The organism is Pseudomonas sp. TH41 (assembly GCF_016650695.1).
Taxonomy (GTDB): domain Bacteria; phylum Pseudomonadota; class Gammaproteobacteria; order Pseudomonadales; family Pseudomonadaceae; genus Aquipseudomonas.
On record NZ_JAEKFH010000005.1, the window covers coordinates 57,672 to 115,342 of the forward strand.

Below are 57,671 nucleotides of genomic sequence, written 5' to 3' on the forward strand. Positions count from 1 at the left end.
TGCCCTGCGCGAACTGGCGCTGCGCCGGACCGCCGACCGCGTCGACAGCGACATGTTGCAGTACCGCCAAAGCAGTGCGGTCAAACCGGTCTGGGGTACCCGCGACTCACTGCTCGCCTGCGTCGGCCCCCATGAGCAGGCAGAAAAAACCGTACGTTCAACGGCGCGTCTGGCCGCTCAGCTCAATGTGCCCTGGCACGCCGTGTATGTCGAAACCCCTGCCTTGCAACGCCTGCCTGAAACCGAGCGTCGTCGCGTTCTGGCGACCCTGAAACTGGCCCAGGAGATGGGCGCGCAGATTTCAACCCTGGCCGGCCAGGACATCGCCGAAGTACTGGTCAAATACGCTCGGCAGCACAACCTTTCAAAAGTCGTGCTGGGCCGGGACGAACGTCCACGGCATCGACTCTGGCGGCGAGAGCTTGCCGAGCGGATTGGTGCGCTGGGCGCCGATCTTGACGTGATTCAAGTCTCGCTGCCGGCCAACCGACGGCCCCAGGCTAAAACGGCGCCTGCCGCGAGCGAACGCCCGATAGCGTGGCGGCCCTACCTCTGGAGCGTGGTGCTCTGTGCGGCGACGACGCTGCTGGCCATGCCCTTGGTGCACACCCTCGAACTGGCCAACATCGTCATGATCTTCCTGCTGACGGTCGTCGCCGTGGCGGTGCGCTTAGGTCGCGGCCCGGCCGTCCTGGCGGCGTTTGTGTCAGTGGCGGCCTTCGACTTCTTCTTTGTGTCGCCGCGTTTTTCGTTCGCCTTCGCCGACGTCCAATACCTGGTGACCTTCAGCGTCATGCTGGTGGTCGCCCTGGTGATCGGCCAAATGACGGCCGGCCTGACTTACCAGGCGCGGGTGGCGCAACGGCGCGAAGATCGCATGCGGTCGCTGTACGACATGTCTCGCCTGCTGTCCGCCGCGCTGATGACCGAACAGGTCGCGGACATCAGCGCACGATTTTTGTCCGCCGAGTTTGGTGCACGGTCTGCCTTGCTGCTGGCCGATGATCACAACACACTGCTGCCGCCCATGGTCACCGGCGATGCCCCCCAAGTGGACCTCGCCATCGCCCAGTGGTCGTTCAACAAATCCGAACCGGCCGGTTACGGCACCGACACCCTGCCGTCCAGTTCCACGCTCTACCTGCCCTTGTCGGCGCCCATGCGGGTGCGCGGGGTGTTGGCGGTGCAACCGCGAGACACCACCCGGTTGGTGGTACCCGAACAGCGACGCCTGCTCGACACCTGTGCGTCATTGCTGGCCATCTCGCTCGAACGGATTCACTACATCAACGTGGCCCAGGACACGACGGTTCAAATGGAATCCGAGCGGTTGCGCAATTCGCTACTGTCGGCCATCTCCCATGACCTGCGCACGCCACTGTCAGTGATGGTCGGGCTCGCCGAAGCACTCAAACTGACCCGGCCACCGCTCACCGGCGAAGCCGCCGAGATCGCTGTCGCGGTCGGTGAATCCGCGCTGCGCATGAACACGCTGGTCAACAACTTGCTGGACATGGCGCGTCTGGAGTCCGGCAAAGTGGTGTTGAATCGTCAGTGGCAACCCATCGAAGACGTGGTGGGCAGCGCCCTGCGAGCGATCCAGCCGATTCTGGGCAAGCGGTCGGTGCAGGTCGCTATAGACGATGATTTGCCACTCGTTCAAATCGACGCCGTGCTGATCGAACGCGTCCTCATCAACCTGATTGAAAACGCCATCAAGTACACGCCGCAAGACACCACCATCAGCCTCGGCGCCAGCGCCACGCCTGAGAACATCGAGTTGTGGGTCGCCGACGAAGGGCCAGGCTTGCCCCACGGTCACGAAGAGGCGATCTTCAGCAAATTCATGCGTGGCAAGAAGGAAAGCTCGATTCCTGGGGTCGGACTGGGCCTGGCCATCTGCCGGGCCATTGCCCAGGCGCATGGCGGGACCATTGTCGGTGCCACACGGTCAGTGGGTGGGGCTTGCTTCACGTTACGTCTGCCCCGTGAAGCCCCTCCGATCATCGACCCCTTTGCGCAACAAGCTGACGAGGAACCCTCATGACCGAATCAGTGCCGCACGTTCTGATCATTGAAGACGAGAAGGAAATACGCCGCTTCGTGCGAATGGCCCTGCAAGCTGAAGGCCTGGAAGTTCATGAAGCCGATACCTTTCACCGGGGCCTCATCGACGCAGGAACCCGTCGCCCCGATCTGATCGTGCTCGATCTGGGACTGCCTGACGGCGACGGTATTGATCTGATCCGGGACGTACGGAGCTGGTCGCCGGTGCCCATTATTGTGTTGTCTGCCCGGGGCGCCGAGTCCGACAAAATCCTCGCACTGGACACCGGCGCTGACGACTATCTGGTAAAACCCTTCGGCACAGGGGAACTGCTCGCCCGTGTGCGCGCGCTGCTCCGCAGGCAGGCGAAGGAGGCCGAAAACACCTCAGTCCTGACCTTCGGCGACGTACGAATCGATATAGAACGGCGTGTCGTGGAACGCTCCGGTGCGCCTTTGCATTTGACCCCCCTGGAATACCGCTTGCTGGTTCACCTTTGCTCGCACCCCAATCGGGTCCTCACGCACTTGCAGCTACTCAAGGCGGTATGGGGTCCCTCGCACACCACCGATACCCCTTACCTTCGTGTCTTCATGGGAGGTTTGCGCAAAAAAGTCGAAGTCGACCCTTCCCAGCCGCGGCATCTGGTGACCGAAACGGGTGTGGGTTACCGCTTTATTCCTTGAACGTTCGATTATTGAACACCCCCGCGATCCGTGTAGGAGCTGCCGCAGGCTGCGATCTTTTGATTTTGTTTTTTAAGAACAGGATCAAAAGATCGCAGCCTGCGGCAGCTCCTACAACAACGTATGCGTTGTTGCCTGAAGTTGCTCCATCGCCTCCATTTTCTTGCCCAGGACGTGATGCGTGCGCAACAGAAAATGCGACAACGCCGGGATCAGTATCAAGGCGCCCAACATGTTCCACAAAAACATGAAGGTCAGCAGGAGGCCCATGTCGGCCTGGAACTTGATCGGTGACCAGACCCAGCACACCACGCCGGCCGCCAGGGTAATGCCCACCAGTCCCACGACGCGGCCGGTGAACGACACGGCCTTGCGGTAGGCTTGCGCCAACGACAAACCCTGACGCTGGTACTGCAGTTGAACGCTGAGCAAATACAGCGCGTAGTCCACACCGATGCCGACCCCCAGGGCGATGACCGGCAACGTTGCCACCTTCACGCCGATGCCCATGGCCACCATCAAGGCTTCACAGAGAATCGAGGTCAGCACCAGCGGTAGCAACGCCACCAGGGTGGCGCGCCAGCTGCGGAAGGTAATCAGGCAGAACAACGTCACCGCCGCATACACGTAGAGCAGCATGGTGTGATTGGCCTCGCGCACCACGATGTTGGTCGCCGCTTCGATACCGGCGCTGCCGGCGGCCAGTAGAAACTGGCGATCCTCGGTGCTGTTGTCCTTGGCAAATTTGTCGGCGATGGCCACCACCGCATCCAGGGTCTCGGCCTTGTGGTCCTTGAGGAAGGCGATCACCGGCATCAGCGAACAATCGGTGTTGAACAACTCAGGGGAGTTGACCGAGGCTTGCTGCGCGGCATAGTTCAGCACGTTCTGATTGCGCTGGATGCTGTTGAGCTTGGGATTTCCCTCATAGGTGCCGGCGGTGATCTGGCGCACAGCATTGACCAGCGATGCCGTGGCTTGAACCCCGGGATACTGCTGAAGCTCCCAGGCGAGGCGATCGGCAAGGATCAACGTCTGGTAATTCAGGCAGCCCTCCGCCGGGGTCTTGATCATCACCGCGAACAGGTCGCTGGACAGCGCGTAGTGGCTGGTGATGTAGGCGTTGTCACGGTTGTAGCGCGAGTCAGCGCGCAACTCCGGGGCGCCGCTGTCGAGGTCACCGATTTTCAGGTGCAGGCTGACCGCAAAGCCACCGATCCCCAGCAACGCTGCCACCAGTACGGCGCCGGTGGCCCACCTCGGTGTCGTGAAGCGATCAAGCCGGTCCCACAGTTTGCCGAAGCCGCTATGCGCCGCCGCCCGCGTGTCTATTTTCAAGGCACGCTCGGCGGCCTTGCGCCCGACGCCGATGTAAGACAGCGCCACCGGCATCAGCAACAGCGAGGTGAAGATCAGCACGGCCACACCGATGCTGGCGGTGATCGCCAGGTCCTGAATCACCGGGATATCAATCAACATCAGGACGGCAAAGCCCACCGCGTCGGCCAGCAACGCGGTGACACCGGCAATGAACAAGCGACGGAAGGTGTAGCGTGCGGCCACCTGTTTATGGGTGCCACGGGCGATGTCCTGCATGATGCCGTTCATCTTCTGCGCTGCATGAGACACGCCAATGGCAAAGATCAGGAACGGCACCAGGATCGAATACGGATCGATGGCATAACCCAGCCAGGCGACGATGCCCAGCTGCCAGACCACCGCGATCAGCGAACAGCCGACCACCAGCAACGTGCTGCGCACACAACGGGTGTAGAGGTAGATGATGACCAGCGAGGTGACCACCGCCAGGCCGAAGAACATCATCACCTGGATCAGACCGTCGATCAGGTCACCCATCAGCTTGGCGAAGCCGATCACCCTGACCTTGTACTTGCCCGTGCCCTCCACCCCGGCCTTGTGTGGGGTGCCGCTGGCGAACTCGATCTTGTCGCGCAGTTTTTCTTCGAGCATCCGCGAAAACTGATGGTAGTTGAGGCTCTGGCCAGTGGCCGATGTTTTGTCCAGCAGCGGCACGACCAGCATGCTCGATTTGAAGTCGCTGGCCACCAGACTGCCAACGATGCCGGCGCGGGTAATGTTCTGCCGCAGCTGTTCGATGTCCGAGGGCGAACCCTGATAACTGTCGGGCATCACCGGGCCGCCCTGAAAACCTTCTTCAGTCACTTCGGTCCAGCGTACGGCCGGCGTCCACAGCGACTTCATCCAGGCGCGATCAACCCCTTCGGTGAGGAACAGTTCGTCGTTGACCTGTTTGAGCACATTCAGGTAGTCGGGGTCGAAGATGTCGCCCTGGGTGTTTTCCACCACTACCCGCACCGAGTTGCCCAAGCCGCGCAGCGACGCGCGGTTTTCCAGGAAATTCTTAATGTACGGCTGACTTTGCGGGATCATTTTTTCGAAGCTGGGGCGCAACTCCAGACGGGTCGCCGCCATAAAACCCAGCACCAGGGTGGCCAGCGTCATGAGCACGATGAACAGCGGACGGTAGTTAAACACCAGCCGTTCCAGCAGGTTGCCGGAGCGCCGATCAAAGTCATGCAGATCGCGGATCACCGGCATGTTGTCTTGCTTGGTAATGGCCATGTCTGAATACTCGCTTTTATTGTTCTGGCTCTTATTCTTTGAGAAGCGCACGTGCACCGCGACTGCCCACCACGACCAGCGAACCATCGGTGGCCAGGGCAGCACCGGCCACGGGTGACGGGTTCTGTTGCGGCATCAGTTGCAACCGGGCGTTGTGGGTCTGATCGACCAGCATGTGCCCCGCCTGGGTGAACAGCCGATAGTGACCTTGGGCATCAATCGCGGCGGCGGTGACACTGACTTGCAACCCGGTATCGAACGGCGTCCAGCTCAACCCGCCATCGGTACTGCGCAACACATTACCGCGCAGGCCGTAGACGACGACTTCGCCCGGCTTGCCGACGACACCAAAAAAGCTGCCCTGATACGGTGTGTTCAGGGCGGCGAATCGCTGGTGCGCGTCGTCCCATTTCAGCACCAGGCCTTGCTCACCGACGATGTACACCGCATCGCCGGTCGACGCGATAGCGTTCAAGTGGAAGTTCTGCGGGTTGTCGGTTCGGTCCTGAAACGGCGTCCAGCTCTGGCCGCCGTCCTCGGTGCGCAGGATCAGGTTGAACACGCCAACCACGTAACCGAGCTTGTCGTCGGCGAACCAGACGTCGAGCAAGGGTTTGTCGGCGCCCTCCTCGACCAGCCGCTGACCTTCAGCGACCAGCAGCGGCCACTGTTCATTGGTCGGCTCGGCATCGGCCAGCGCCCCATAATGCTTGACCAGCAACGCACCGATTTCTCGGCCGTCCAACTGTTTTTTCCAGGTCACGCCGGCGTCGCTGCTGTGCAAAATCACGCCGTCGTTGCCGACCGCCCAGCCTTGTTCGGGGGAAGGAAAGTACACGGCATTCAGGTCGCTGCTGACCGGCACATTGGCCTGCTGCCATTGCTGGCCGGCATCATCGGAATAAAGAATGTGGCCGCGCTGCCCGACCGCGACCAGACGCTTCCCGGCATTCGCGACGTCAAGCAAAGGACTGCGCACGGCCAATGCACTGGGCTTGGCGGGCAGGTCCAGAACATCAACGTACCCGGAGGCTTGTGCAATCATCTGCCACAGCGCCAACAGCATCGCCAACATCAGCGGCGCAAGCGTTTTGAATGAACACATAGTGCGTCCTCTTCCAAAGCTGGAGCCGGCGCTTTACCGCGACCGGCCCAGACTCTTGTTGTGCGTTACTTAGCGAACGCCATTACCGGCCAGCGCATCCGGCGACCACTGCGACTTGGCGAGCGGCGCGATGTATTTGATGCCGCCGTAGGCGCCCGACAAACCGTTGATGTTGTAGGCCCCGCCAATCAGGTCATAGATCACGTGCGGCGTGGTATTGGGTGTCGTCGCATCGTAGCTTTGCGAAAGGAAGCTGAATGAACCACGGTACAGTTGGCCGCGCGCATCGTACTGGTCGGATGCCAGAGCAACCCAGCTGTCCTCATCCAGGTAGAAGCGACGTTTGGCATAGACGTGACGGGCACCGGCCTTGAGCGTGCCTTCCACCACCCACACCCGATGTTTCTCCCAGCGCACGAATTGCGGCGCCAGGTGGTTCGGTGTGGTCAAGGCTTTCGGATCCTTGATGTAGCTCAGCGCATAGGTGTTGTACGGCACGATCATTTCCTGCTTGCCGACCAGTTTCCAGTCATAGCGGTCGAGCGCACCGTTGAAGACATAGACGTCGTCATAGGTGCCGGCGCCGGCGGTGCCCGGGTTTGGCGTGTCGTAGGCCAGGGTCGGTGCCAGTTTCACGCGGCGCTGCCCAGGCAAGTACTGCCAGGCACGGCGCTCCTGCACCAGCGGATTGGCCGCGTCCTTGAGCATGATCGCTTCACCCGCACGGCGCGCGGGGCCGGTGTAGAACAAGCGGGTCTGGAAGTAGGTGTCTTTGCCATCGATGACCTTGGTCGGGTCTTCGAAAATCGGGAACGAGTTGGTGATCTCGCCGCTGGTGGCCAGGATCTGCGCGCCCGAGGAGTCGACGTTCCAGGAATCATATTTGGTGGAATAGGCAACACCCTGATAACGCAGCAGGTGATTCCACATAGCCTCGGCACCGGACTGCGGGATCGGGAAAGGGACACCAGGCAATACGTTCTCGATGGCGTTGCCACCTTCCAGCGACTTGGCGCCAGTCGCGTTTTTCAAGGTGTTATCCAGCACACTTTTAGGCAACGCCACGCTGCGGTGGGTCGGGTAGACGTCAACGCGGAAACTCGGAAAACGCTTGGCCAACTCGACGGTGACGGCAGTCAACTGATCCTTGTACTGAGCGACATTCTTGCCATCGATCACCAGCAGCGGCTTCTCGTTGGCGTAAGGGTCGGGACGCAGGGTGTCGCCTGTTTTAAAACCCGCCGGCGCAGTAGTCAGTCCGCCGGTGTAGGCCGGAATGGAGCCATCGGCATTCCCGGCTTTTTCGGCGCCGACCGTGGTCAGGCTGCTCCCCAGTTTAGCGGCATCCGCGGCGGGTACGGCGGCCTGGACGAGGCCGGCGAAGGCCAGCGCAACGGAGGCAGTCAACAGATTGTGCAAGTGGTTCATTTTGTCGTTCTCCTGATTGTTTTTAAGCAATCGCGAATCAGAAAGTTGTCTTGAAGGTGGCAGTGACCATGCCGCGATCCTTGAGTTGGGCCGGGGTCCCGCCGAATGCGGTGGTTTGACCGGGTACGCAGTTGTACTGACCGTTGGCACCCGGTGCGGCGCCGTCTCCTTGACTGCCAGCGCTGCCTGGCGAACTGCAGGTGTCGAATGGACCGAAGTTGTCCACGTATTTCAGGTCGAAACGGTACTGGTTGTGCACGTCCATGCCGACACCGACCGAATAGCTGCCGGAGTTCTCGTTACCGCCCAACTGCACGGCGGAGTTGCCATTGAGGCCGACGTTGTAGGTCATCGGCAGGTACATATCGATGCCTGGGAAGACCTGGAACCAGGTCGGGGTGAAGTTGACACCAATAATGTAGTTGTCTTTGGTGACCTTGTCGGTGCCGTGGTACCAGTCCTCACCCTTGAACAGTTGCTCGTTGTCGGTCACCTTCAGCCAGCGGCTGTAAGCGAGTTCAACCAGCAAGTTCGAGCTGTCCCACACCGGCGTGTCGCCAAAGGTGGTCAGGCCGTTGAGCACTGCGTGTACGGTGTTACCGCGAGCCACAGCGTTTTCGCCGTTGAAGCTGCCGATGAACCCTGGCAAACCGGCGGCTGCCGCCGCCGGGCTGACAGTGGCCGCCACACTGGCGAGGGGCATGTTTTCGCGGTAGTTCAGATCGAAACCGACGCTGACGTCGCCGACGTTTTTCGACAGGCTGATGCCATAGATATCGATGTCATCGACGTAGAACTGGTTGTAGCTGCCGATGTTGCCCGAGATCAGTTGAGCAGGACCGACGGCGGTCGGTTGCAGCACGAGGTTGGGCAGGATGTCGGAGGTTTTGCGGTAGTACAAACCGAGCGTGCCGTCCAGCCATTCCGGGCTCCACTTGGCCATCAAACCGAAGTCACCGTGCTTGTCCGGGGTGAACGTATGGCCATTGCTCAGGCGCAGGAACTGATTGGCACCGAGCGGTCCGGGGGTACCAAAACGCGGGTTCAAACCACCGATCAGCGACAAGTTGTGCCCGCCGTTCTCGATGCCGTCGTTGAAGCCCAGATACGTACCGGACTCCGGCAGGCGCGAAGCGTCCCAGTCGAGGAAGTATTGCGCACCGAGGGTCAACTCCGGGTTCACCGTGAAGTTGACAGACAGTTGATTACGCGGGATGAACAATTCCTTGGCTTCGGTGCCTGGCACCGCCAATGCCTTGGAAATATCCAGGGCGGACTGGCCATAACTGTTGCCGTGGGCAAAGGCCAGGACGCTTTCGCCCCAGTACTGCGTGTGCTTGCCGAGCTTGGCGCTGAGGATCGAATCCTCGCCGACTTCGGTGCTGCCGAACACGAAGGCATCGAGAATCTCGGACGACGGCCCGTTGTAGTAACGATCGGCGTAACCGCTGATATGGTGTGAGTCCGGGTGACCACTGTTGATCTGGTTGGTCGCCGCGTTGTCGCTGCCGACATCGTCGTAGGCATGGTCGTACCAACTGTTGGCGCTAACGCGAAAACCTGCCTGCTTCTTGTAGGTCACGTCCAGTTCGGAAAGCACATCCAGACGCTCGGAGACTGGGCTGCCCGAGGAGAAGTTGCGGTTGCCGTCATTGTTGTTCCATGAATTGGCCAACTTGCTGTTGGGGGTTTCGACCCGCTGGGCATAGTTGAACTTGAACGTGTTGTCGAAACGCACGGCCCAGTCTTCACTTCCGGTGTCCAGTTCGAAGGCGTGAGCCGCCGGCCACGCCGCGACCAACAGCGCCGAGGCCAGCAGCGTTGGCTCCCAGACACTCACACCCGATTTTTTATTTATACGCATACGTTGGCTCCGATTTTTTTTTGTTGTTGTTTTTGTGTTTATGAAAAACATCTGGCCACCCAATCCGGGCGCAACAGTGCTCACCGCTCTTATCCCCATCAGGGGAGGGTTCGATTCATTTAAAGTGACCCATCAATACCGCCGGAGTCAGCACACCCCACGGCATTGAACGACCTGACTCAACTACCGAGTCGTATCAACAGCAACACCAGTCCCAGCAAGAACACGGTTTCACCAACCATCAAGAGAATGGGCTTGAGCCCCACCGTGGCCAGCTCCTTCAACTGGATTTTCATCCCCAGCGCACTGATGGCGATGACCAGGCACCAACTCGACATTTGGTTACCCAGACTCTGCACCGCTGAAGGCAGCCAACCGAAACTGGTCACCGCCGCCAAGGCAATGAAGGCCACGGCAAACCAGGGCAACAACGGTGGCCGCTCACCTGTCCCCTGCCCGCCCTGAGAACGGGTGATCAAAACAGCACTGACGATGACCGGCAGCAGCATGGCGATGCGCATCAGTTTCACCACCGTGGCCGTATCGCCGATGTCATGCGACATGCTGTAGCCGGCACCCACCACCTGAGCAACGTCATGGATGGTGGCGCCGAGAAATACCCCGGCTTGCAGCGGGTCCAGGCCGAGCGCTCGGGCAATCACCGGATACAGAATCATCGCCAGGGTCGACAGCGCGGACACGCCAATGACCGTGAACAGCGTCGCGCGCTCCTTGGCATGATGGGCGGGCAACGCCGCCGCCAACGCCAGTGCCGCGGATGCCCCACAGATCGCGGTGGCGCCACCGGACAACAGACCGAACAACGCATTGAAGCCCAGAGCGCGCGCCGCCAGCATGGACACCAAAATGGTGACCACCACCGACACGACCACGATCAGCACCGGATGCCAACCAAGCGCCACGATCTGCTCCAGGGAGATGCGCAGGCCTAGCAAGGCAACCCCCACACGCAGCACTTCACGAGCACTGAAATCGATACCCGGCTTGCTCGGCCCCGCCGCCAGAAAATTCATGGCCATACCAAGCAAGAGTGCCAACAGCATCACCGGCGCCTGGTATTGATCGGCCAGAAAACGTGCCGCAATGGCGACCACAATGCTGGCCAGAATACCCGGAAGGTACTGGCTGACAACGGACTGAAACTGAATCACGGCGGATCTGGACATAACTAAACCTTGATCCCCATGGCCGGCAGTGCACACGCGCTTTCACGCTTGACACGAGCCGCCACTACGAAGAAGAACCCACCCAATGCCAACGCAAGAATGTCGCTGACCAACAACACATGGGTCAGCGGCGAGGCCACTCCGGCAGCCGCCAATGCATCGCTGATCCAGCCCACGACAAACGTGCCGAGTGCCACCGAAAAGAGGTTCAGCAGGAGCATCGAACAGCCCATGACCGTCGAACGCATGTGCACGGGGACGGCTCCCTGAATCGCAGTGGTCGCGGAACCGTAAAGCGACATCAACATGAAAATGCCGACAGCCATCCCCACGTAGAACAGTGGTGAATCGGTGGGTACCAGGCGGTAGGCAATCATGAACGGCGCGCTCAGTAGCATGAGCAACACCAGCACACTGGCGTGGCCGCCTTTGAATCGAGGGGCCAGACGGTCGCTCAAAATGCCGCCAGCCAACGCGCCCAATGAGCCGAAAACGATCTGCATGGCGCCCATAGTCATGGCGATATGGGCCGCGTCTAGCCCTCTCTCCCGCACAATCCAGAGCTGCGCGAACGAAATGCCCGGATAGACCAGGTGCGCCAGCACAAACCCGGCAACGGTGTAACGCACGACACGGTTGCTGCGCAGTTCACCGAATACCGCGGCCAACTGAGTCTTGAGGGGTGCACCGCGCTCCTGCACCGTATCGCTGCTGCGCTTATCGCTCATCAACATCAACGGCAGGCCGATGACCACACCGCAAACACCCAGCACATAAAACGTCGTGCGCCAGCCATGCGCGGCACCGAGCGTGCCCGCCAGCAAAAAGCTGCAGCCAATGCCCAATGGAATACCGAGGTAGAACAACCCCACCGCCGTGCCCCTGCGCTTCTCGGAGAACAACTCCATCAACAGCGCCGTGGCAGCGGGCACCAACGCCGCTTCACCGGTGGCCACCAGAAAGCGCGCTGCTACCATTTGTTCGAAGTTCTGGACAAAGCCGGAGGCCACCGTACAGACACTCCAGACAAGCATGCCTGCACCGATCACCCGTGGCCGACTGTGACGATCCGCCAGCGCACCGAGAAACACCGCCATCACGCCATAGCTCAGCACCCAGACCGCACCGACCAGAAAGCCATACTGCGCGTTATTGATCGCCAGCTCGCCGGTGATTTGCGGTGCGAAGCCCAGCAGAATATTTCGGTCCACCTGGGCCAGCAGGTGAATCACCATCAGCGTTGCCAAAACGGCGCAAGGACTCTTTTTCCAGAACATCGTCTGTACCTTTGAGTTGTTGTTATGAAGGTAAGGCCGGATGCCGCTCGTCCTGCCAGGACTAGCGCATGGTCCGCCGCTTCGGCCCAAGGGAAAGTGCAGTGATGCGATAGGCATCACCCACCCAGTTGCACAGCAGCGGGCGCGTACTGTCCGGCTCGATGATGTCAATGACGCCAAAGCGCTCGGCCGTACGCAGCGGTGAAGCCAACGCCTGGTAATGAGCTTCCAGCTCTTTGCGCCGCGCCAGCGGATCCTCGGCCGCGGCGATTTCCTGCTTGTAAGCGGCCGCGACGCCACCCTCGATAGGGATCGAGCCCCATTGCGCCGAAGGCCAGGCAAACCGGTGCGGCAGTGCCGTGCCCGTCGGACCATGCCAGGGACTGACCATCGCACCGGCAAGCCCGACACAGCGGCGCAGCACGATGGTGATGACCGGCACGCTCGCTTGCTCGATCGCATGCACCGCCTGCATCGCAGCACTCAGGGTGCCCTGCATTTCTGCTTCTTGCCCGGTCATGACACCCGGCTGGTCCACAAGGAAGATGATCGGCAGATGAAAGGTGTCGCACAGGTCGATGAAGCGGGTCTGTTTGAGCGCCGCCGCACGGGTCAGCGCACCGCCGCCGACGCGCGGGTTGTTGCAGATAATCCCGACCGAATAGCCGTTCAGACGGGCAAACGCAGTGATGGTCGACGCGCCGAAATCCGGAGACATCTCGAACAGACTGTCTTTGTCGACCAGCGACTTGAGGATCTTGTGCGGGTTGAAAATCTTGCGCCGGTCATGGGGAATCGCGTCGTTGAGCCAGGCATCGCGACGGCCGGGAGCGTCCGTCACTGTTGCCCGTGGCGGCTGCTCCCAGACATTGCCCGGCAGATACGACAAGAAACGCTTGGCCAGATCCAAGGCCTCGGTGTCGCTGTTGGCAGCCAGATTGATCATGCCGCTGTGACGATGCACCTGGTCGTAACCGCCGAGGTCATTCTTGTCGATATCGATACCAAATGCCTGCTTCACCACCGGCGGGCCCGCCGCAAACACCTGGCTCTGGCCACGCACCATGATCGCAAGGTGCGAGGCGGCAACCCGCAACGCACCAAGACCTGCGCAGGCACCGTGGGCAATGCCGACAACCGGCACGGCACCCAACAGAGGGGTGATCGGCAACAGGGCGTAACCCGGAATCTTGGTATGACCGAGCTTGTCGAGCAGCTTCACGCTGCCGCCAGCGCTGTCGATCATGCGAATGATCGGCAGCTTGTACTCCCACGCATAACGATCGGCATAGATCCACTTTTCCGCGACCGCCGCTTCCGACGAACCGCCTCGAATGGTGAAATCATCCGCCGCCACCACGGTACGCCGCTGTTCGATCGTGCCCACGCCCACGACTGCCGTGCTCGGTGTGGCCGAGGAAATTTTGCCTTCCGCTGTGTATTTCACGGCGCCGGCCAAGATGCCGAACTCTTCAAAGCTTGCGCTTTCCAGCAGATGGCCAATTCGCTCACGCGCCGTGAGTTTGCCTTGGGCATGATGTTTTTCCACCGCTTCCGGGCCACCCAATGCATAGGCAACTTCGCGGCGCGCACGGATGTCGGCAAGCTCCAGCGACCATTCAGGGGCAACAGGCGTGCTCATGATTAATTCCTCTCAAGGCGCGCGAGATAGCCATCGCGCAGAATGTTTTTTACGACCTTGCCGGCGTTGTTGCGCGGCAGCGCGTCGACGAACTCGATGAGGCGCGGCTTTTTGTAGCCCGCGATCAGTGCAGTGCAATGGTTGCCAAGCGCTTCGCTGTCGACGGTGGCGCCTTCGCGTGTGACGACAAAGGCTGCAATACGCTCGCCCCACTCCGTATCGGGCAAACCCAGAACCGCTACTTCGACGACTTGCGGATGGCTTTCCAGCGCATCCTCAACTTCACGCGCGTAGACGTTGAAGCCACCGGAAATGATCATGTCCTTGTTGCGCCCGACGATATAAAGAAAGCCCTGCGCATCGAGGTAGCCAAGGTCGCCCGAGTAGTACCAGCCATCGCGAATCGCTTCGGCTTCCAGGTCGGGACGGCGCCAGAACGCCACTTCACCGATACCGTCGGTGGCGATGGCGATCTCGCCAATTTCACCCGCCGCCAGCTCTTGACCGTTGGCATCGCGCACGGTGATCTGCACATTCGCGGTCGGTTTGCCGCAGGAGCGCAGCACATCGTCTTCAGCGTGTTCGTGCGGATACAGCACCGCCAGCGGCTGTACCGCCTCGGTCATTCCATACTGCTGGCGCATCACCGGACCGAACCGCGCAATGGCTCTGCGGATCAGGTCAACGGAGGTCGGCGCTGTCCCGTAATGAATGCACTTGAGCGACGTTAGATCGGCCTCGACGCCGCTGTCGAGTGTGTCAAGCAAACGCGTGAGCATGGTCGGCACGCACATCATTTGGGTAATGCGATGGCGCTCGATTTGTATCAGCGTTTCCAGTGGCTCGAATTTCTCAAGAATCACATTGCGCGCACCCCGCAGGTAGCAGGGCAGCAAATGGACGCCCGCGGCATGGGTCAAAGGACCGACATGCAACATCGCATCCTCCACGCCCAGGCTGTATTCCATGGCGTAGAAATGGTTGGTCAGGCGTTCGTACCAACGCTTGACCGTGTAGGTCACGCCCTTGGGTTTTCCGGTCGTGCCCGAGGTATAGGCGATACGCAACAACGCATCCGCGCAGACCTGAACATTCGGCGCATGTGCCGGCATTGAAGCGAGCACTTCGCGGTAATCCACTACCTGCGGAGCCTGCCAATCAAGCCCAATGACATGGCGCAAGCTTGCGACACGATCACGAACACCTTCGCCAATCTCGCGGAACTCCGGCCCCGCCACCAGCAGGCTTGCGCCAGCGTCGTCGAGGATCGCGATCTGCTCGGCCAGCGTATGTCGTGCATTCAGCGCCACGTAAACCAACCCTGCCTTCTCGACAGCAAAAACGCTCTCGATCGCCTCGGGCGAGTTGTTGAGTAACACAGCGACGCGCTCACCGACCTGCAACCCCAGAGCAACCAGGGCGTGGGCCAGACGGTTGCTGCCCGTCTCGACGTCGTCATAGGTCAGGCAGTCGTCCCCGAAAATCAGGGCGGTGCGGCCTCGGTGTTGTCGGGCGGCCCAACTCAGCATTAATCCTGCGGTACGTTTTTTTGTCATGATCTTTTTTGTCTTATTGTCGACAATTTGACACAGCACTTGGGAGTGTTGTGCCCCCGTGTGGTTTATTCCAAATGATTCAATGCGGCTTGATGGGAGGCCTTGATCAGTTCAACCATCAGTTGTCCGGCGACCGCGCTGTTGTTTTGTCTGAGTGCTTCGACCAGGTCGCGCCAATAAATGACGGATGCCTGGCGGCGCTCTGGGGAACGCAACCCCAACCGGGTGTAGCGTGCGGTCTGAATACCCAGCGCACCCATCAGTTCTGCCAGCTGCTTGTTACCGCATGCCTGGAACAACAGCGTGCTCAGGCGATAACTGCCTTGCGCGTATTCATCCAGCGCATCCGATTGCGCAGCGATCAGCTCGAGCCGGGTAACGATGGCATCCATTTGATTCACGGCAGACGCATCAAGGTCAGCCACATATTTGGCCACCAACCCGGCCAACACGGCGCGGATTTCGAACAGATTGTCGATCTCCTGCCGGCTCAATGAAGTCACATGCGCGCCACGCTGCGGCACGATGGTCACGACGCCTACTTTCTCGAGAATACGCAGGGCCTCGCGAATCGGACCACGGCTGACCTGAAAGTGGTCGGCCAGTTCCTGCTCACGCACGGAATCACCCGGCCCGTATTCACCTCGTAGAATCGCAAGCGTAATGCTCTCGGCAATCTGCTCCGGCATCGTCAACACGCGCTGGCGACCAGCCCGCATGATACCTATTGCATTACCGCCCTTGGCGGCCGACGCCGAACCTGCATTCATTGACATAGACTTCAATCGCACTCCATAAGCAAAACATCCTGGCCATCTTTCACGACTTCGCCCTCGGCAACGAGAACACTGACCACTCGACCCGATTCCGCGGCCATCAAGGGAATTTCCATTTTCATGGACTCCATGATGATCAGCGTCTGATCTTCTTCAACGACATCGCCTTCGCGGACATGGATCTGCCACACCGTCCCAGCGACATCCGATTTAACCGCGATTGTACTCATTCTCGCCCCCTCCAAAACACTACTGTTTTCCGAAATCGCCGGGCCCTTGGCTGCCACACGCTACGCTTTTTCTATCAAGTGCTGCGTGAACGCCCTGGGTGATGATCAGTAAACTACATGATTGTCTGATTGTTGACAATCCTACGTTTGGATGTTTTTATCGGTCAAGGCAATTCGAACAACAAGAGGCCCTAAGGCATGTCGCTCACACATAAAGAAGCACGAAGAATCCTGGAGATACTGGATCACACGACGCATCTGGACTTCCTTGAAGTCCGCATCGGTGACACCACATTGACGGCCAGCAAGTCGGGCACGATTCAGCGCTCGCTGGAGCCTGCACACAGCAGCGCTTCGCCCGCAAAACCCGCACCGGCAACGCCGTCCGTGCTGGTCACAAGCGAACCGGAAGTCGCCGAAGGCCTGGTGGCCGTGCGAGCGACCATGATGGGCACCTTCTATCGCAAACCCAGTCCCGACCAACCTTCCTTTGTTGAGGAAAACGCCATGGTGGAGGCCGGTGCGCCCCTGTGCCTGGTCGAGGCCATGAAACTCTTCAACACCCTCGCGTCCCCGGTGAACGGCCGCGTCGTGCGCATCGTCGCCCAAGACCTGCAGATGGTGCAGCGGGACCAACTCTTGATGATTATCGAACCGGAGACTCGCTGATGAGCAGCATTCCCGTGGCAACCCGCGACATTCGTCGTGTATTGATCGCCAACCGTGGCGAAATCGCCGTACGTATCGTGCGCGCCTGCAAAACCCTGGGCATCGAATCGGTCGCGGCCGTTTCCGAAGCCGACCGCGACAGCCTCGCCGCCCGTCTGGCCGACCAATACGTCGTCATTGGCCCACCGCCGGCTGCGCAAAGCTATCTGTGCGCCGATCTGCTGGTGCGCACGGCACTGGAACACCGCTGCGACGCCATCCATCCGGGTTATGGCTTCCTTTCCGAACGCTCGCATTTCGCTCAAGCCTGCGAAGACGCCGGCATTGTCTTCATCGGGCCATCGGCCGAGATCATTGATTCGATGGGCGACAAAATCACCGCCGTCGGTCTGGCGGAAAACGCCGAAGTACCCCGAGTACCGGGCTCGGATGCCGTGGCCGATGCCGACACCGCTCGCACCATCGCCAGCGAGATCGGCTATCCCGTGCTGTTCAAGGCCACCGCCGGCGGTGGCGGACGCGGCATGCGCATCGTGCGCAGCGACGAAGAAGCCGAGGCGGCTTTCCGTTCGGCCTCGTCGGAAGCGCAAGCAGCCTTTGGCGATCCGACCTTGTACGTCGAGAAATTCATCGAACTGGCGCGCCATATCGAAATCCAGATCATGGGCGACCGCCATGGCAATGTGGTGCATCTGGGCGAGCGGGAGTGCTCGACCCAACGCCGTCACCAGAAACTGATCGAGGAAGCGCCCTCCCCCAGCCTTGCGCCGCACACCCGGGAGCAAATGGGCGAGTGCGCCGTACGTCTGGCGAAAAATGTTGGCTACTTCGGCGCGGGTACGATCGAATTCGTGGTCGATGACCGTGATGGCAAATTCTATTTTCTGGAAATGAATACCCGCATCCAGGTCGAACACCCGGTGACGGAAATGATCACTGGCTTCGACCTGGTTGCCGAGCAGATTCGCATCGCCGCAGGCCTGCCGCTGTCGTTCAGCCAGTCAGACGTCAATCTGGTCGGCCATGCAATTGAGTGTCGAATCAACGCCGAAGACCCGGACCGCAACTTCCTGCCGAGCCCGGGTCAGGTGAGCGAGTGGCAGCCACCCAAAGGTAAAGGCGTGCGGGTCGATACCCATTGCTACAGCGGCGCCACCGTTCCGCCGTTTTATGACTCCCTGCTGGCCAAACTGATCGTGCATGCGCCGACGCGCAGCGAGGCCATCGTGCTGATGCGCAAGGCGCTGGAGGACATGAAAGTCGTGGGACTGTCGACCACCGCCAGTTTCCATCATGCCGTGCTCGACCACCCGGACTTCGTCGCGGGGCTCGTCACCACTCGCTGGGTTGAAGATGTCTTCGTACCGGCCCGCAAACAGGCTTTGAAACAAGCCAAGGAGCGCGCATGAGCACGACAACACTGGTCGACGTCAGCCTGACCGACGGTCAGACCACAGTCTGGAGCGGTGCCGCCAGCACCGCGATGCTGCAGAGGACGATGATCTCGCTTGGGCACGCGCGACTTGCCGCGATCGAAGTGTTGAGCCCCGCCGTGGTCGCGCAATGCATCAGCCGTGATGAGAACCCGCTGCAACGCGTCGCCGCGTTGCGCGAGCGCGCCAATGGCACACCCTTGCGCGCAACCGTGAACCTACGGCCTGCCCATGGCTATCTCGACATGCTCGCTGGCGAAGCGCTGGATACCTGGCTGCGACTGCTTGCGAAATCCGGCGTCAGCGAGGTCGTCTTGATAGACCCGCTGCTGGACCTTTCACGTATGGGGGACGCAGTACAGAAGACGCAGGCCAATGGCCTGACAGCCATCGCCGCGCTGCCCTATATAGACGATTACGAGCATTCCAATGCCTGGTATGCGGCCTGTGCCGCACAGCTGGCCCGAACAGGTGCACAGCGCATCATGCTGCGTGACGAAGCTGGCCTGCTGCATGTCGACCGCCTACCCGACTTACTCTCGGCCCTGCGCAGCGGTGCAGATGGCAGACCTCTGGATCTGCACACACGCTGCCATACCGGCCTCGGCCCGCAGGTCGCACTAGAAGCGATTCGACTCGGCGTCGACCGCCTCGATGCTGCGCTGCCCGGTGTCGCCAACGGCGCATCGGTGCCTTCGTTGCCGTTGCTGATCCGCTCTGCGGCGTTGCTGGAACTGCCTCTGCAATCACCGGATCAGGACCGTCTCAAAGAAGCCCAGGCTCAGCTCGCTGCCGTGGCGGATCAGGAAGGATTTGCCGACAGCCTGCCCTGGGCTTTCGACCTGGCCCCTTACGAACACCAATTGCCGGGCGAAATCGCTGCCCAAGCCATGCAAGCATTGCGCGAACGCGGGCGCCTGGCTGATGTGTTCGAGTTTTCCCGCGAATGCACGCGCATCCGCCAGGAGCTCGGCCATCCGCCGATGCTGCAACCTTTCGCACAAGCGATCGCTCAACAGGCACTTGAACATCTCGATGCCCGCCCACGCTTCGCGACGTTGCAGCCTGCACTGCGCCGCTGGCTACAAGGCTGTTACGGCCCGGTCAACACGTCCCTGATCAGCCTGCAACAACGCATCGGCGCGGTCGCGAACCCTTGCCGTCCGGTCAACGTGCCCGCCACTGAAGAAGCGCTGGCGGCATTGGTCTGCGGCTGCCCTGCACTGCCGCCGCTGCAGAAACTTCACTATGACGTTCGCACACCTGAGCAAGCCCTGACACACGGGCTGCTGCAACGCTGGCCCGACTACACCGTATTGAGTGTCACAGGCCCTGGCCTGTCCATCCATCTCGAACACAGCAAGGGGTGACATGTGCTGAATCAACTACGCGAAAAAGTGAACGCGGAATTCGTTCGTACCGGCAAACGTCGGCGTATCCAGCTGGTCGATGCCACCCTGCGTGACGCGCACCAGTGCCTGTGGGCCACCCGTATGCGCACCGAGCACATGCTGCCAATGGCCGAGCGCCTGGATGCCCTGGGTTTTGATGTTATAGAAGGCATTGCGTTGGTGCAGTTCGACGCCAGCGTGCTGTTCCTCAACCAAAGTCCGTTGGAACGGCTACGTTTGTTGTCCGAGCGTATCCGCCACACGCCGCTGCGCGGCATCGTGCGTAGCAATATGCTACGCAGCTTCTACCCCGAGCCCGACGATTTGAGTGAGCTGTACGTCGAACGTCTGGTCGCCAACGGTGCGCGCGATATCGGCTTTCTCGACTCCCTGCACTGCTGGGATAACCTGGTGCCTGCGATCACCACCGCCAAGCGACTCGGCGCGACAACGACCCTCGCCATGATTTACAACCTGGCCCCCGGCTACGACGCGGCGTTCTATGCCGCAAAGGCGCGCGAGGCCATCCAGCGCTTCGATATCGACGCCTTTACCTTCGGTGACGCCGGCGGCAGCATGACGGTGGAGCAGGTGCGCAGCATTGTGCCGGCGATCAAGGCTGTGATCGGTGATCGACCGCTAGAAATAATCACCCATTGCCTGAACGCGACCGGTTCGCTGGTTGCAATCGAAGCCGCGGTAAACGGCGCCGACCGTCTGCTATGCTCGATCGATCCGTTGGCCAACGGCAATGCCGGGCCATCGGCACAGATGTTGGCGCGCAACCTGCGCGAGATTGGCTTCGAGGTCAGTTTCGATGACCGTGCGGCAGACGAAATCGGTGACTACCTTGCCGGGGTTGCCGAAGAGAACGGCTTCCCCGTCGGAGTCCCGGCGGAGTACGACCCGGCTCACTTTGTCACCCAGTACGCCGGCGGCGCCATGTCCAATCTGCAATCGCAGCTTCAGCTGGCGGGAATCGCCGACAAGCTGCCGGTCGTGCTCGAAGAGATCGGCCGCGTCCGCGTGGAATTGGGCTCGCCTGTGATGGCAACCCCCTTCCCCGCCATGATCGCCGCACAGGCGGTGATGAACGTGCTGAGCGGCGAGCGTTACAAGGTGGTGCCGGACGAAGTGAAAAAGTACGTCTGCGGCTATTTCGGTGCACTGCCGCTGCCGGTCGATCCAGACGTCAAGGATCGCGTACTCGCCAACGGCTCCCGCGAGGTTGCTGCAACGCCACCGGTGCTGGCGCCAAGGGTTCCTGAGCTGCGTCGTCGCTATCCCGGCTTGTCGGATGACGAACTGCTGCTGCGCGCCATGTACGGCGACGAAAAAATCACCGGGCTAGAACCGACCGTGGTCGACGACACCTTCAGTGTGCGCCGTCCGCTGCACGAACTGATCGCCGGTCTGGCCAAGCTCCCGGAGCAACGCAGTGTGCATATCGCCATGGCCGGTTTCGAACTGCGTACTCGCTGAGGCTGCCATGTCGACTCCCCTCTCTGCACGGCCATTGCCGCAACCCACCGCCGAAACGGCCGCCTATTGGGCAGCCGCGCAGGAACACCGACTGGTGATCCAGCGTTGCGGTAGTTGCGGGAACTGCCAGTTTTACCCACGAGCGTTCTGCATCAGCTGCCTGTCCGACAGCATTGAATGGATCAATGCCAGCGGTCATGGGCGCATCAACACCTACACGGTCTGCCGGATCGCGCCCTCGCCGGCCTTCGAGGCTCGGCTGCCCTATGTGGTTGCGCTGATCGACCTCGATGAAGGCGTGCGTCTGCTCGCCAACATCCTGGATGCCGACCTTGAGCGCGTCACCATCGGCGCCCGCGTCAGCGTCTGTTTCGAGTCCGTCAGCGAATCCTGCACGCTGCCTCAGTTCACTCTTTTGGATTAGCCGTCACCATGGAAATGATTACCGACCACTTCGATGCCGGCGCCAATCGCCACCCGGATAACGTCTGCCTGCAAGGCACAGGGTTTAGCCTCACCTACGCCGAGGTTCAGGCCGACTCCCATGCCATCGGCCATGCCCTGACGCTGCTGGACCTGAGTTCAGCCCATGTAGGCGTACTGGCGCCCAATCACCCGTTGAGCTTCGTCGCCATGCTGGGCGCCTTGCGCGCAGGAGCCACCTTCGTCCCCCTGAATGCCCGTGATTCGATCGACAGCCTGATCTGGTTCATGAGCTTCACCCGGTTGTCCGTGCTGGTGCTGCACTCGCAGTACTTCGAGCATGCCGAGCGCATCCGCGCAGGCGTGCCGACACTGAAAACCGTGATCGGTCTGGACGAACCAATCGACGGCCTGAGCATCGCCGATTGGTGCCGCGAACACGCCGGCCAGCACTGCACCGTGCGCCAGACCCTCGACGACACCGCCCTGATCAAGTCCTCGGGGGGCACGACCGGACGGCCGAAGGCGATCATGCAGAGCCATCGTGCCCTGTTGGCCTGCTACCGCATCAGCAACCAGTTCATGCCACCGGCAAAGAGTCCCGCGCATCTGGTCGTGGCACCGCTGACCCATGCTGCGGGTGCAACCGCCATGGCGCTGTCGAGTTTCGGCACGCGTAACGTGATCGCCCCCTCCGCCGATCCGGGCGCCGTCCTCGAAACCATCGAACGGGAACGCATCACTCACCTGTTCCTGCCACCGACGCTGATCTACCGACTGCTGTCGCATCCGGATGCCAGGACGCGCGACTGCTCGTCACTGGAATACGTGATCTACGGCGCCGCGCCGATGTCCGTGGACAAACTGCGTGAAGGCATCGCGTTGTGGGGACCGGTGTTCGTTCAGGCCTATGGCCAATCCGAAGTACCGGGCGTCATCACGATACTGACCCGCGAAGATCACATGCGTGACGGTAAGCATTTGGGTTCCGCCGGCCGTCCCACCGGTGCCTGCGAAGTGGTGCTGATGGATGAGGAAGGACGGATCGTCGAGTCCGGCGAGCGCGGCGAGATCGTCGTCCGCGGTGAGTTGGTAGCCCCGGGTTACTACGACAACCCGCAAGCCAATGCCGAGGCACGCCGGTTCGGCTGGCACCACACCGGTGACATCGGCGTGTTCGACGAAGGGGGTTATCTGTACATCGTCGATCGCACCAAGGACATGATCATCTCCGGCGGTTTCAACATCTACCCGAGCGAGATCGAGCAGGTGATCTGGGCACATCCAGCCGTCATGGATTGCGCCGTGGTCGGCATTCCCGATGCCGACTGGGGCGAGAAAGTCATCGCCGTCATCGAACTCAAGGCGGGCGCCAGCGCCACCGCCGAAGAATTCATCGCGACCTGCCGCGAAAAACTCGGCAGCTTGAAGACGCCTAAACAGGTGCTGTTCTGGGAAAGCCTGCCGCGCAGCCCGGTCGGCAAGGTGTTGAAGAAAGACGTGCGGGCGCAGCTCATCGCGCAGGAGCCTCAACCATGACGCTCGACGCTTCCCGTCTGGCCGGCCGCTACGCCATTGTCGGTGTCGGCGAGGCCGGTCTCGGCAAGGCGCAGCCGGGTGACACTGCGCTGTCGCTGCAATGCCGATCGGCTCGCGATGCCTTGCTCGATGCCGGGCTCACGCTGGCCGATGTCGATGGGGTATTCGCCCATTGGGACGACCGCGCCAATGCGCTGCTGGTCAGTGAGTATCTGGGCATCACGCCGCGCTATGTCGACAGCACGGTGGTGGGCGGCGGCTCGCCGCTCACTCACCTGATCCACGCCATGGCGGCGATCGATGCTGGCTTGTGCTCCGTCGCGCTGGTCACCTATGGCAGCACCCAGCGCCTGGATCACAGCCGCAGCCGTGGCGGCGTGGTCACCGACCCGCGCTCCCCTTCGGGGCAATTCGTGGCGCCGTACGGTGTGCTCAGCCCGATCAGTTGGTACGCGATGCTCGCTCAGCAGTATTTGCATCGCTATCAGGCGAACGTCGAGGACCTCGGCGAAGTGGCGATCAATGCGCGGCGCTGGGCGCAATTGAATCCACAGGCCACGCTGCGTAAACCGCTGACGATGGAAGAGTATCTGGCTTCGCCGCTGATCTCGGACCCGTTGCGCAAGGCCGATATTTGCCTGGTCAGCGACGGTGCTGGTGCGTTGATCCTGACCAAAACCGAACACGCCCGCACGTTGGCCAAGCCACCCGTCTTCATCCGCGGCTTCGCTGATACCTATCGACATCACATGACACCACTGAGCTCTACCGACTGGCTCGACCCTGGCGTTATCGCCGGCTGCACCGAGCGCGCGCTGCACATGTCCGGCATCACGCGCGACGAATTGAGCATGGTGCAGATCTATGACGCCTTCACCATCAACGTGCTGGTCGCGCTCGAAGCCATGGGTTTCTGCGCGCCAGGTCAGGCGGGCGCGTTCCTGCGCAGTGGCATCGCTGCGCCAGGCGGCGCACTACCGGTGAATACGTCGGGCGGTGGACTGGCCTTCAACCACTCCGGTCAATTCGGCATGCAATTGATGATCGAATCCGTGCGCCAGCTGCGTGGCGAATGCGCCGAGCGCCAGGTCGCCAATGCCAGCAGTTGTCTGGTCCAGGCCAGCGGGCTGTTGATGTCGGCCTTCATGTCTCTGGTGTTGGCGAATGGACCCGGAGATTGACCATGAGTACGGCAACCCCCATACGCACCATGCAGGCCTTTCGCATGTTCGACTGGCACGACGGTGGACGCTTGTGCGAAGTGCCTGTGCCGATTCCCGGCCCCGGCGAAGTACGTCTGCGGGTTGGCGGCAATGGCCTCTGTCAGTCGGATCTGCATGCGCTGGACGATCTGTGCTGTTCGCCACCGCACCTGGATGTGAAGCTGCCGATGACCCTGGGTCATGAGATCGCCGGCTGGATTGACGCGCTCGGGCCGGGCGTCACCTGCTGGGCTGCCGGTCAAGCGTGCGCCGTGAGCATCCCCGGCTGTGGTCACTGCCGCGCCTGCATCGACGGCTGGAACAACTATTGCTCCACCTCGCGGCGTATCTATGGCGGCGGGTATGACGGCGGGCTCGCCGAATACGTTGTGGTTCATCAGGACTGTCTGGTGGATATCGGCAATCTCGAGCCTTGGAAAGCCGCGCCACTGACCGATGCCGGACTCAGCGCCTACCACGCGGTCAAACGCGTTGCACCGCTGCTGCAACCGGGCAGCAGCGTATTGGTGATTGGTGTCGGCGGACTGGGGCATATCGCTATCGCCACGCTTGGCGCGATCACGGCAGCCCAAGTCATCGCCATCGATACTCGCGTCGAAGCTCTGGGGCTGGCCGTCAGCCAAGGGGTGGATCGGGTGCTGGACGCCACCGACTTAACCCCTGAGTTGTTTCTCAAGCGCATCGGCCGGGTCGATGCGGTCCTGGATTTTGTCGGCAGCGGCGACACCTTGCGTCTGGCGGCCGGCGTGATTCGTCCCCTCGGGCACATCGTGGTGGTCGGGCGCGGGCACGGTGCGTTCGAGCTGTGCAATGGCTCGTTGCCCTATGGCGCGATGATCAGCACCACGTTCGGGGGCAGCAAATCCGAGCTGATCGAACTTATCGCGCTGGCCGCCACCGGCCGCCTGCCGATCCATCTGCACCGCCATCCCCTGGATGAAGTGCCGCAAGTCCTGCACAAACTGCGTCGCGGCGAAATCGTCGGACGTGCCGTCATAGTGCCCAATGAGACTTACCGATGACCCGCGAATACCTATCACCGGAACAGGAACTACAAGCCCGCCGCACGAGCACCCTGCAAATGGGCGGCGAGACAAAGCTCCAGGCACGACGCGACGCCGGCGTGCTCAATGCGCGTGAACGTCTTGATGGCCTGCTCGACCCGCAGTCGTTCAGCGAGATTGGCATGCTGGCCCACTCGTCCCGCCCCGAAGATCGGGACAGCACACCCGCCGACGGCAAGATCACCGGTTTTGGCCGCATCGACTCGCGCCGGGTGGCGGTCGTGTCCAACGACATGACGGTCAAAGGCGCTTCGTCGTCGTGGATCAACGCACGCAAAATCGCTTACATGAAGGAATGTGCCACCCGCAACGGTATGCCGCTGATCTTCCTCGGCGAGTCGTCGGGCCAGCGCATGCAGGATGCGATGGGCGCGGCCAGCATGGCCAGTGGTGGTCAGGACGCCCAGCAATACTGCCGGCGCCGTGAGAGCCCATGGGTCAGCGCAGTACTTGGGCCATGCTTCGGTTCGGCGAGTTGGTACTCGTGTTTGGCGGATTTCACTGTGATGCGCAAGGGCGCATTGCTCGCTGTCTCCAGCCCGAAGGTCACCTCCGTGGCGATCGGCGAGTCATCAGATAACGAAGAGCTCGGTGGCTGGCGCATGCATTCTGAAATCACCGGCTTGGCGGACATGGTGGTCAACAATGACCAGGAAGCGTTGACCGCCATTCGGCGTTTTCTCAGCTACCTGCCCTCACACTCGAATGAAACGCCTCCGGTATTGCCCTGCGAACCCAAGGATCGCCCGGATGCGTCGGGACCTGAAAGCATCGTCCCGAACGAGCGCAGCAAAACCTACGACATGCGCAAGCTGCTCGCCACGCTGGTGGATCGCGACAGCCTGTTTCCACTTAAAGACCGCTTCGGGCGCTCGGTGGTCACTGCCCTCGCCCGCCTGGAAGGCGCCAGCGTCGGCATCGTTGCCTCCAACCCTCAATTCAAGGGCGGAGCGCTGGACGCCGATGCCTGCCGCAAAGCCAGCGGCTTCATCGCCCTGTGCGACTCGTTCAACATTCCGCTGGTCTTTCTGGTCGATACGCCGGGGTTTCTCGTCGGTATTGAAGGCGAGAAACGCGCCGCTCCGGCCCACATCATGAACATGATTCACGCCGTACAACTGTGCTCGGTGCCGAAAATTTCGGTGGTTGTACGCAAGAGTTTCGGTCAGGCCTATCTGAATTTTGGTGGAGGTCGCAACAGTGATCAGTCGGCCGCGTGGAGCATGGCGGATGTCAGTTTCGTCGACCCTGGCGTGGCGGTCAGCGTCGTGCATAGCGTGACCCGCGAGAGTGATCCGGAGCGTTATGACCAGCTGCATGCCGAGTTCGCAAAAGACACGTCGGCCTTCGCACTGGCGGGTGCGATGGGCACCCACGAAGTGATCGCACCGGGCGAAACCCGGCGCTTTCTCGTAGAGGCATTGGCGGCGCAGCGACGCGCGATCAATAACGGCATCGGACGCCACGAAATGCGCACTTGGCCGACCTACTTTTGACCGTACAAGCCATTTAATGATCAATGACATGTGGCGGGTTCACTCCATGCTGAATCACGCCACCTGAATCTCAAGGAGCTGTCATGAACGTTTTAATCGTGCATGCCCACCCCGAGCCAAAATCCTTTACCACTGCGCTGCGCGACCGAGCGGTGGAGACCTTGCAAGCGCAAGGACATCAGGTCCAGGTCTCGGACCTGTACGCAATGAATTGGAACCCGGTGGCCAGTGCCGAGGATTTCTCCGCCAGGGAAAACCCTGAGTACCTCGTTTACGCGCTTGAGCAACGACGCAGCAGCAAAGAACAGACGCTCGCCGCCGATATACAACAAGAGCTGGACAAGCTGTTGTGGGCGGACTTGCTGATCCTCAACTTCCCGATTTACTGGTTCTCGACACCGGCCATTCTCAAGGGCTGGATTGATCGGGTACTGGTGTCCGGCATCTGCTATGGCGGCAAGCGCTTCTATGATCAAGGGGGACTGCGAGGCAAAAAAGCACTGGTGACGGTGACACTCGGTGGACGTGAACACATGTTCGGCGAAGGCGCCATCCACGGTCCTTTGGAAGATATGTTGCGTCCGCTGCTGCGTGGGACGTTGGCGTATGTCGGGCTGGAGGTCTTGCAGCCTTTCGTTGGCTGGCATGTTCCCTACATCAGTCACTCGGCTCGAGAGGCGTTTTTGCAAAGCTATCGACAACGACTGGAGAACATTGGTGAAGATCAGCCAATGGAGTACCCGCGTCTGACTCAGTTCGATGACCGTCTCTATCCGCTGGCGTAAAGAACCGGCGCTCAATGAGCTGCGTGAACGCCTCGCCGGGCAGCGGGGCCGAGAAGAAATTGCCTTGTCCGATCTCGTAGCCCTGGGCCTTGAGAATGTCACGCTGGATGGCACTCTCAATGCCTTCCGCCACCACTTGCAGGGAAAGCCCCTTGCCGATGCCGATGACGGATTCGCTCAAGGCTCGGCAGGACGTGTCGTATTCCAGATCGTCGACAAAACTCTTGTCCAGCTTCAGCTCGCTGATGGGCAGATGGCGCAAATACCCCAGGCTGGAATAGCCTGTGCCGAAATCATCGATGGCCAGACGCACACCCAGCGCATGCAGATCTCGAATGGTTTTTTCGGTCCCCAGACTTTTGCACAGCATGACGCCCTCGGTCACTTCCACGCACAAGTCGGCGGGTTGCAAGCCACATCGCTGCAACTGGCCGGCAATCAATCCTGCCAGGTCGAGGTTGTGAAAGTTGATGGGCGACAGGTTGATCGACATGGACGGGATCACCCCTCCTTGTTGTCGCCACGCGCAGAGCTGCTCGCAGGCCTCTTTCAGCACCCATTGGCTCAGCTCATTGATCAACCCGCACTCCTCGGCAAGCGGAATGAATTGCGTTGGCGAGATGTTGCCCAGCGTTGGATGCGTCCAGCGTGACAGCGCCTCAACACCGACCAGGCGCCCGCTGTTGAGATCGATTTGTGGTTGATAGAACAATCGAAGGCTATCGCTGGCCAAGGCGTTGCGCAGTGCCGTTTCCAGCACCAATCGGCCTTGAGCGATCCGGTTCATCTCTTCAACAAAGAAACTGAAGCCGCCGCGCTCAGTCCGTTTGGCCTGGTACATCGCAATGTCAGCACGGTGCAGCAGGCTCTCCATGTCTTGACCATCCGCCGGGAACAAGCTGATGCCAATGCTGGCCGAAACGACGACAGAGGTGCCCGCCACCGTCGCCGGCCGACTCAGCAGTGTCAACAGCCGCTCAAGAAACGTCGTGATCTGTGTCGCGTTCATTCGTGGCAGTACCAACACGAACTCGTCACCGGACAGACGCCCGACCAGGTCGGACTCTCTAAGCACGCTGCGCAGCCGTTGCGCCATGACGCGCAGTAACTCGTCCCCGCAGGCATGCCCTAACGCATCATTGATTTGCTTGAAGCGGTCCAGATCGATAAACAGCACGGCAAGCTCGGCCTGCTCTCGAGCCATTTCGACAAGGCTGCGCTGCGCCTGGGCAAGCAAGAACGTGCGATTTGGCAAGCCAGTCAATGCATCGTAAAACGCCATTCTTCGGATGGATTGACGTGCTTCCTCACGTTCAAGCGCCAACATGCACAGGTGCGTGCCCGCCGTCACCAGGTGCGCATGCAGGGGATCGGGTCCACGGCTTTCCCTGAAATACAGGGCAAACGTCGCGGCGATTCGTCCTGCGCTGTTGCGCACAGGCAGGGACCAACAGGCCTGCAAACCCGATTTTTGCGCCAGGTACTTGTACTCGGCCCAGAGCGGGTCGTTATTGATGTCCGTCACCAGAACCGGCTCGCCTCGATAGGCCGCCGTACCGCAGGAACCCGCCGCGGGGCCGATTGATAATCCTTCGATGGCCCTGGAGTAATCCGTCGGCAAGCCAGGGCTGGCCAAGGGGTGCAGAATCCCGTGCAGGTCCACGCTCAGGATCGAAACAATGACTTCGGGGGCAATGCGTTCAATCTCATGGCACAACAGGGTCAGCACACTCTCCAGTGATTCCTCTTTTAGCAACGCGCCGATGACCTTGTCCTGTAACACCTCATGCAGTTTTGACTGGGTAATGTCAGTCAAAACGATCACGATGTTTTCGATCTGTCCCTGAGCATCGAACACCGGCGTCGAGGACACATGCACCCATAGCCGCTGGCCGTTACGTTTACTGATCAGTGCACTGAACTCATGAGGCTGGCCACCGAGAATTCTTTCCAGCCCAGGCTCCGCAGGTGCTTCTGCCCGTGCGTCTGACACAAAAAACATCATCGGTGATTGACCTATCACCTCTTCGCGGGAATACCCCAGCAACCGAACAAGCCCGTCATTCACGTAAATAAGGTGAGCCTGCGTGTCGACGATGCACGTCGCCGAACGGGTAGCATTGACCGACATCGATAGCAACCGGTGCTCGATGTCTTGCAAGCGCACTTGCGTGACATCCTTGAGGAAAGCCGCGTACAGGGTTCGGTCCGGCAAGGCGATTTTCGACACCGACATGACGCCCCTGCGCTCCTGACCATCCTTGCGCACGATCCGGACATCCCGACTGATCCCTGCAACTTTATGGGCTCCACCCTCGCCGTTTGCACTGACAAAATCATCAGGGTGCAGGCTCAGGGCCTGGGGAACCACAGAACTGACATCACTGCCCAGCACGTCAATTCGCGAACACCCCCAAAATCGCTCGGCAGCGGCATTGAAAAACACCACGCAGTTGTGATCGTCCACGACCACCACGGCATCGATCGCCTGCTCCAGCGTTTGTACGAAAAAGCTTTCCGCCTGGTCGCCACTCGTCAGCTCGACGCTTGTGTTCATTGTTGCCACTTTTATCCATGCAACCACTGCTTTTCGTCCTTAAAAGCCCGTGGAGCGCCATAAGACCCCTCGTTACCGGAAGGGACCTATCATCGATAGCAACTTTTGATACCCGCTTTTGACGCTGAACTGCCCCATTTCACCGGCTAACCCACAGGATCACGAGAGCATCCGGTTAGACACACAGGATAGTCTCGAAGTGGCGAGCGCACGAAAAACAGGGGGAAGATTCCGATGAGGCGGGGCATGCCGTTGCCCACACCCCGGGCAGATGCTGCACGGGGTGGCATACATGTGTGATGCCAGGCAGGCGTGAATACCTCAGTCGCCTCGCAGAATCAGCGCATGCGCACCGTCCCATTCGGCGAAGACTTTTTGCCCGCAGTGCACGCCAAGCCGGTTGTAATCGGCATGGGGTTTCTGCACCTGCAGTTCGAGCCCGTCGCTGGCTTCGAGGTAGATGTTAACCATCGAGCCGATGAACTCTTCACCGACGACGGTGCAGGTCAGTCGGTTGCGCCGGACCGGCTGCGCGGTCAGGTCGATATGCTCGGCGCTGACACAGACAGTGACTCGCTCTCCGGGGACCACCGATTTACCCTCCGGCAGCCGCGCCAGGAATTCACCGTGCTCCGAATCGAAGCGAACCAATCCAGCATCGTCGAAGCCGACGACCGAGCCGCAGAGGATGTTTTTGCCGCCAACGAACTCGGCGACGAAGCGGTTGTGAGGTTCAAGAAAAATCTCCTGCGGCGCGCCGATCTGTTCAACCCGGCCCCGACTCATGATCACCACTCGATCGGCCATTGCAAACGCTTCGGATTGACTGTGAGTGACGTAGACGAAGGTGATGCCCAGGTCTTTTTGCAGTCCGGTCAGCACGCCTTGCATGCGCACGCTCAGATGAGCATCGAGCGCGCTCAGTGGCTCGTCGAGTAGCAGGATCGGCGGTTCGGTGACCAACGAACGCGCCAATGCCACCCGCTGGCGTTGCCCCCCGGAAAGCAGACTGATATCGCGCGTGGCGAACTCCTCCAATCCGAGCCGCTCAAGCCAGTGCAGCGCCTTTTTGCGCCGCTCGGCCTTGGCCATTCCGCGCATTCGCAGGCCGAACTCGACATTTTCCACGACGTCAAGAAACGGGAACAGCGCCAGGTTTTGCCACACCAATGGCGTCTCTCGCTCCCAGGAGCAGAGGTCATTGATGCGCTCACCGTTAAGACGAATTTCACCCTCGCTGGGTTTATCGAGGCCCGCGAGCATGCGCAGCGTTGTGGTCTTGCCGCATCCGCTCGATCCCATGATCGCGACGAACTCACCTTTGTAAATTTCCAGGTTCATACGCTCGACAGCCTGGTAGCTGCCGAAGTGCTTGACCACGTTGTCGAATACCACCAGCGGTTGAGTCATGGCTGAATCCTTCGTGTCCGGATGATTGTCAGGGTGGTATCAGGCACTCGCGGGCTTACGCCGCCGCATCAACAGCAGCTGCGCGAGGGTCACCAGGGTCATGGTCGTGATGAAGACGATCGTGCCGATCGCGTTGATAGTCGGGCTCACCTGGCCTTGCAGGGTATTGAGGATGCGTACGGGGACGGTCTCGTTAAGTCCCGACACGAACCAGGCGACGGCGAACTCATCGAAGGAAACGGCCATGGTCACGAACAGCGCAGCGAAAATGCTGGGCGCAGTGAATGGCAGGATCACATAACGCATGGCCTTCCACTGATTGGCACCAAGGTTCCAGGCCGCCGCCTCGATGTTCGGGTCCATCTGCGCCAGGCGCATCCTGATGACCGCCATCGCAAACGGTGCACACATCACGATGTGGCTGATCATGACCGCATAAATTTCGCCGGAAAGCCCGACCCGCGACAGGAAAGCCAGCATTGCCAGCCCCATGATCACCACCGGAATGGTGGGCGGCAGCAGCGCGAGCGCCATGTAGATCGACTTGCCGAAGAACTGGTAACGGAAGTCGGTATACGCCGCCGTGAATCCGAGCAGCGTCGATACCAACGACACGACCACCCCTACCGTGAGGCTGTTCCTGAAGGCTTGCCAGACCGCCGGGTCGGCCGCGATCGTCTCGTACCAGTGCAGGCTGAAACCGCCCAGCGGCAAGGACGGAAAACGGTCGATGTTGAACGAGAACACGAAGCTGCCGGCAATGGGCGTAAAGATGAAGATGAACACCAGTACGACAAAGCTGCGCAGCAAGAAGTTAATCAGACGATGCTCGTTCATGCGCGCCTCCGGTAAGCGAATCGAACTGCGCCAAAGGCCGCGATGAGCAGCGTCACGATCATCATCGTTGCGATCACCGCCGCGCGTGGCCATTGCTGACCGGACTTGGTGGTATCAGTGATCAGGGTGCTCAAGGTCGGCGGCTGGCCTCCGCCCAGATAGAGCGGACTGACGAAGTCGCCGAAGGTCAGAATGAAGCAGAACAGCGCCGCGACAACGATGCCGATCCGCGCCGACGGCACGACCACCAGGAACACTGTTCGCAATCGTCCGCAGCCAAGGTTATGCGCGGCCTCGATCAACGAGCGATCGATGTACATCAGGCTGAAGAGTTGAAGCAGCACCACCAATGGCAGGCACAGCGTGAAGTAGCCAACATAGGTGCCGAACGCCGTGTTCAGCATCGCCAATGGCTCCAGCCCGAGTTGACCCAGCGCGGAATTGAAGATCCCGTTATCGCTGAGGAACACCTGCCATGAATAGGTGCGAACCAGGTAGCTGGTGAAAAACGGCGTGATCAGCAGCAACACCAGCAACTGCTTTACCGACTCGCGAAACTTGAAGGCGATCGAATAGGCACAGGGAAAAGCCACCATGCTGACCAGTACGGTGGCCCCCGCCGCCATGGCAAGGGTGTGGACGTAGGCATCCCAAAAGAAGCCGCGACTGAGCATGTAGCTCCAGTTCAGCCACTCAAACGTCGGCACCATCCGGAAGTTGCGCACGACCCAGAAGCTGATCGCGACCAGGAATGCCAGCGGGAATACAAAGAAGATCAACTGCCAGATCAGGATCGGCATCGAGAAACTGAGGCCGTACCAGGGCAGACGCCATACCTTTTTGTGGCCTCGCTGCCGCATCAATAGCTTGGCAGTAGCGTTGTCAGTCAGTACCGGCGGTGAAGTCTTTAACTTGTCTGTCATCATTGCGACCACCTCCACGCGTCTCGTCAAGCACCCTTGTATTGCGACCAGAAGTCGTTCCACTCCTCCAGGTTCTGCTGGACCGGAAGCTCGCGGTACTTGATACGGCCGTCGCGGATATCATCCATGACGTTGCGCTGACCGAGCACCATGCCTTGACGCTTCGCTTCGGCGGGATCGGTTCGGTTCAGCAGTTCCCAACCTTTTTTGCTCGGGATAAGTGCTGGGTAGGCGGCCATTTTCGCCGACTTGACCTGGCCTTCCGGTGAGGTGATGTACTGGATGAACTTCTTCGCCAGATCCGGGCTGTGTGCTTTTCGGGCGATGCAGTAAGACTCCGTCCATTGCAACCCGCCCTCCTGCGGCAGCACGGTTTTTACCGGCGCGCCGGCACGCTGCAGGACCCCGGTGATCCAGTCACCGATGCCACACATGGCATGGACCTGACCGTTTTTCAGCGAAGAAAAGGTTCCGCCGTAGTCAAAGAAACCACCGATCTGCGGACGTAGACTCATCATCTTCTGCTGCACGGTTTGCCAGTGCGCAGCATCGATGTCATAGGGACGCGCATTGCCATTGAGCAAGCTGATCTGCCCAAGGTTCGGCAGGTGCCAGTCGAAGTGTCCGACCTTGCCCTTGAGGCTTTCATCCCAGAACAGGTCGTAGCTGCGCACCTTGGCTTCGGGCACGAGTTGCGTGTTGTAAGCGATGCCGAGAAAGCCGAAGCGGATCAGGACCGAGTAGAGCTTGTCCCCTTGCCAGTGGCCGGGGAAATGCTGGAACTCGGGGTAGAAGTCATCGAAGGGGTAGTCAGCCGGGTCAAGCTGCTCGATGTAGTCGGCGGCATTGAGTTGCTGCACATATTCGGCGTCGGACAGGATCAGATCGAAGGTGCCGGGCGGCGATTGCGAGATCAGCCCCAGCATGTTGTCCCCACCGGTGTAGTACTTGGCCCGGACCTTGACGCCGTACTTGCGCTCGAAATCGGCGACGATGTCCGGCTCCGCGTGCCCGGCCCATGCCAGGATCACCAGCTCTTTTTCCGCTGCGGCAAAGCTTCTCAAGGGCAGGACGCCGGAAAGCGCTGCGGTGCCTGCCAGGATGCTGGTGGTCTTGAGGAAGGTACGGCGTGAAAGGTCGATGCGATTATTCATTATTGTCTCTCCTGGGTGATGGAAAGTGCCTCTGTCCGTTTCATCCTTTTGCTGTTGCTTCCTGCTACTGCGCTGCCAATTCCACGCATCATTGGCTGGCTGAATCCATTGCAGCAGGTTGCCATCACCCATTTTTGTACGCGTCCGACCTGAAGTTTGTCAGATCCGACTCACGGCCCGTCTCACTCAAAAGCGGCGCCCCTTAATCCGATAACCGGACAGAAATGACAAATCAGAGGGTGTTTTGTCATTTACGGGTCGGATTTAGACAAATCGCCGCCCTCCCCCTCTGATCGAATTGATCTACGCGCCGCCTTCGATTCCAGCAGTCCAGAGGGTCGGTCAGATAATCACTTCCAAAGGATGTTCAGATGAACAACAGCGTCGTTATTGGAGAACTCACCTGGCCAGAGTATGCAGAGAAGGTCGCGACCGGCTGCCCGATTTTTCTGCCAGTTGGCGCACTTGAACAGCATGGACATCACATGTGCATGGAGGTCGATGTCCTGCTGCCTACCGCGATATGTAAATCGGTAGCACAGAATGTCAGTGGCCTGGTTTTGCCTGCACTCGCCTACGGCTACAAGTCTCAGCAGAAATCAGGAGGCGGCAACCACTTTCCTGGAACGACCAGTCTCGACGGCGCCACGCTGACCCACACCGTGCAGGACATCATCAGAGAGCTTGCACGCCATGGCGCACGCAAACTGGTGATGATGAATGGTCACTATGAAAACTCGATGTTCATTGTCGAGGGCATAGACCTTGCGCTTAGAGAACTTCGCTACGGTGGCATCACTGACTTCAAGGTTGTCGTGCTGTCGTATTGGGACTTTATCAACGATCCCGCCGTTATCGAAAAGCTGTACCCCGATGGATTCCTCGGTTGGGATATCGAACATGGCGGTATTTTCGAGACCTCCCTGATGCTGGCCCTTCACCCTGACAAGGTCGATCTGAGTCGTGCGGTTGACCACCCTCCCGCCACCTTCCCGCCTTATGACGTCTTCCCCATCATCCCGGAGCGCACGCCCGCCTGCGGAACACTGTCATCCCCGAAAGGCTCCAGCCGGGAGAAAGGCGAACTGATTCTTGAAGTGTGCATCTCGGGCATCAGCGCCGCCGTGCGAGAGGCTTTTGATCTGGAGTAGGAGCGAGCTTGCTCGCGATGGACGTCAACGATAACGCGTGCTTTCTGAATAAATGCGTCGCTCTCAAGACCATCGCGAGCAAGCTCGCTCCTACACAATTTCCAGCCTGCCGTTAACCCTCCAAAACATAATAAAAAGGGTAAGTCTTATGTCCAGCAGCTCAACCTTGGCCCCAGGCCTCAAGCAACGTCACGTCACCATGTTGTCCATTGCCGGGGCCATCGGCGCCGGCCTGTTCATCGGCTCAGGGCACGCCATCGCTTCTGCGGGACCCGCCGCCATCCTGGCGTACATTTTTTCCGGCACCCTTGTGGTATTGGTCATGCGCATGCTGGGAGAAATGGCCGTAGCGTCGCCGGACACAGGGTCATTTTCGACCTATGCGGAACGCGCGATGGGACGTAGCGCCGGCTTCACCATCGGCTGGCTGTATTGGTGGTTCTGGGTGCTGGTCATTCCTATTGAAGCCATCGCCGCTGCGGCTATTTTGCATGCCTGGTTTCCCGCCATTCAAACGTGGGAGTTTGCGATAGCGGTCACCGGCCTGCTGACGTTAACGAACCTGTTCAGTGTCGCTCGTTACGGCGAGTTCGAATTCTGGTTCGCCATGCTCAAGGTCATTGCGGTACTGGGCTTTATCGCGCTAGGCGCGCTTGCCCTGGCGGGTGTGTTACCTGATACGACGGTGAGTGGTGTCGTTCAATTGAGCAACGAATTTGGTGGTTTCATGCCCAATGGCATGACCGCCGTTGTTGGCGCGATGCTCACCACCGTGTTCAGCTTCATGGGCACAGAAATCGTCACCATCGCCGCTGCCGAATCTCAGAACCCCTCCAAACAAATCACCCGTGCGACAAACTCCGTCGTCTGGCGCATGGGGATTTTCTATATCGTCTCGGTGTTCCTCATCATCTCCATCGTCCCTTGGAACGACCCGATGCTGATGGAGGTCGGCTCTTATCAGAGAGCGCTTGAGTTGATGAACATTCCGCACGCGAAAATGATCGTAGATATCGTCGTGCTGATTGCGGTAGCCAGCTGCCTTAACTCAGCCATCTATACGGCCTCACGCATGGTTTACTCGCTGAGCAAACGCGGGGACGGACCTCAAGTGCTTCAGAAGACGTCGTCTTCAGGGGTGCCCTATATCGCGGTGCTGGCCAGCACAGCGGTGGGTTTCCTGACCACGGCACTTAATTATTTTGCACCCAACGAAGTCTTCTCCTTCCTCCTGGCCAGCTCAGGCGCCGTTGCCCTGCTGGTGTATCTGGCCATTGCCGTTTCGCAACTGGTACTTCGCAAAAAAATGAACGCTTCGGGACAGCCGATCGCCTTCAAGATGTGGTTTTACCCTTGGCTCAGCTACCTGGTTATTTTCTGCATCTTGAGCATCCTGGTGGTCATGCTGATTTTGCCGGAGCATCGCATGGAAGTTATTGCTACGGGTGCGCTCACACTGTCGATCGTCTGTATGGGGGCCATTTTTAACGCCAGGAAGAGCTCCGTGCAGGAAGCCGGATTGGCGTAAACCTATAAACGCTCGACTCTACATTGACCTGCCACGCCAACGATTAACCGTTCACCTCTTTCCGGCCCGCTTCCCACGATGAGCGGGCCGGTTTTTTTTGCCCCTGCCCTCTTCCGCCTCAATATGCCTATTCGTCGGGCGCTCGGTGTAAGATCCAAAGGCCCGAAAGCATAGTTATCAATCATAAAAACGAGATGATGTTGCCTCTGTCGGCAGCTTGCCGCAGAGCGCGTCACTGACACAGTTGAGGAGCGGTAATGATGGCGAAACTCCACGCGGCGAAACCCGCCGCAGGACGTTCGGCTAATGAACAACGGCCGGTAAAAACCGTAGGCTTTCTGATCATTCCCAACTTCACCACCATCGGCTTCGCCTCCGCGGTGGAAACCCTGCGCATGGCCAACATGGCAGCGCGCCGACCGATGTTCCGCACGGTCATCATCGCAGCCAGCCTGGACCCGGTCACCGCCAGCAACGGCATGCGCATCCTGCCCGACTACGCCATCACCGAAGCCCCCAAGCTCGACATACTGTTCGTTGTCGGATCAAACCCGATCGTCTCCAATCACAGCAGTCGACCGTTGCTCAATTGGCTACGCAAGCTGGCGCATGATCAGGTGCCGCTCGGCGGAATTTGCACGGGCAGCCATTTGTTGGCGCGTGCCGATTTGCTCAAGGGCTATCGCTGCACAATTCACTGGGAAGACATCGAAGCGCTGAAGGAACGTTTCCCGGGCATCATTATTTCCAACCAGCTGTTCGAGCTTGATCGTGATCGCTACACCTGTTCCGGGGGCGTCGCCTCGATGGACATGACCCTGCAGTTGATTGCCCGGGAACCGGGTGGTCGAGACATCGCAGCCCATGCGGCCGAGTTGTTGTTGTGTGATCGGGTCCGTGGCGCGCAAGAGCAGCAGCGTGTGCCATTGCGCCAGAAGCTGGGCACTTCTCAGCCCAAGCTCAGCCAGATGGTGGCAATCATGGAGGCTAATCTCGAGGAGCCGGTGGGCCTGGAGGAGCTGGCTCGGTTGAACGAGGTATCGGTGCGACAACTGGAACGCCTGTTTCACAAACACCTGCAACGTACGCCGAGCCAGTACTACCTGGAGTTGCGCCTTTCACGGGCGCGGCAATTGCTGCTGCGCAGCGAGTCGCAAGTACGTGATATCGCCCTCGCCTGCGGCTTCGTTTCACCGGCGCACTTCTCAAAATGCTACAGCCGTTTCTTTGGTGTATCGCCCATTGGAGAGCGTAAGAAAGTGGCTGCGGTGCATTGATCCAATATTGATGTTGGCTGGACTGGCCTCTTCGCGAGCAAGCCCGCTCCCACAGTTGACCGAGTTGTCCAGGCGGACGCGGTTTAATGTGGGAGCGGGCTTGCTCGCGAAGGCGTCCGTGAGATCGCCGAGTGCTGCTCAGTCCTGCAACGCTTTATGCGCCGTTTCGCGGCTCGCCAGCATGGCAATCAATGCCACCGCCGCTGCCGCCAGCAGGTACCAGGCCGGGGCCATTTTGTTGCCGGTCATTTGAATCAGCCAGGTCGCGATAAACGGCGCGGTGCCGCCGAACACCGCATTGGCGATATTGAAGCTGAACGCAAAACCACTGAAGCGTACGCGGGTGGGGAATATCTCGGCGAGGAAGCACGGCAAGGTACCGTCGTTCATGGCCAGGATGGCGCCAAAGGCTATCTGAATCATCAGAATCACAATCAGCGGCTGATTCTCCAGCAGGCCGAACAGTGGAAATGTCAGCGCCAGAAACAGTACCGAAGCGGTCAGCAACATAGTCTTGCGCCCGAACCGGTCCGACAGTTTGCCCATCAGGAAAATCAACCCGATATAGGTCGCCAGCGACACCGTCGACGCCAGGAACGAATCGCTCTCGCTCATGCCCATTTCGGTGGACAGGTAGGTTGGCATGTAGCTGAGCAACAGGTAAAACGCCACAGCATTCAGGCAGGTCACGCCGATCCCGATCATCACGCTGCGCCGGTGCACGGTCAGCAATTCGCGAACCGGCGCGTGGGTCGCGCACTCCTTGGCTTCCAGTCGTTTTTCCATCTCCAGGAACTTGGGCGTGTCCTGCAAACTCATGCGGATATAGCGCCCCACCAGCCCGAACGGCGCCGCTAACAGAAAGGGTAAGCGCCAGCCCCAGGTGTGCAGGTCCTCAACATTCATCCAAGAATGCAGGCCAGCCACAAACACTGCGCCAAATAACAAGCCGGCTGCCGTGCTCGCCGGGACAATGCTGGTATACAAGCCCCGCTTACCCTCAGGGGCATACTCGGCGAGAAAGGCCGATGCCCCGGCGTATTCACCTGACGCGGAAAAGCCCTGGAACAAGCGAATCAGCAACAACAAGGCGGGCGCCCACAGTCCGATATGGTTGTACGTCGGCAGGATGCCGATGCAGAAGGTCGAAATCGACATAATCAGAATCGACCAGGACAACGCACTGCGTCGCCCGTATTTGTCACCGAAGTGCCCCCAGACCAGTCCCCCCAGCGGGCGGACGATAAAGGACAGCGCGAACACCGCGAATGTCGCCAGCAGTGCGGTCGCCTTATCGGTTTGCGGAAAAAACGTCATTGCGATGACGGTTGCCAGATAGCCATAGGCGGCATAGTCGAACCACTCGACGAAATTGCCCATGAAGCTGGCGCTGGCAGCACGCCGCAGGGCTTTGCGCTCGGACGTCTGTTCGAGTTGCTGTGCCAGGTTCAGGTTCAGGCGTGCGCTTTGGGTGCTCATTGGGCACCTCCGGTGGTAGAGGTGCGTGGAGTGAGATAAGAAGTCGGGACGTTGAACATGACAAAACCCTCTATTGTTTTACTTGGCAGGGTTAAGGGTTTGTAGGAGCTGCCGAAGGCTGCGATCTTTTGATCTTGATCTTAAAATCAAAAGATCGCAGCCTTCGGCAGCTCCTACAGGGGGAGATTTTTCGCCTCATCAATGTAAAGCGCCGCACAGGTGCACTGTGCGGCGCGTCATCATCACTTTTTGATGATGTTGTGTTCCGGGCCATACGGGAATTTGGTGATGTTTTCACCGCCCTGTTCGTTAACGATCAGTATGTCGTGTTCACGATAGCCGCCTGCACCCGGAAGGCCTTCAGGCAGCATGATCATCGGTTCAATGGACACCACCATCCCGGGTTCCAGTACGGTGTCGATGTCTTCGCGCAATTCCAGCCCGGCTTCGCGGCCATAGTAGTGGCTCAGCGTACCGAACGAGTGGCCGTAGCCGAAGGTGCGGTATTGCAGCAGATCGTGTTCCAGGAAGATCTCGTTCAATTGCAGGGCGATATCGCAGCAGCGCATGCCCGGTTTGATCAGTTTCAGACCGGCCTCGTGCACTTTGACGTTAACCTCCCACAAGCGCAGGTGCTCGTCGGAACAGTGATCCAGGAACAAGGTACGTTCCAGCGCGGTGTAGTAACCGGCGATCATCGGGAAGCAATTGAGGCTAAGGATGTCGCCCTTGTTGACCTTGCGCGACGTCACCGGATTATGGGCACCGTCGGTGTTGATCCCGGACTGGAACCAGGTCCAGGTGTCCATCAGTTCGGAGTCCGGGAACGTGCGGGCAATCTCGCGCACCATGGCCTGGGTGGCGTGCAAGGCCACCTCATATTCTGGCACCTGATCACGCAGCGCTTCGACGATGGCGGCACCGCCGATGTCCGCTACACGGGCACCATGACGGATGATCGCGTGTTCTTCGGCGGACTTGATCATGCGCATGCGCATGCAGGGCGCGGCGATATCCACCAGTTCAGCCTGCGGATAGCGGCTGGCGAGTTTGTCGCGGTTAAGCAAATTCAGATGGTCGAACTCGATGCCGATACGCCCGGCCTTGGGCAAGGCTTGCTGGATCGCGACGAAATAGTTATCGCGCTGCCAGTCGGTGTAGACAATGTTTTCAGTGCCGACGGTACGGCGCCATGGCTGGCCGCCATCGATGTTGGCGCTGATGGTCACGGCGCTGTCCTGAGTCACGACCAACGCGTATTGGCGACCGAAGGAGCAGTAGAGGAAATCGCTGTAGTAATTGATGTTGTGATAGGACGTGAACACGGCCGCGTCGATATTGTTCTGCGCCAGGTAAGCCCGCAATTTCGCTTGGCGATTGGCGTATTCCTGAGCCGAGAACGTCGGGTTCACTTTTTCGCCGTTCTTGATCTGGATGGTTTTCGGCATTTGCATGTCATTTATCCTTGTCATTGTTTGAGCTACAGAAGGCGCCAATCTGGCGGGCCGCTGAAGATCATTCGAACAGATGCAAGGTGAGTTTTTTTGCGTGAATCCGACCTGTAGTTGGTCATATCCGCTGTTTGCGAAAGTGCCTCTCAGGGCCAATGTAGGAGCTGCCGCAGGCTGCGATCTTTTGATCCTGTTCTTAAAAAACAAAATCAAAAGATCGCAGCCTGCGGCAGCTCCTACAAGGAATGGGGTGTTACGGGTGACGATCCGACGGTGAGACCGGTACTTTTATTTCAGCATTGATGTTGCCTGACACGCCGCCATCACGGGCGAGTTCGCGCCCACATGCTCGCGAGGATGCGCGCCGAAGTACTGGCGATAGCAGCGAAAGAAATGTTGCAGCGAGACGAATCCGCACTCGCGAGCGACATCCGACAGGGGTTGTTCACCGGCCCGCAACAACTGACGCGCCTGCTGTAGACGCAAGTCCAGATAGTGTCTGGAGGGTGAACACCCCAGACTGCGTTTGAACAACCGCTCCAGATGCCGCCGAGAAATGCCCATGGCCTGGGCCAATTCGTCGATACCCAGCGTTCGGTCCAGGTGCTCATTCATTAATGCCAATGTCGCTTGAAGTTTCGCCGGGGCGTAAGGCATGGGCAGTAGCGGCCGGGCCTGGCGCGCTGCATGTTTTTCCATGCGCAGGATCAGGCCACGGCCATGGGTCCGGGCGAGCAGTTCGTGCATCAACCCTTGAACGGCCTGCGGGCCGACGCAGGTCAGGCGTTGGCGATCGACGCAGAACGGTGCCGCCACCGGCGTCAGCTCGCTGAAGGCCGCAAATGTCATTGAAGGGTCGGGCTCCGGCAGGCTGCAGCGAAAACCCTCCAGGGCGCCCATCTGCGCCAGCAGCCAACCGGCCTTGCCCAAAGCGCCGAGACTGACCGGCTGCATGGCCCAGTAGCGCAGCTGCTGTCGAACGCCAGGATGATCCGAGTCGGTAGGCAGGTTGTCGCCACCACAGAGGATTAACACATCAAGCGTTTGTGCGTGATCCAGTCGTGCAGTCGCCGTGGCGATGCCATTGCTGGCGTACAGTGGCTGGCCTTCCAGGCTGAGAATTTGCCACTGGCAAACACTGCGCCCCGCCAACTGATTGGCGAGGCGCAAGGGCTCCAGCGCATTGGCCAGGGCAAACAAATCGAAGGCTTCCATCAACCAGAAGCCAATGCGCAACACCGGCGGTTGTGGCCGGCCAGATTCAGTCAGTTGCAGCATGTCGCGCATCGCGCAGGGTGCCCGACTCCACGCTTGAACAGGTCAAAACCACTGATAGCCATCGTTGATCTCCGCGCCGCTTCAAAGTTGTCGGGAACTCGTCCGATTGTCGGCGTCAGGGATCATCAAGGCGTGTCAGATATCGACTCCTGATTGTTCGCCACTGCCGATGGCGAGCGGGAGGTGTTGCGTGAGGCGTGGTGCCAACTGCAGACAAAACTACCCCAGTTGAGCCTGAATCTTTTCCACCACGCTGCGCATCGCTGGCAAGTAGCGGCGAGCGGCTTCCTCAACAGGCATCGCCTTGGCGATGTAAACCAGGTTAAGGCAACCCATCAAACGTGCCTCATGGGTGATCGGAATCGCAATGGCGGCGATCTTGCGTTCCTCTCCCCAATGCGAATTATTTTCGCCATAACCCTTGCTGAGCGTGTGCTCCACCAACCGTTCGACAAATCGGTGATCCGCGGCAAACGTCGATTGTTCGTCTTCGCGACTGATCATCAGCTCAATCAGCTCCTCTCGCTCCGCAGGTGGGCAAAACGCAAAATACGCGCGCCCGGTCGCGGTCATGAGCAACGGCAGACGCCGGCCGACCATGGAGCGGTGAAACGACAGCCGGCTGAAACGATGAGTGGTCTCGCGAATAACCATGGCATCACCGTCCAGTGTGCACAGGTCGGTCGGCCAAACGACCTGCTGCAATAACTCACCGAGCAAGGGTGCGGCGATGGAGGAGATCCATTGTTCATCGCGAAAGCCTTCGCTGAGTTCGCGCACTTTCAACGTCAGCCGATAACTGTCATCCGACTCGCTACGCCGTACATAGCCCTCAGCCTGCAAGGTCTCCAGCAACCGTCGAACCGTGGTGCGGTGCAATCCGCTCTGCTCGGCCAGTTGCGCGGTGCTGGCCCCGCCATCAAAGCGGTTCAAACCATTGATCAGTGCCAGACCGCGCATCAGACCGCGCACGGCTTTGTATTCGGTCTCGCTCATGGACAGATCCTTTATTGTTGAAAATCAATCATGTGCACTCAGTGCACATTAACAAGGGTTGTCGTTGTCGACCAGTCCCGTGATTTCCATACTGCGCCCAACAAGAAATCCAAAAGCGCTGTACGGAGATACCCATGAGTTCTGCACCCACGCCTGCCACATTGGACCTGACCACCGACGTTGCCATCGTCGGCGCCGGCCCTGTCGGTTTGATGATTGCCAATTACCTGGGCCAATGTGGTGTAAACGTCACCTTGGTGGAAAAGCTCGACAGCCTGATCGACTACCCCCGCGCCATCGGTCTGGACGACGAGAGCCTGCGTACTTTCCAGGCTGTCGGTCTGGCCGACGCCGTGCTGCCGCACACCACACCCTGGCACGCCATGCGTTTCCTGACGCCCAAGGGTCGCTGCTTTGCCGACATACAGCCCAAGACCGATGAGTTCGGCTGGTCGCGACGCAATGCCTTCATCCAGCCCTTGGCCGACCGCGTACTGTTCGAAGGCTTGCAGCGTTTTGACAACGTCAACGTACTGTTCGGCCGTGAGCTCGAAGGCTTCGAACAAAGCGACAGCGCGGTGGTGCTCAACCTCAAGGATCAGAACGGCCGCGGCGAGCGCCTGCATGCCCGGTACTTGATCGGCTGCGACGGTGGCAACAGTCTGGTGCGGCGCAGCCTGAACATCAGTTTCGAAGGCAAGACCGCACCTAATCAGTGGATCGTCGTCGACATTGCCAACGACCCGCTGAGCACGCCCCATGTTTACCTGTGCTGCGACCCGGTGCGCCCTTACGTTTCAGCCGCCCTGCCCCACGGCGTGCGCCGTTTCGAATTCATGGTCATGCCCGGCGAGACCGAAACCGAGCTGAGCAAGCCCGAAAACATGCGCAAGCTGTTGGCCAAGGTGCTGCCGAATCCGGATCGCATCGAACTGATCCGCAGCCGTGTCTACACCCATAATGCCCGCTTGGCCGGCAAGTTCCGTGAAGGTCGGGTGCTGCTGGCCGGCGATGCCGCGCACATCATGCCGGTCTGGCAGGGCCAGGGTTACAACAGCGGCATGCGCGACGCCTCCAACCTGGCCTGGAAACTGTCGCTGGTGATCAAAGGCCTGGCCGCCGACAGCCTGCTCGACAGCTACGAACAGGAACGCCGTGACCACGCGAAGGCGATGATTGACCTGTCTGTGTTGGCCGGTCACGTGTTGGCACCGCCAAAACGCTGGCAAGGCACCTTGCGTGATGGCCTGTCGTGGCTGCTCAACTATGTACCACCCATCAAACGCTATTTCGTGGAAATGCGCTTCAAGCCGATGCCGCAATACGGTCAGGGCGCCTTGATCGTACCCAGGGAAAAAGGCTCACCCGTGGGCAAGATGTTCATTCAGCCGCGGGTACTGACCGAAGCTGGCGACACCGTGTTGCTGGATGAGGTGATCGGCGAGCGCTTCGCGATTATCGCCTGGGGCTGCGACCCGACCTGGGGCCTGACAGCGGCACAAATCGAGCAATGGCAAACACTGGGCACACGCTTTATCCAGGTACTGCCAGACGTTCAGCTCAAAGCCGCCAGTGACGTCAGCCAGGGTGTGATCCGCGTCGGCGACAGCACCGGCCGTCTCAAGGAATGGTTCGCCCGTGGTTCGGCGTCCATCGCCCTGGTGCGCCCGGACCGCTTCCTCGCCGGCCTGGCCATTCCGCAAACCGTCGGCCAGGCCTGTGACGAATTGGCTCGGGCAATCAATGCATTGCCGCAACCTGCCGTGACGATCATTGCCAGCAAGGTGGCCTGACATGAGCGCTTATTTGCACTGCTTGTCTCACACGCCGCTGGTGGGCTACGTCGACCCGACACCTGAAGTGTTGGCCGAGGTCGACGACATGATCGCCGCGGCCCGTGAGCGCATCGCCCGCTTCGAGCCGGAGCTGATCGTGCTCTTCGGCCCTGACCACTACAACGGCTTTTTCTATGACGTGATGCCGGCCTTCTGTATCGGCATGGCGGCTCACGCCATCGGCGATTTCGACACCGCCGCCGGCCCCTTGGACGTGCCCAAAGCACTGGCCGAATCCTGCGCTCAAGCTGTCCTGGATGCCGGTGTCGACGCTGCCGTTTCCTATCGCATGCAGGTTGACCACGCGTTCGCCCAGCCGCTGGAGTTGTTGCTTGGCGGCTTGCAAGGCTGCCCGGTGATTCCGGTGTTCATCAATTCGGTCGCCGTGCCATTGCCCGGCTTCAAGCGTGCTCGCTTGCTCGGTGACGCGATTGGCCAGTGGGCGCAATCGCTGAACAAGCGGGTACTGTTCCTGGCTTCCGGTGGCTTGTCCCACCAACCCCCCGTACCGGAACTGGCCAAGGTCGATTCACGCATGGCCGATCGCCTGATGGGCAGCGGTCGCCAGTTACCCGCCGATGAGCGACAGGCGCGCCAGCAACGCGTCATCCAGGCTGCTCGGGATTTCGTTGAAGACCAACACAGTCTGCACCCGCTCAATCCCGCCTGGGATCAGCAGTTTCTCGACACCCTCGAACAGGGCCGCCTGAGCGACCTCGATGCCTTGGGCAATGACGAGCTATCGGCACTGGCCGGCAAATCCACTCACGAAGTGAAAACCTGGGTCGCCGCGTTCGCGGCCCTTTCCGCCTTCGGCCCTTATCAGACCGAAGGGCGCTACTACCGTCCGATTCCCGAATGGATTGCAGGCTTCGCCGCCCTTGGCGCCCAGCCGCTGAACAACAACCACTGAATCCGAGGAACACTGCCATGACTGCCACTGCGCCAGCTTTCACCGAAGCCTCTACCAGCCGTTTTGTCGACATCAGCGAAGGCGAGTTGAAGCTGCGACTGCATTACAACGACGTGGGTCAGGGAGCCGAAACCGTGGTCATGCTCCACGGTTCCGGACCCGGTGCCAGCGGTTGGGCCAACTTCCATCGCAACATCGAACCGTTGGTGGCCGCCGGTTACCGAGTGATCCTGATGGATTGCCCGGGCTGGAGCAAAAGTGACCCGATCGTTTGCGACAGCTCGCGTTCAGACCTCAACGCCCGTGCCCTCAAGGGGCTGGTTGATGCATTGGATCTGGACCGCGTACACATCATCGGCAACTCCATGGGCGGCCACAGTACCGTAGCCTTCGCCCTCGCCTACCCTCAGCGCATCGGCAAACTGGTACTGATGGGCGGCGGCACCGGCGGCCCAAGCGCCTTCGTGCCACAACCCACCGAAGGCATCAAGCTGATCGGCGCGCTGTACCGCGAACCGACCATTGAAAACCTGAAGAAGATGATGAACGTCTTCGTCTTCGACGCCAGCAGTCTGACCGAAGAGTTATTCCAGACACGCCTGGACAACATTCTTGCGCGCCGCGATCACCTGGAAAACTTCGTCAAAAGCAGCACCCTCAATCCCAAGCAGTTCCCGGATTTCAGCCACCGCTTGCACGAAATCAAGGCCCGGACCCTCCTCGTCTGGGGCCGCGAGGACCGCTTCGTGCCCATGGACACTGGCTTGCGCCTGCTGGCCGGCCTGCCCGACGCACAACTGCACGTATTCAACCGCTGCGGCCACTGGGCCCAGTGGGAACACGCCGAGACGTTCAACCGTATGGTCCTGGATTTCCTGACCCACTGATCACCGAGGCTGACATGACCCCTATTCAAGACACGCTGGAACAGCTCGCCGCGAATCTGCGCCGGGCCGAAGCCCACGGTGAGGCCATCGCCCCGCTGCGCGAACAGATCGGCGAAGACAACGCCGAGGCCGCTTACACCATTCAGCGCCTCAACGTCGCCCACGGTGTGGCCAGCGGCCGTCGCGTGGTTGGCCGCAAGATCGGCCTGACCAATCCCAAGGTCCAGGCGCAATTGGGCGTCGACCAACCGGACTTCGGCACCCTGTTCGCCGACATGTGCTACGGCGATAACGAAACCGTGCCGGTGGGCCGCGTGCTGCAACCGAAGATCGAAGCCGAAATTGCGCTGATTCTGGAGCGTGATCTACCGCGAGCCGACACCACGTTTGCCGACGTCATGGCGGCTACCGGTTGGGTCGTGCCGGCGCTGGAAATCGTCGGCAGTCGGGTGCAGGCCTGGAACATTCGCTTCGTCGATACCGTGGCGGACAACGCCTCCAGCGGCTGCTTCGTGCTCGGTGGCCCGGCCCGTCGTCTTGATGGCCTGGACCTGCGTCAGGCCAGCATGCGCATGACCCGCAACGGTGAAGACGTGTCCAGCGGCAGCGGTGCCGAATGCCTCGGCCATCCCCTCAATGCGGCGGTATGGCTGGCGCGCACCATGGCCCGCCTGGGTGATCCGCTACGAGCGGGCGACATCATTCTGACCGGGGCACTCGGGCCGATGGTGGCGGTCGCCGCCGGTGATCGGTTCGAGGCCGAGATCGAAGGCATTGGTCGGGTTGGTATTGGGTTCACCGCCGAGTGATCGGCGACTTGCGTGCAAACGAGGCAATCACAATGAACAAAAAACTCAAAGTCGCCATCGTCGGTTCCGGCAACATCGGCACCGACCTGATGATCAAGATCCTGCGTAACGCCAAACACCTGGAAATCGCGGTCATGGTCGGCATTGACCCGGCCTCCGACGGCTTGGCCCGGGCCCTGCGCATGGGCGTGGCCACCACCCATGAAGGCGTCGAAGGCCTGACCCGTATGGAGGTGTTCAAGGACATCGACTTCGTGTTCGACGCCACCTCGGCCGGTGCCCATGTGAAGAACGATGCGTTCCTGCGCTCGATCAAACCTGGCATTCGCCTGATCGACCTGACCCCGGCCGCCATCGGTCCGTATTGCGTACCGGTGGTTAACCTCGAGCAGAACCTCGGCCAACTCAACGTCAACATGGTCACCTGCGGTGGCCAGGCGACGATCCCGATGGTCGCCGCCGTCTCGCGCGTGGCCAAGGTGCACTACGCCGAAATCGTTGCCTCGATTGCCAGCAAATCGGCCGGTCCCGGCACCCGTGCCAACATCGACGAGTTCACCGAAACCACCTCCAAAGCCATCGAGGTGATCGGCGGTGCCGCCAAGGGCAAGGCGATCATCGTGATGAACCCGGCCGAGCCGCCGCTGATGATGCGCGACACCGTGTTCGTGTTGTCCGAAGCGGCCGACCAGGCTGAGGTCGAGGCCTCGATTGTCGAGATGGCCGCCGCCGTGCAGGCCTATGTGCCGGGCTATCGCCTGAAGCAAAAAGTCCAGTTCGACGTCATCCCGGAGGACGCGCCGCTGAACATTCCCGGCCTCGGCAAATTCTCCGGGCTCAAGACCTCGGTGTTCCTCGAAGTCGAAGGCGCCGCCCATTACCTGCCGGCCTACGCCGGTAATCTCGACATCATGACCTCCGCTGCCTTGGCCACCGCCGAGCGCATGGCGCAGTCGATGCTGAACGCCTGAGGAAACCGACATGAACGGTAAGAAAATCTATATCTCCGACGTCACCCTGCGCGATGGCAGCCATGCCGTTCGCCATCAGTATTCGCTGCAAAACGTGCAGGACATTGCCCGCGCCCTGGACAAGGCCAAGGTCGACTCGATCGAAGTCGCCCATGGCGATGGTCTGCAAGGTTCGAGCTTCAACTACGGCTTCGCGGCGCACACCGATCTGGAGTGGATCGAAGCGGCGGCCGATGTCATCAACCACGCCAAAATCACCACCCTGTTGTTGCCCGGCATCGGCACGGTGCATGACCTGAAAGCGGCCTACAACGCCGGTGCCCGCGTGGTGCGCATCGCCACCCATTGCACCGAAGCCGACGTGTCGAAACAGCACATCGAGTATGCCCGCGAGCTGGGCATGGACACCGTCGGTTTCCTGATGATGAGCCATATGATCCCGGCCGAGCAGTTGGCCGCTCAGGCCAAGCTGATGGAAAGCTACGGCGCGACCTGCGTGTACATGGCCGACTCCGGTGGCGCGATGAACATGCAGGACGTGCGCGACCGTTTCCGCGCTTTCAAAGCGGTGCTCAAGCCGGAAACCGAAACCGGCATGCACGCGCACCACAACCTCAGTTTGGGCGTGGCCAACTCGATCACCGCCGTCGAGGAGGGCTGCGACCGCATCGACGCCAGCCTGGCTGGCATGGGCGCGGGGGCCGGTAACGCGCCGCTGGAAGTGTTCATCGCCGCCGCCGAACGTCTGGGCTGGAACCACGGCACCGACCTCTACACCCTGATGGATGCCGCCGATGACATCGTCCGCCCGTTGCAGGACCGTCCGGTGCGGGTCGATCGCGAGACCCTGGCGCTGGGGTATGCCGGCGTCTACTCGAGCTTCCTGCGTCACGCCGAAATCGCTGCGGCCAAGTACGGCCTCAAGACCCTCGACATCCTCGTCGAACTGGGCAAACGGCGCATGGTCGGCGGTCAGGAAGACATGATCGTCGATGTCGCGCTGGACCTGCTCAAGCATTAACACCACACAACCTGTGGGAGCGAGCCTGCTCGCGAATGGTTATGACCTTCAACCGATGCGTTGACTGACCCACCGCCATCGCGAGCAGGCTCGCTCCCACAGGGTTGGCATTCTGGCTGACATAACAACAATAAAACGGGTACTGCCCATGACAACGTTCAACCTGACAACACCGCTGCACATGACGCGGACCATCGCTCTGTGTTTCCTCGTCGCCCTGATGGAAGGCCTCGACCTGCAGGCCTCCGGAATTGCCGCCCAAGGCATGGCGGCCGCTTTCGAGCTGGATAAGTTACACATGGGCTGGGTGTTCAGCGCCGGGATTTTCGGCCTGTTGCCCGGTGCTTTCCTGGGCGGCCTGCTGGCTGACCGCATCGGGCGCAAACGTGTACTAATGGCGTCGGTGGCGCTGTTCGGGCTGTTCTCGCTGATCACGACCATGGCCTGGGATTTCAACAGCTTGCTGGTTGCCCGTTGCCTGACGGGTGTGGGTTTGGGCGCCGCCCTGCCCAACCTGATCGCCCTGACCAGTGAAGTGGCGGGCCCACGTCTGCGTGGCATGGCCGTGAGCCTGATGTATTGCGGGGTGCCGCTGGGTGCCGCGGTGGCGGCCAGTATCGGCATTGCACAATTGGCCGGCGGCTGGCAGGTGGTGTTCTACGTGGGCGGCCTGGTTCCACTGTTGATCATGCCTCTGCTGGGGCTTTATCTGCCGGAGTCGGCGCAGTTTCGCAGCGTCCAGGGCGTCGCCCCCATCGGCGTGGTCAAGGGCTTGTTCCGCGAGGGCGCGGCGCTGCCGACCGCTATGATCTGGGTGAGTTACTTCTTTACGCTCATGGTCGTGTACATCCTGATCAACTGGCTGCCGAGCCTGTTGGTCGGCCAGGGTTTCAGCGGCCGTCAGGCCAGCTGGGTGATGTTTGCCCTGCAACTTGGCGCTGCGACCGGGACCTTGCTGCTGGGCTGGGTGATGGACCGACTGCCGGCCTGGGCCCTGTCGGCACTGATCTATGTCGGCATTCTCGCTTCGCTGACCGCTCTGGGCATGTCCAGCCAATTGGAGAGCATGCTGGTGGCCGGTTTCGTCGCCGGTTTTTTCGCCACCGGCGGGCAGTGCGTGCTGTATGCCTTGGCACCGCATTTCTATCGACCAGCGGTACGCGCCACGGGCGTGGGCAGTGCGGTCGCCATTGGTCGGCTGGGCGCGATGAGTGGCCCGCTGGTGGCCGGCAAAATGCTCGCGTTGGGCACCGGTACGACCGGCGTGATGATGGCCTCGGCACCGGGGATAGTCATCGCGGCACTGGCGATGTTTTACCTGTCGGTTCGACGCAACGGCTCCAGCCCCGACTGACACCCCATCCGTAAAACCCCGCGCCGCGAAGGCGCGGGTATATCCCTACAACAATAAAAGTGAACACTGCCATGCTCAGGACTTCTCTTGGGGCGCTCAGCGCCTGCACCTGCGTTTTTTTCCTTGGTCAGGCTTGCGCCAGCGGCTTTGTCGATGACAGCCACGCCGATCTGACGATGCGCAACTATTACTTCGACCGCAACTACGTGAACACCACGCCCCAGGCGGCTGCCCGTGAGTGGGCGCAAGGCTTCATCCTCAACCTGCGCTCGGGTTACACCGATGGACCTGTGGGGTTCGGCCTGGATGCTCAGGGTTTACTGGGCGTACGCCTGGATTCTTCGCCTGATCGCACGGGAACCGGCCTGCTGCCATCCAACCCAATCACCCACGAACCGGCCAGTGAATATTCAGAGCTGGGCCTGACCGCCAAGGTCAGGGCCTCGAAAAGCGAGTTGCAACTGGGCACCATCAGCACGGTCCTGCCAGTCGCCTTCGCCAGCCCTACCCGCTTGCTGCCACAGACCTTCCGCGGCGCTTACCTCAAGTCCCAGGAAATCGACAACCTGACCCTGCACCTCGGCTGGCTGGATCGCATCAACCTGCGCGACTCCACCGACTACCAGAAAATGTCGGTGGGCTCACCCAACGGACGCTTCAATGGCGCCGCCGAGTCGGACCGCTTTTCCTTCCTTGGCGGCGACTATGCCTGGTCGCCACAATTGACGTTGAAGTACTACCACGCAGAACTTGCTGACCTGTACCGCAAGGACTTCTACGGCTTTATCGACAATCGTCCGATGGGGCCCGGCAGCCTGAAAAGCGACTTTCGTCTGTTCGTCACCGGTGAAGACGGCGCCGCCAAGGCCGGCCCGGTGGACAACCGCAATGCGGCCCTGATGCTGACGTACGCCTTGGGGGCCCACAAATTCGGTGCCGGCTACATGCAACTGACCGGCAAGACCGCCATGCCCTATCTGTTCGGCACCGAGCCACTGGTGATCACCGAAGGCACGCTGAGCTCGGAGTTTCTCAACCCCAAGGAGCGCAGTTGGCAGGTGCGGTATGACTACAATTTCGTGGCCATGGGCTTGCCGGGACTCAATGGCATGCTGCGCTACGTGAGCGGCGACAATATCGAGTTGCCCAAGCTGGGGGGCTCCAACCTGACAGAAAGTGAAAAAGATATCGAGCTGTCGTACGTACTGCAGGGCACGCCCCTGAAGGGCCTGGCTCTGCGCGTACGCAACGCCTGGTACCGCAACGACTTCACCGCCCAGGCCAGCCATCGGGATGATAATGAGCTGCGGGTGAATGTCGATTACACATGGAAGCTTTGGTGAGTTTCACCCTTCTGTGAGTGGACCCAGGATGGTAAAAGACAGGGCGAAGTCTTCTGTTTAAAACGCCTGGAAAAGGATCACATTGGTGAAGCCTCCCGCCACGCCAGATTCAAGTGTCGCCACCGAGGCGGGTCTCAGCGTGCAAACCCGCTTGATCGCGCTGGTTGTCGCGGTGACCTTTTTTATGGAAAACCTCGACGCGACGGTCATCGCGACGGCCCTGCCAACCATGGCAACGGCATTCGGGATTACGCCAGTCGACATGAACGTGGGGATCACTGCCTACATTCTCGCGGTGGCGATCTTCATTCCACTTTCAAGCTGGATCGCCGACCGGTTTGGCGCACGGCGGGTGTTCGCCGGGGCAATCGTGGTCTTTACCCTCGCCTCTCTTTTATGCGGGCTCAGCCAAAACCTTGAAATGTTCGTTTTGGCTCGCGTGCTACAGGGCATTGGCGGCGCGCTGATGGTGCCGGTGGGACGCCTGGCGGTTCTTCGCAACACCGACAAAAAAGACCTGGTGAACATGATTGCGGTGATTACCTGGCCCGGCCTGGTAGCCCCTATCCTCGGGCCGTTAGTGGGCGGCCTGATCGTTACCCATACGTCATGGCCATGGATTTTTTACGTCAACTTGCCACTCGGTGTCTTGGCGTTGATTGCCGCGCTTTGGCTTGTACCCGAAGGCCGTGAAGAAAACGTACGCACATTTGACGGGAAAGGATTCGCCTTGCTGGCGGGCGCCTGCGCCTCCCTTCTGGGCGGTCTGGAATGGTTGGGCAGCCAGGACGGCAACGCGATGTTTTTGGGGTTTGGACTGGTGATTGCGGGTGTGATCCTTGCCGTGTGGGCGGTGCATCACTGTCGGCATCACGCCAGCCCGCTGTTGCCCCTCGGCACCGTGTCGATCAACACCTTTCGGGTCAGCATCTTTGGCGGATCGCTCTTTCGCCTGGCAATCAGCGCCTTGCCGTTTTTGCTCCCGCTGTTGTTCCAGGTCGGGTTCGGGTTGTCCCCCGTCGACGCCGGCCTCCTGGTGTTAGCGGTCTTCGCCGGCAACCTCGCCATGAAGCCGTTTACGACGGCAATCATGCAGCGCTATGGCTTTCGCAACGTCCTGCTCGTCAATGGCGTCATCGGTGTGGTTTCGATCGTGGCCTGCGCGTTCTTCACCCCACAGACCCCCTTCGCATTGATCGCCGCCGTGCTATTCGCCGGCGGACTATCGCGATCCATGCAATTCACTTGCTACAACTCCATCGGCTTTGCCGACGTCCCCAAGGAGCGTATGAGCGAGGCTTCGGCACTGTTCAGTATGTTTTTCCAACTGGCCATGGGGATGGGAGTGACCGTCGCCGCACTGCTGCTGCGCGCCTCCATGTCCATGCAAAACCACGACCTGCAGGCCCAGATCGCCGACTTTCGAGTGGCCTTTCTCGGCGTTGCGCTGGTGGGGTTGCTTGCACTGATTGATGTGCTCAGGTTACCCAGGCATGCGGGGGAAAGTGTCTTGAAGCGCCCTTGATGAGGCCTTCTTCACACGGGAGAGATCGTGGCAAGCGCACCAATCAAAATGGTTAACAACAGAAATCCACCGAGAAAAATAGCCATCTTGCCCATTGGGGCCTCCTAACGTATGAGTGTGCCGTGCAGCCGCGACCGAACGGCGGATCGTGCCGTCATTGTGAGCCGGGGGCTGGGTGCATTACAGATGCAGAAGGTGACGGAAAATACGGATCAGCGTGAAAACCACGCCGTTATGCCCACTGATACTGACTTGACCACAATCCGGACAGCCCGCCTCGCTGCCGCTCACTCAATGCTTGCACTCCGACAACACCACTTGGCAAGTATTAGGCGTACCACCGGATCGGCCGGCATAGCGTATGCAATTATCCAGGGACTTTTGGCGAGCCATGCTCAAGGTGGAACCCCAAGCCAGGCCGCCCTCGCCTGCAGTGGGTAGCGCTTTTGCATAGCAGCTTGAGCCTACGCTCGAGGCCGAATAGCGAGCCGTGGCAGGTTTGCCTGCACACCCCGCTGTCAGCGCCAAGTTAATGGCGAGCAGGGAAAGCAGGACCCAGGACAAGCATTGGCGCGTTGTTTTTCCGGCCATCCCATTTCCCCTTCATCAAGAGGCTAGCGGCGTGTTTGTAGCCCGCACTATTTAGATTAGACGGTGTTGCGCCTGCCACCGGGTCGGTTTAGCGGACCTTGCGCATTCGGGTGCGTTTTCCAGGGGCGGGTCGACATCGCCGTGGCTACTTCACCGCGCTTCCTTGCTTGATATCTCCACAAAAAATATCGACGTTGCCACTGTCCGGTGCACTTCGCACAACAATGGAGTACTCACCGGAGAGCAGAACGGGCAGTTCGACCGGTGCGCTTCGTGAAAAAGCCCAGCCGCGTACGGGCTGGCGTTCGGTGTTGACCTGATCATTCATTGCGAAGGCGACTGGCCCAGGTTGCTGGCAGCTGCCTTTATTGATGAAGGAGTAGAGGCGCAACGGCAGAGAGGCGCCGCTTGGAACACCACTGATGAAGAAACTGAGCCCGGTTTTTTTGTCCCAGCTTGTCAACGTTACATTGCCGATCTGACCAGTGTTCTGCCGGGTGGCAACCAGAGTAACGGACACTCCATGGTCTGATGACGTGGTACAGCCGAAGAGGCTTGCAGTGATCATCAGGACTGCAAGTGAGTGTCTGAGCTTCATTGCGAACCTCCTTCACGAATGGGTGAACGCGTGCTGAAACGTCTTTGATCGAGCGACTCGCCATCGCCTCCCGCCCAACCAGCGGAGTTGAGGGTGCCGCTATGACCTCTGGGCTTTTGACGTCCGAAACAGTCTAGTTCATGGGCGGTAACCCTGGGTGCTACCTGGATTGAGGGTCGCATGCCCCCCCAAATGTCCCTTGCAAAGTCTCTACCTAGCACCTTTAATCGATACAGAATATCTGAGCGCCACCTCATCAAATAGGTCTTCCACATAAGGTTTAAACACGCTTATTGAAGTTCCGCCTTGTTCTCTTCCTGATCTACCCAGCCAGAGAGCTCAATGGATGATGATGAAATGAAAGAGAGTTTGTTGGCCGCTATCCGAAAACTGATATCGCCTTCAATACGTTATGAGATAAGAAACACTGCAACCTGGTGGCGAGACATCCTTGGACGCGCGTGTTTCTGGCGCTGGGAAATTGCCAGATTCAAATTGCAGAAAGAAAGTCCTTACGAAATCCTCTATATCGGAAGGAAAAAGCAGCGGGCGATGGCCAAGCTGCTCATAGGGGGCAAGTCGCCAGGGGATTCCCCCATGGTCGACGGCGAACCGGAACCTGCAGCGTCGAATCATGTGGTAGTGGTCAGTGAAGCGCCGAGCTCAGGGGCCTTGTCTGTCCCCCTCTATCTGAGCGCCGTCGTACCGCTGGGGCGATCCATCGAGGATATCACCGCAAAATACGATAGCGAATTGCGTCGAAGTATTCGCAAGAACCGACCGCACTACCGAATGCGTCAGGCCCTGCTGGATGAAGAAATTGAAAAGGCAGACAGGGAAATGCTTCGCCCTTATGCCTCGGCAAGGCAAGGCATCCACGCTGCGCAACTTGCCACGCAGGAGATTTTGAGGATAGCCAAGACTGTTGGCCGGCTTGACCTGATAATGCTCGGTGACGAGGTTGTTGCCTGCCACCTTGGCTGTGTCATAACACGGGGCGGAAAACGCTACTGGAGCACAGTACGTTTCGGCTATTGCGAGGCGGTTTTTTCAGATGCCAAGCGGCTGCGCGAAGTCAACTCGATTACCACTTTCATGGCCCTTGAATGGGCAATAGATAACGGCTTCGATTATTACGACATCGGTCTTTGCCTGGCACGGCCGGATGACGGCCTTCTGAAATGGAAAAGAAGGCGCGGCGGTGATATTGATTCCTTGGGAAACCACGCTTATATGTTTGTCCGGCTGCCCAAGACAGATATAGCCAAATTCCTCTGGGGCACGCCGCTGTTCGCTGTCGAAGGAAAAAAATTGACCCTGCACCTTGGCTTACCGGACGGGCCAAGCGATGAGGAAGTCGCCACCCGTTATCACGAAATGGTATTTGGCGGATTGCACAAAATTTATCTCTATTGCGCCAAGAGCTCGGGCGAACAATTTCTTGAAACCTTGCGCAGTCGCTACGCCAATTTGCAAACCCTGCCCATTGTGGAAAGGATTCCATCCAGCTGAGCAATTTCCAGGATTGAATTAGATACAGCTCATCACGCCTGACGATTGACCCTATCCCGCTGGGAGGACTCTTTATGGAAAGCGATGTCTCCGAAATAAGCACGTCGACCGCGAGCAATCGAAAAAAATGGACCCTGGCCGCCTACAAATATATTGCAAGAAAAAGACTCGCACGAAAGGCGGAGATCGACTTAAAAAGCGTCGCATTGAAAAGCTGGGATATTGCTCCGGGCGAGACATCGCATGCTCCGTCGGCGTTCTTCCTGCCCAATCAAATGGAACGCGTGACAGGATGGGAAGCGAAGCGCTTTTATCCCTTCGAGCACCCCGCTCGCACAATGAATGGGCTGGGCAGCGTCGAACA

46 protein-coding genes and 1 pseudogene (2 of these 47 cut by a window edge) are annotated in these 57,671 nt (G+C 59.8%); 26 read left to right on the top strand and 21 right to left on the bottom strand.

Annotation, left to right across the window (positions count from 1 at the left end):
- Together kdpD and JFU37_RS18795 are read left to right on the top strand one after the other, a co-directional pair.
- Positions 1–2,047, top strand: partial view of a two-component system sensor histidine kinase KdpD gene (kdpD, locus tag JFU37_RS18790; RefSeq protein WP_201117268.1) — the 3' portion only. Its footprint begins 653 nt before the window's first position; 2,047 of the gene's 2,700 nt are visible here — the last part of the coding sequence; its start codon lies off the left edge, out of view; its stop codon occupies positions 2,045–2,047.
- On the top strand, positions 2,044–2,733 hold the full coding sequence (locus tag JFU37_RS18795; protein ID WP_201117269.1) for a response regulator: 690 nt from the start codon (positions 2,044–2,046) through the stop codon (positions 2,731–2,733). The genes kdpD and JFU37_RS18795 overlap by 4 nt, the downstream gene beginning before the upstream one ends.
- 111 nt (positions 2,734–2,844) lie before the next feature.
- Here the strand turns inward: JFU37_RS18795 and JFU37_RS18800 are convergent, their stop codons facing one another.
- From JFU37_RS18800 to JFU37_RS18845, 10 genes are all read right to left on the bottom strand, one after another.
- Positions 2,845–5,337 (bottom strand): efflux RND transporter permease subunit, encoded by a 2,493-nt coding sequence (locus JFU37_RS18800; protein ID WP_201117270.1) that lies wholly within the window; start codon positions 5,335–5,337, stop codon positions 2,845–2,847.
- Between the two features lie 31 nt (positions 5,338–5,368).
- Positions 5,369–6,442 carry a WD40/YVTN/BNR-like repeat-containing protein gene (locus JFU37_RS18805; protein ID WP_201117271.1) on the bottom strand — a complete coding sequence of 358 codons (1,074 nt, stop codon included), beginning with the start codon at positions 6,440–6,442 and terminating at the stop codon, positions 5,369–5,371.
- 69 nt (positions 6,443–6,511) lie between these two features.
- Positions 6,512–7,870 carry a DUF1329 domain-containing protein gene (locus tag JFU37_RS18810; protein WP_201117277.1) on the bottom strand — a complete coding sequence of 453 codons (1,359 nt, stop codon included), beginning with the start codon at positions 7,868–7,870 and terminating at the stop codon, positions 6,512–6,514.
- A gap of 37 nt (positions 7,871–7,907) precedes the next feature.
- Positions 7,908–9,734, bottom strand: a complete 1,827-nt coding sequence (locus tag JFU37_RS18815; protein ID WP_201117279.1) for a DUF1302 domain-containing protein — start codon at positions 9,732–9,734, stop codon at positions 7,908–7,910.
- A 179-nt stretch (positions 9,735–9,913) separates the two neighbouring features.
- On the bottom strand, positions 9,914–10,921 hold the full coding sequence (locus tag JFU37_RS18820; RefSeq protein ID WP_201117281.1) for a YeiH family protein: 1,008 nt from the start codon (positions 10,919–10,921) through the stop codon (positions 9,914–9,916).
- 2 nt (positions 10,922–10,923) lie between these two features.
- On the bottom strand, positions 10,924–12,198 hold the full coding sequence (locus tag JFU37_RS18825; RefSeq protein WP_201117283.1) for an MFS transporter: 1,275 nt from the start codon (positions 12,196–12,198) through the stop codon (positions 10,924–10,926).
- Between the two features lie 61 nt (positions 12,199–12,259).
- On the bottom strand, positions 12,260–13,840 hold the full coding sequence (locus JFU37_RS18830; protein ID WP_201117285.1) for an acyl-CoA carboxylase subunit beta: 1,581 nt from the start codon (positions 13,838–13,840) through the stop codon (positions 12,260–12,262).
- 2 nt (positions 13,841–13,842) lie between these two features.
- Complete coding sequence (locus tag JFU37_RS18835) at positions 13,843–15,396, bottom strand: class I adenylate-forming enzyme family protein (protein WP_201117288.1); 1,554 nt, start codon at positions 15,394–15,396, stop codon at positions 13,843–13,845.
- 65 nt (positions 15,397–15,461) lie between these two features.
- Complete coding sequence (locus tag JFU37_RS18840; RefSeq protein ID WP_201117290.1) at positions 15,462–16,172, bottom strand: GntR family transcriptional regulator; 711 nt, start codon at positions 16,170–16,172, stop codon at positions 15,462–15,464.
- 5 nt (positions 16,173–16,177) lie between these two features.
- Positions 16,178–16,402 carry an acetyl-CoA carboxylase biotin carboxyl carrier protein subunit gene (locus tag JFU37_RS18845; RefSeq protein ID WP_201117292.1) on the bottom strand — a complete coding sequence of 75 codons (225 nt, stop codon included), beginning with the start codon at positions 16,400–16,402 and terminating at the stop codon, positions 16,178–16,180.
- A gap of 198 nt (positions 16,403–16,600) precedes the next feature.
- Between JFU37_RS18845 and JFU37_RS18850 the strand changes: the two genes are divergently transcribed.
- From JFU37_RS18850 to JFU37_RS18895, 10 genes are all read left to right on the top strand, one after another.
- Entirely contained in the window at positions 16,601–17,071 is a 471-nt protein-coding gene (locus JFU37_RS18850; RefSeq protein WP_201117294.1) for an acetyl-CoA carboxylase biotin carboxyl carrier protein, read from the top strand.
- Positions 17,071–18,480, top strand: coding sequence for an acetyl-CoA carboxylase biotin carboxylase subunit (gene accC / locus JFU37_RS18855; protein ID WP_201117295.1), 1,410 nt, complete (start codon positions 17,071–17,073; stop codon positions 18,478–18,480). The genes JFU37_RS18850 and accC overlap by 1 nt, the downstream gene beginning before the upstream one ends.
- Positions 18,477–19,874 carry a hypothetical protein gene (locus JFU37_RS18860; protein ID WP_201117297.1) on the top strand — a complete coding sequence of 466 codons (1,398 nt, stop codon included), beginning with the start codon at positions 18,477–18,479 and terminating at the stop codon, positions 19,872–19,874. Before accC ends, JFU37_RS18860 begins: the two co-directional genes overlap by 4 nt.
- Positions 19,875–19,877: 3 nt before the next feature.
- On the top strand, positions 19,878–21,377 hold the full coding sequence (locus JFU37_RS18865; protein ID WP_201117299.1) for a hypothetical protein: 1,500 nt from the start codon (positions 19,878–19,880) through the stop codon (positions 21,375–21,377).
- 7 nt (positions 21,378–21,384) lie between these two features.
- Entirely contained in the window at positions 21,385–21,801 is a 417-nt protein-coding gene (locus tag JFU37_RS18870) for a Zn-ribbon domain-containing OB-fold protein (protein ID WP_201117300.1), read from the top strand.
- 8 nt (positions 21,802–21,809) lie between these two features.
- On the top strand, positions 21,810–23,339 hold the full coding sequence (locus JFU37_RS18875) for an AMP-binding protein (protein ID WP_201117303.1): 1,530 nt from the start codon (positions 21,810–21,812) through the stop codon (positions 23,337–23,339).
- Positions 23,336–24,520 (top strand): thiolase C-terminal domain-containing protein, encoded by a 1,185-nt coding sequence (locus JFU37_RS18880; protein ID WP_201117305.1) that lies wholly within the window; start codon positions 23,336–23,338, stop codon positions 24,518–24,520. Before JFU37_RS18875 ends, JFU37_RS18880 begins: the two co-directional genes overlap by 4 nt.
- Before the next feature lie 2 nt (positions 24,521–24,522).
- Positions 24,523–25,584 carry an alcohol dehydrogenase catalytic domain-containing protein gene (locus tag JFU37_RS18885; protein WP_201117307.1) on the top strand — a complete coding sequence of 354 codons (1,062 nt, stop codon included), beginning with the start codon at positions 24,523–24,525 and terminating at the stop codon, positions 25,582–25,584.
- Positions 25,581–27,122, top strand: a complete 1,542-nt coding sequence (locus tag JFU37_RS18890) for an acyl-CoA carboxylase subunit beta (protein WP_201117310.1) — start codon at positions 25,581–25,583, stop codon at positions 27,120–27,122. The genes JFU37_RS18885 and JFU37_RS18890 overlap by 4 nt, the downstream gene beginning before the upstream one ends.
- A gap of 83 nt (positions 27,123–27,205) precedes the next feature.
- Positions 27,206–27,907, top strand: a complete 702-nt coding sequence (locus tag JFU37_RS18895; protein WP_201117312.1) for an NAD(P)H-dependent oxidoreductase — start codon at positions 27,206–27,208, stop codon at positions 27,905–27,907.
- A gap of 55 nt (positions 27,908–27,962) precedes the next feature.
- Here the strand turns inward: JFU37_RS18895 and JFU37_RS18900 are convergent.
- The 5 genes and pseudogenes from JFU37_RS18900 to JFU37_RS18920 form a co-directional block, all read right to left on the bottom strand.
- A pseudogene (locus tag JFU37_RS18900) lies at positions 27,963–30,464 on the bottom strand (EAL domain-containing protein); the annotation flags it as partial.
- Between the two features lie 321 nt (positions 30,465–30,785).
- Complete coding sequence (locus JFU37_RS18905) at positions 30,786–31,874, bottom strand: ABC transporter ATP-binding protein (protein WP_201117315.1); 1,089 nt, start codon at positions 31,872–31,874, stop codon at positions 30,786–30,788.
- A gap of 39 nt (positions 31,875–31,913) precedes the next feature.
- Positions 31,914–32,711, bottom strand: coding sequence for an ABC transporter permease (locus tag JFU37_RS18910; RefSeq protein ID WP_201117317.1), 798 nt, complete (start codon positions 32,709–32,711; stop codon positions 31,914–31,916).
- Entirely contained in the window at positions 32,708–33,637 is a 930-nt protein-coding gene (locus tag JFU37_RS18915) for an ABC transporter permease (protein ID WP_201117319.1), read from the bottom strand. Before JFU37_RS18915 ends, JFU37_RS18910 begins: the two co-directional genes overlap by 4 nt.
- 23 nt (positions 33,638–33,660) lie before the next feature.
- Positions 33,661–34,788, bottom strand: a complete 1,128-nt coding sequence (locus tag JFU37_RS18920) for an extracellular solute-binding protein (protein ID WP_201117321.1) — start codon at positions 34,786–34,788, stop codon at positions 33,661–33,663.
- A gap of 371 nt (positions 34,789–35,159) precedes the next feature.
- Here JFU37_RS18920 and JFU37_RS18925 point away from each other — a divergent pair, with 371 nt between their 5' ends.
- The 3 genes from JFU37_RS18925 to JFU37_RS18935 all read left to right on the top strand — a co-directional run bounded on the left by JFU37_RS18925 (position 35,160) and on the right by JFU37_RS18935 (position 38,744).
- On the top strand, positions 35,160–35,939 hold the full coding sequence (locus JFU37_RS18925) for a creatininase (protein WP_201117323.1): 780 nt from the start codon (positions 35,160–35,162) through the stop codon (positions 35,937–35,939).
- Between the two features lie 148 nt (positions 35,940–36,087).
- The gene (gene gabP / locus JFU37_RS18930; RefSeq protein ID WP_201117327.1) at positions 36,088–37,467 is read left to right on the top strand and encodes a GABA permease; all 1,380 of its coding nucleotides are present in this window, start codon (positions 36,088–36,090) and stop codon (positions 37,465–37,467) included.
- 260 nt (positions 37,468–37,727) lie between these two features.
- A complete protein-coding gene (locus JFU37_RS18935; RefSeq protein WP_201119472.1) occupies positions 37,728–38,744 on the top strand; it encodes a GlxA family transcriptional regulator in 1,017 nt (338 codons plus the stop codon).
- 138 nt (positions 38,745–38,882) lie between these two features.
- Here the strand turns inward: JFU37_RS18935 and JFU37_RS18940 are convergent, their stop codons facing one another.
- The 4 genes from JFU37_RS18940 to JFU37_RS18955 all read right to left on the bottom strand — a co-directional run bounded on the left by JFU37_RS18940 (position 38,883) and on the right by JFU37_RS18955 (position 43,948).
- On the bottom strand, positions 38,883–40,223 hold the full coding sequence (locus JFU37_RS18940; RefSeq protein ID WP_201117328.1) for an MFS transporter: 1,341 nt from the start codon (positions 40,221–40,223) through the stop codon (positions 38,883–38,885).
- Between the two features lie 242 nt (positions 40,224–40,465).
- On the bottom strand, positions 40,466–41,677 hold the full coding sequence (locus JFU37_RS18945; protein WP_201117331.1) for a M24 family metallopeptidase: 1,212 nt from the start codon (positions 41,675–41,677) through the stop codon (positions 40,466–40,468).
- 285 nt (positions 41,678–41,962) lie between these two features.
- Positions 41,963–42,952, bottom strand: a complete 990-nt coding sequence (locus tag JFU37_RS18950; RefSeq protein ID WP_201117333.1) for a GlxA family transcriptional regulator — start codon at positions 42,950–42,952, stop codon at positions 41,963–41,965.
- A gap of 219 nt (positions 42,953–43,171) precedes the next feature.
- Positions 43,172–43,948 carry a DNA-binding transcriptional regulator gene (locus tag JFU37_RS18955; protein WP_201117334.1) on the bottom strand — a complete coding sequence of 259 codons (777 nt, stop codon included), beginning with the start codon at positions 43,946–43,948 and terminating at the stop codon, positions 43,172–43,174.
- Between the two features lie 134 nt (positions 43,949–44,082).
- On the opposite strand from JFU37_RS18955, the gene JFU37_RS18960 reads away from it, so the two are divergent.
- The 9 genes from JFU37_RS18960 to JFU37_RS19000 all read left to right on the top strand — a co-directional run bounded on the left by JFU37_RS18960 (position 44,083) and on the right by JFU37_RS19000 (position 54,606).
- On the top strand, positions 44,083–45,741 hold the full coding sequence (locus tag JFU37_RS18960) for a bifunctional 3-(3-hydroxy-phenyl)propionate/3-hydroxycinnamic acid hydroxylase (RefSeq protein ID WP_201117335.1): 1,659 nt from the start codon (positions 44,083–44,085) through the stop codon (positions 45,739–45,741).
- Position 45,742: 1 nt separating this feature from the next.
- Positions 45,743–46,696, top strand: coding sequence for a 3-carboxyethylcatechol 2,3-dioxygenase (gene mhpB, locus JFU37_RS18965; protein WP_201117336.1), 954 nt, complete (start codon positions 45,743–45,745; stop codon positions 46,694–46,696).
- A gap of 17 nt (positions 46,697–46,713) precedes the next feature.
- The gene (locus JFU37_RS18970) at positions 46,714–47,583 is read left to right on the top strand and encodes an alpha/beta fold hydrolase (protein WP_201117337.1); all 870 of its coding nucleotides are present in this window, start codon (positions 46,714–46,716) and stop codon (positions 47,581–47,583) included.
- 14 nt (positions 47,584–47,597) lie between these two features.
- Complete coding sequence (mhpD, locus tag JFU37_RS18975; protein ID WP_201117338.1) at positions 47,598–48,392, top strand: 2-keto-4-pentenoate hydratase; 795 nt, start codon at positions 47,598–47,600, stop codon at positions 48,390–48,392.
- Positions 48,393–48,424: 32 nt separating this feature from the next.
- The gene (locus tag JFU37_RS18980; protein ID WP_201117340.1) at positions 48,425–49,363 is read left to right on the top strand and encodes an acetaldehyde dehydrogenase (acetylating); all 939 of its coding nucleotides are present in this window, start codon (positions 48,425–48,427) and stop codon (positions 49,361–49,363) included.
- Positions 49,364–49,373: 10 nt separating this feature from the next.
- Complete coding sequence (gene dmpG, locus JFU37_RS18985) at positions 49,374–50,384, top strand: 4-hydroxy-2-oxovalerate aldolase (RefSeq protein ID WP_201117342.1); 1,011 nt, start codon at positions 49,374–49,376, stop codon at positions 50,382–50,384.
- Between the two features lie 148 nt (positions 50,385–50,532).
- Positions 50,533–51,738 (top strand): 3-(3-hydroxy-phenyl)propionate transporter MhpT, encoded by a 1,206-nt coding sequence (mhpT, locus tag JFU37_RS18990; protein WP_201117344.1) that lies wholly within the window; start codon positions 50,533–50,535, stop codon positions 51,736–51,738.
- A gap of 71 nt (positions 51,739–51,809) precedes the next feature.
- Entirely contained in the window at positions 51,810–53,081 is a 1,272-nt protein-coding gene (locus JFU37_RS18995) for an OprD family porin (protein ID WP_201117346.1), read from the top strand.
- 85 nt (positions 53,082–53,166) lie between these two features.
- A complete protein-coding gene (locus JFU37_RS19000) occupies positions 53,167–54,606 on the top strand; it encodes a DHA2 family efflux MFS transporter permease subunit (RefSeq protein ID WP_201117348.1) in 1,440 nt (479 codons plus the stop codon).
- Positions 54,607–54,897: 291 nt separating this feature from the next.
- On the opposite strand, the gene JFU37_RS30735 is transcribed toward JFU37_RS19000, so the two are convergent.
- Both JFU37_RS30735 and JFU37_RS19005 read right to left on the bottom strand, forming a co-directional pair.
- Positions 54,898–55,197, bottom strand: coding sequence for a hypothetical protein (locus JFU37_RS30735; RefSeq protein WP_242485779.1), 300 nt, complete (start codon positions 55,195–55,197; stop codon positions 54,898–54,900).
- Between the two features lie 145 nt (positions 55,198–55,342).
- Positions 55,343–55,795: a hypothetical protein gene (locus JFU37_RS19005; RefSeq protein ID WP_201117351.1), complete on the bottom strand. Its 453-nt coding sequence runs from the start codon at positions 55,793–55,795 to the stop codon at positions 55,343–55,345.
- A 357-nt stretch (positions 55,796–56,152) separates the two neighbouring features.
- Between JFU37_RS19005 and JFU37_RS19010 the strand changes: the two genes are divergently transcribed.
- Entirely contained in the window at positions 56,153–57,307 is a 1,155-nt protein-coding gene (locus JFU37_RS19010) for a hypothetical protein (RefSeq protein WP_201119473.1), read from the top strand.
- Between the two features lie 74 nt (positions 57,308–57,381).
- A protein-coding gene (locus JFU37_RS19015; protein WP_201117353.1) for a glycosyltransferase 61 family protein crosses the window boundary here: on the top strand, positions 57,382–57,671 show its 5' end (the start). The gene runs 829 nt beyond the window's last position; 290 of the gene's 1,119 nt are visible here — the first part of the coding sequence; the start codon lies at positions 57,382–57,384; its stop codon lies beyond the right edge, outside the window.

Excerpts from the sequence above, each read along its gene's own strand:
- JFU37_RS18795 (WP_201117269.1), top strand. The coding sequence starts at position 2,044 with ATGACCGAATCAGTGCCGCACGTTCTGATCATTGAAGACGAGAAGGAA.
- JFU37_RS18800 (WP_201117270.1), bottom strand. The coding sequence starts at position 5,337 with ATGGCCATTACCAAGCAAGACAACATGCCGGTGATCCGCGATCTGCAT.
- JFU37_RS18805 (WP_201117271.1), bottom strand. The coding sequence starts at position 6,442 with ATGTGTTCATTCAAAACGCTTGCGCCGCTGATGTTGGCGATGCTGTTG.
- JFU37_RS18810 (WP_201117277.1), bottom strand. The coding sequence starts at position 7,870 with ATGAACCACTTGCACAATCTGTTGACTGCCTCCGTTGCGCTGGCCTTC.
- JFU37_RS18815 (WP_201117279.1), bottom strand. The coding sequence starts at position 9,734 with ATGCGTATAAATAAAAAATCGGGTGTGAGTGTCTGGGAGCCAACGCTG.
- JFU37_RS18820 (WP_201117281.1), bottom strand. The coding sequence starts at position 10,921 with ATGTCCAGATCCGCCGTGATTCAGTTTCAGTCCGTTGTCAGCCAGTAC.
- JFU37_RS18825 (WP_201117283.1), bottom strand. The coding sequence starts at position 12,198 with ATGTTCTGGAAAAAGAGTCCTTGCGCCGTTTTGGCAACGCTGATGGTG.
- JFU37_RS18830 (WP_201117285.1), bottom strand. The coding sequence starts at position 13,840 with ATGAGCACGCCTGTTGCCCCTGAATGGTCGCTGGAGCTTGCCGACATC.
- JFU37_RS18835 (WP_201117288.1), bottom strand. The coding sequence starts at position 15,396 with ATGACAAAAAAACGTACCGCAGGATTAATGCTGAGTTGGGCCGCCCGA.
- JFU37_RS18840 (WP_201117290.1), bottom strand. The coding sequence starts at position 16,172 with ATGTCAATGAATGCAGGTTCGGCGTCGGCCGCCAAGGGCGGTAATGCA.
- JFU37_RS18845 (WP_201117292.1), bottom strand. The coding sequence starts at position 16,402 with ATGAGTACAATCGCGGTTAAATCGGATGTCGCTGGGACGGTGTGGCAG.
- JFU37_RS18850 (WP_201117294.1), top strand. The coding sequence starts at position 16,601 with ATGTCGCTCACACATAAAGAAGCACGAAGAATCCTGGAGATACTGGAT.
- accC (WP_201117295.1), top strand. The coding sequence starts at position 17,071 with ATGAGCAGCATTCCCGTGGCAACCCGCGACATTCGTCGTGTATTGATC.
- JFU37_RS18860 (WP_201117297.1), top strand. The coding sequence starts at position 18,477 with ATGAGCACGACAACACTGGTCGACGTCAGCCTGACCGACGGTCAGACC.
- JFU37_RS18870 (WP_201117300.1), top strand. The coding sequence starts at position 21,385 with ATGTCGACTCCCCTCTCTGCACGGCCATTGCCGCAACCCACCGCCGAA.
- JFU37_RS18875 (WP_201117303.1), top strand. The coding sequence starts at position 21,810 with ATGGAAATGATTACCGACCACTTCGATGCCGGCGCCAATCGCCACCCG.
- JFU37_RS18880 (WP_201117305.1), top strand. The coding sequence starts at position 23,336 with ATGACGCTCGACGCTTCCCGTCTGGCCGGCCGCTACGCCATTGTCGGT.
- JFU37_RS18885 (WP_201117307.1), top strand. The coding sequence starts at position 24,523 with ATGAGTACGGCAACCCCCATACGCACCATGCAGGCCTTTCGCATGTTC.
- JFU37_RS18890 (WP_201117310.1), top strand. The coding sequence starts at position 25,581 with ATGACCCGCGAATACCTATCACCGGAACAGGAACTACAAGCCCGCCGC.
- JFU37_RS18895 (WP_201117312.1), top strand. The coding sequence starts at position 27,206 with ATGAACGTTTTAATCGTGCATGCCCACCCCGAGCCAAAATCCTTTACC.
- JFU37_RS18905 (WP_201117315.1), bottom strand. The coding sequence starts at position 31,874 with ATGACTCAACCGCTGGTGGTATTCGACAACGTGGTCAAGCACTTCGGC.
- JFU37_RS18910 (WP_201117317.1), bottom strand. The coding sequence starts at position 32,711 with ATGAACGAGCATCGTCTGATTAACTTCTTGCTGCGCAGCTTTGTCGTA.
- JFU37_RS18915 (WP_201117319.1), bottom strand. The coding sequence starts at position 33,637 with ATGATGACAGACAAGTTAAAGACTTCACCGCCGGTACTGACTGACAAC.
- JFU37_RS18920 (WP_201117321.1), bottom strand. The coding sequence starts at position 34,788 with ATGAATAATCGCATCGACCTTTCACGCCGTACCTTCCTCAAGACCACC.
- JFU37_RS18925 (WP_201117323.1), top strand. The coding sequence starts at position 35,160 with ATGAACAACAGCGTCGTTATTGGAGAACTCACCTGGCCAGAGTATGCA.
- gabP (WP_201117327.1), top strand. The coding sequence starts at position 36,088 with ATGTCCAGCAGCTCAACCTTGGCCCCAGGCCTCAAGCAACGTCACGTC.
- JFU37_RS18935 (WP_201119472.1), top strand. The coding sequence starts at position 37,728 with ATGGCGAAACTCCACGCGGCGAAACCCGCCGCAGGACGTTCGGCTAAT.
- JFU37_RS18940 (WP_201117328.1), bottom strand. The coding sequence starts at position 40,223 with ATGAGCACCCAAAGCGCACGCCTGAACCTGAACCTGGCACAGCAACTC.
- JFU37_RS18945 (WP_201117331.1), bottom strand. The coding sequence starts at position 41,677 with ATGCAAATGCCGAAAACCATCCAGATCAAGAACGGCGAAAAAGTGAAC.
- JFU37_RS18950 (WP_201117333.1), bottom strand. The coding sequence starts at position 42,952 with ATGCTGCAACTGACTGAATCTGGCCGGCCACAACCGCCGGTGTTGCGC.
- JFU37_RS18955 (WP_201117334.1), bottom strand. The coding sequence starts at position 43,948 with ATGAGCGAGACCGAATACAAAGCCGTGCGCGGTCTGATGCGCGGTCTG.
- JFU37_RS18960 (WP_201117335.1), top strand. The coding sequence starts at position 44,083 with ATGAGTTCTGCACCCACGCCTGCCACATTGGACCTGACCACCGACGTT.
- mhpB (WP_201117336.1), top strand. The coding sequence starts at position 45,743 with ATGAGCGCTTATTTGCACTGCTTGTCTCACACGCCGCTGGTGGGCTAC.
- JFU37_RS18970 (WP_201117337.1), top strand. The coding sequence starts at position 46,714 with ATGACTGCCACTGCGCCAGCTTTCACCGAAGCCTCTACCAGCCGTTTT.
- mhpD (WP_201117338.1), top strand. The coding sequence starts at position 47,598 with ATGACCCCTATTCAAGACACGCTGGAACAGCTCGCCGCGAATCTGCGC.
- JFU37_RS18980 (WP_201117340.1), top strand. The coding sequence starts at position 48,425 with ATGAACAAAAAACTCAAAGTCGCCATCGTCGGTTCCGGCAACATCGGC.
- dmpG (WP_201117342.1), top strand. The coding sequence starts at position 49,374 with ATGAACGGTAAGAAAATCTATATCTCCGACGTCACCCTGCGCGATGGC.
- mhpT (WP_201117344.1), top strand. The coding sequence starts at position 50,533 with ATGACAACGTTCAACCTGACAACACCGCTGCACATGACGCGGACCATC.
- JFU37_RS18995 (WP_201117346.1), top strand. The coding sequence starts at position 51,810 with ATGCTCAGGACTTCTCTTGGGGCGCTCAGCGCCTGCACCTGCGTTTTT.
- JFU37_RS30735 (WP_242485779.1), bottom strand. The coding sequence starts at position 55,197 with ATGGCCGGAAAAACAACGCGCCAATGCTTGTCCTGGGTCCTGCTTTCC.
- JFU37_RS19005 (WP_201117351.1), bottom strand. The coding sequence starts at position 55,795 with ATGAAGCTCAGACACTCACTTGCAGTCCTGATGATCACTGCAAGCCTC.
- JFU37_RS19010 (WP_201119473.1), top strand. The coding sequence starts at position 56,153 with ATGAAAGAGAGTTTGTTGGCCGCTATCCGAAAACTGATATCGCCTTCA.